64 protein-coding genes and 1 tRNA gene (1 of these 65 running past the window's edge) are annotated in these 55,667 nt (G+C 51.4%); 10 read left to right on the forward strand and 55 right to left on the reverse strand.

The genetic code is table 11. From position 1 onward, the window contains the following. The 3 genes from OMP95_RS04565 to OMP95_RS04575 all read right to left on the reverse strand — a co-directional run. Positions 1-1,167, reverse strand: a 1,167-nt coding sequence (locus OMP95_RS04565) for a mechanosensitive ion channel family protein (protein ID WP_266326420.1), incomplete at its 3' end; no start/stop codon positions are given. Next, the gene (nagZ, locus tag OMP95_RS04570) at positions 1,164-2,213 is read right to left on the reverse strand and encodes a beta-N-acetylhexosaminidase (RefSeq protein WP_266326422.1); all 1,050 of its coding nucleotides are present in this window, start codon (positions 2,211-2,213) and stop codon (positions 1,164-1,166) included. The genes OMP95_RS04565 and nagZ, both read right to left, overlap by 4 nt. 51 nt (positions 2,214-2,264) lie before the next feature. Further along, positions 2,265-2,777, reverse strand: coding sequence for a L,D-transpeptidase (locus OMP95_RS04575; RefSeq protein WP_266326424.1), 513 nt, complete (start codon positions 2,775-2,777; stop codon positions 2,265-2,267). Positions 2,778-2,923: 146 nt separating this feature from the next. Here OMP95_RS04575 and OMP95_RS04580 point away from each other — a divergent pair, with 146 nt between their 5' ends. Next, the gene (locus OMP95_RS04580) at positions 2,924-3,445 is read left to right on the forward strand and encodes a hypothetical protein (protein ID WP_266326426.1); all 522 of its coding nucleotides are present in this window, start codon (positions 2,924-2,926) and stop codon (positions 3,443-3,445) included. 353 nt (positions 3,446-3,798) lie between these two features. Here OMP95_RS04580 and OMP95_RS04585 read toward each other — a convergent pair whose 3' ends face one another. The 7 genes from OMP95_RS04585 to OMP95_RS04615 form a co-directional block, all read right to left on the reverse strand. Next, a complete protein-coding gene (locus OMP95_RS04585) occupies positions 3,799-4,827 on the reverse strand; it encodes a vWA domain-containing protein (RefSeq protein WP_266326428.1) in 1,029 nt (342 codons plus the stop codon). A 72-nt stretch (positions 4,828-4,899) separates the two neighbouring features. Beyond that, complete coding sequence (locus OMP95_RS04590) at positions 4,900-5,838, reverse strand: VWA domain-containing protein (protein ID WP_266326430.1); 939 nt, start codon at positions 5,836-5,838, stop codon at positions 4,900-4,902. Continuing rightward, the gene (locus OMP95_RS04595; protein ID WP_266326432.1) at positions 5,835-6,374 is read right to left on the reverse strand and encodes an MxaK protein; all 540 of its coding nucleotides are present in this window, start codon (positions 6,372-6,374) and stop codon (positions 5,835-5,837) included. The genes OMP95_RS04590 and OMP95_RS04595 overlap by 4 nt, the downstream gene beginning before the upstream one ends. Further along, a complete protein-coding gene (locus OMP95_RS04600; RefSeq protein WP_266326434.1) occupies positions 6,367-7,383 on the reverse strand; it encodes a vWA domain-containing protein in 1,017 nt (338 codons plus the stop codon). Before OMP95_RS04600 ends, OMP95_RS04595 begins: the two co-directional genes overlap by 8 nt. Then, positions 7,380-8,351: a hypothetical protein gene (locus tag OMP95_RS04605; RefSeq protein WP_266326436.1), complete on the reverse strand. Its 972-nt coding sequence runs from the start codon at positions 8,349-8,351 to the stop codon at positions 7,380-7,382. Before OMP95_RS04605 ends, OMP95_RS04600 begins: the two co-directional genes overlap by 4 nt. A gap of 245 nt (positions 8,352-8,596) precedes the next feature. Further along, positions 8,597-9,481: a DUF58 domain-containing protein gene (locus tag OMP95_RS04610; protein WP_266326438.1), complete on the reverse strand. Its 885-nt coding sequence runs from the start codon at positions 9,479-9,481 to the stop codon at positions 8,597-8,599. Positions 9,482-9,493: 12 nt separating this feature from the next. Beyond that, complete coding sequence (locus tag OMP95_RS04615) at positions 9,494-10,513, reverse strand: AAA family ATPase (protein ID WP_266326440.1); 1,020 nt, start codon at positions 10,511-10,513, stop codon at positions 9,494-9,496. A gap of 331 nt (positions 10,514-10,844) precedes the next feature. On the opposite strand from OMP95_RS04615, the gene OMP95_RS04620 reads away from it, so the two are divergent. Both OMP95_RS04620 and OMP95_RS04625 read left to right on the forward strand, forming a co-directional pair. Next, entirely contained in the window at positions 10,845-12,218 is a 1,374-nt protein-coding gene (locus tag OMP95_RS04620) for a HAMP domain-containing sensor histidine kinase (protein WP_266326442.1), read from the forward strand. Then, positions 12,211-12,882 (forward strand): response regulator transcription factor, encoded by a 672-nt coding sequence (locus tag OMP95_RS04625; protein ID WP_266326444.1) that lies wholly within the window; start codon positions 12,211-12,213, stop codon positions 12,880-12,882. Before OMP95_RS04620 ends, OMP95_RS04625 begins: the two co-directional genes overlap by 8 nt. Positions 12,883-12,897: 15 nt before the next feature. On the opposite strand, the gene ahpF is transcribed toward OMP95_RS04625, so the two are convergent. The 4 genes from ahpF to bioA all read right to left on the reverse strand — a co-directional run bounded on the left by ahpF (position 12,898) and on the right by bioA (position 16,883). After that, positions 12,898-14,472 (reverse strand): alkyl hydroperoxide reductase subunit F, encoded by a 1,575-nt coding sequence (ahpF, locus tag OMP95_RS04630; RefSeq protein WP_266326446.1) that lies wholly within the window; start codon positions 14,470-14,472, stop codon positions 12,898-12,900. 155 nt (positions 14,473-14,627) lie between these two features. Continuing rightward, entirely contained in the window at positions 14,628-15,194 is a 567-nt protein-coding gene (ahpC, locus tag OMP95_RS04635) for an alkyl hydroperoxide reductase subunit C (protein ID WP_266326448.1), read from the reverse strand. A 181-nt stretch (positions 15,195-15,375) separates the two neighbouring features. Then, positions 15,376-15,447, reverse strand: coding sequence for a pyrroloquinoline quinone precursor peptide PqqA (gene pqqA, locus OMP95_RS04640; protein ID WP_081443609.1), 72 nt, complete (start codon positions 15,445-15,447; stop codon positions 15,376-15,378). Positions 15,448-15,569: 122 nt separating this feature from the next. Continuing rightward, the gene (gene bioA / locus OMP95_RS04645) at positions 15,570-16,883 is read right to left on the reverse strand and encodes an adenosylmethionine--8-amino-7-oxononanoate transaminase (RefSeq protein WP_266326450.1); all 1,314 of its coding nucleotides are present in this window, start codon (positions 16,881-16,883) and stop codon (positions 15,570-15,572) included. A 360-nt stretch (positions 16,884-17,243) separates the two neighbouring features. On the opposite strand from bioA, the gene OMP95_RS04650 reads away from it, so the two are divergent. Then, positions 17,244-18,671, forward strand: coding sequence for a glutamate-cysteine ligase family protein (locus tag OMP95_RS04650; RefSeq protein ID WP_266326452.1), 1,428 nt, complete (start codon positions 17,244-17,246; stop codon positions 18,669-18,671). Further along, positions 18,659-19,684 (forward strand): M14 family metallopeptidase, encoded by a 1,026-nt coding sequence (locus OMP95_RS04655; RefSeq protein WP_266326454.1) that lies wholly within the window; start codon positions 18,659-18,661, stop codon positions 19,682-19,684. Before OMP95_RS04650 ends, OMP95_RS04655 begins: the two co-directional genes overlap by 13 nt. A 307-nt stretch (positions 19,685-19,991) precedes the next feature. Here the strand turns inward: OMP95_RS04655 and OMP95_RS04660 are convergent, their stop codons facing one another. From OMP95_RS04660 to OMP95_RS04705, 10 genes are all read right to left on the reverse strand, one after another. Continuing rightward, complete coding sequence (locus OMP95_RS04660) at positions 19,992-20,318, reverse strand: HesB/IscA family protein (RefSeq protein WP_416234631.1); 327 nt, start codon at positions 20,316-20,318, stop codon at positions 19,992-19,994. 3 nt (positions 20,319-20,321) lie between these two features. Next, entirely contained in the window at positions 20,322-21,464 is a 1,143-nt protein-coding gene (locus tag OMP95_RS04665) for a cysteine desulfurase family protein (RefSeq protein WP_266326456.1), read from the reverse strand. 11 nt (positions 21,465-21,475) lie between these two features. After that, complete coding sequence (locus OMP95_RS04670) at positions 21,476-21,922, reverse strand: Rrf2 family transcriptional regulator (RefSeq protein WP_266326458.1); 447 nt, start codon at positions 21,920-21,922, stop codon at positions 21,476-21,478. Positions 21,923-21,972: 50 nt separating this feature from the next. After that, positions 21,973-22,764 (reverse strand): serine O-acetyltransferase, encoded by a 792-nt coding sequence (gene cysE / locus OMP95_RS04675; RefSeq protein WP_266326460.1) that lies wholly within the window; start codon positions 22,762-22,764, stop codon positions 21,973-21,975. After that, positions 22,761-23,495, reverse strand: a complete 735-nt coding sequence (locus tag OMP95_RS04680; protein WP_266326462.1) for an RNA methyltransferase — start codon at positions 23,493-23,495, stop codon at positions 22,761-22,763. Before OMP95_RS04680 ends, cysE begins: the two co-directional genes overlap by 4 nt. Then, a complete protein-coding gene (gene queA, locus OMP95_RS04685) occupies positions 23,479-24,522 on the reverse strand; it encodes a tRNA preQ1(34) S-adenosylmethionine ribosyltransferase-isomerase QueA (protein ID WP_266326464.1) in 1,044 nt (347 codons plus the stop codon). The genes OMP95_RS04680 and queA overlap by 17 nt, the downstream gene beginning before the upstream one ends. A gap of 135 nt (positions 24,523-24,657) precedes the next feature. Beyond that, on the reverse strand, positions 24,658-25,098 hold the full coding sequence (gene cynS, locus OMP95_RS04690) for a cyanase (protein ID WP_266326466.1): 441 nt from the start codon (positions 25,096-25,098) through the stop codon (positions 24,658-24,660). A 17-nt stretch (positions 25,099-25,115) separates the two neighbouring features. Then, positions 25,116-26,024, reverse strand: coding sequence for an ABC transporter ATP-binding protein (locus OMP95_RS04695; RefSeq protein WP_266326468.1), 909 nt, complete (start codon positions 26,022-26,024; stop codon positions 25,116-25,118). Between the two features lie 4 nt (positions 26,025-26,028). Continuing rightward, positions 26,029-26,859, reverse strand: coding sequence for a nitrate ABC transporter permease (gene ntrB / locus OMP95_RS04700; RefSeq protein ID WP_266326470.1), 831 nt, complete (start codon positions 26,857-26,859; stop codon positions 26,029-26,031). After that, positions 26,859-28,331 carry a CmpA/NrtA family ABC transporter substrate-binding protein gene (locus tag OMP95_RS04705; protein ID WP_266326472.1) on the reverse strand — a complete coding sequence of 491 codons (1,473 nt, stop codon included), beginning with the start codon at positions 28,329-28,331 and terminating at the stop codon, positions 26,859-26,861. Before OMP95_RS04705 ends, ntrB begins: the two co-directional genes overlap by 1 nt. 379 nt (positions 28,332-28,710) lie before the next feature. Here OMP95_RS04705 and OMP95_RS04710 point away from each other — a divergent pair, with 379 nt between their 5' ends. Further along, on the forward strand, positions 28,711-30,594 hold the full coding sequence (locus OMP95_RS04710) for a sigma-54 interaction domain-containing protein (RefSeq protein WP_266326474.1): 1,884 nt from the start codon (positions 28,711-28,713) through the stop codon (positions 30,592-30,594). 113 nt (positions 30,595-30,707) lie between these two features. On the opposite strand, the gene OMP95_RS04715 is transcribed toward OMP95_RS04710, so the two are convergent. Continuing rightward, complete coding sequence (locus OMP95_RS04715; RefSeq protein WP_266326477.1) at positions 30,708-33,344, reverse strand: EAL domain-containing protein; 2,637 nt, start codon at positions 33,342-33,344, stop codon at positions 30,708-30,710. Positions 33,345-33,738: 394 nt separating this feature from the next. On the opposite strand from OMP95_RS04715, the gene OMP95_RS04720 reads away from it, so the two are divergent. Beyond that, positions 33,739-33,825, forward strand: a tRNA-Leu gene (locus OMP95_RS04720). Positions 33,826-34,172: 347 nt separating this feature from the next. Here the strand turns inward: OMP95_RS04720 and OMP95_RS04725 are convergent. The 3 genes from OMP95_RS04725 to OMP95_RS04735 are packed head-to-tail and all read right to left on the reverse strand — an operon-like array spanning position 34,173 to position 35,221. Further along, the gene (locus tag OMP95_RS04725) at positions 34,173-34,355 is read right to left on the reverse strand and encodes a hypothetical protein (RefSeq protein WP_266326479.1); all 183 of its coding nucleotides are present in this window, start codon (positions 34,353-34,355) and stop codon (positions 34,173-34,175) included. Beyond that, complete coding sequence (locus tag OMP95_RS04730; protein ID WP_266326481.1) at positions 34,355-34,897, reverse strand: Bro-N domain-containing protein; 543 nt, start codon at positions 34,895-34,897, stop codon at positions 34,355-34,357. The genes OMP95_RS04725 and OMP95_RS04730 overlap by 1 nt, the downstream gene beginning before the upstream one ends. Before the next feature lie 3 nt (positions 34,898-34,900). Beyond that, the gene (locus OMP95_RS04735) at positions 34,901-35,221 is read right to left on the reverse strand and encodes a hypothetical protein (RefSeq protein WP_266326483.1); all 321 of its coding nucleotides are present in this window, start codon (positions 35,219-35,221) and stop codon (positions 34,901-34,903) included. Positions 35,222-35,579: 358 nt separating this feature from the next. On the opposite strand from OMP95_RS04735, the gene OMP95_RS04740 reads away from it, so the two are divergent. The 3 genes from OMP95_RS04740 to OMP95_RS04750 are packed head-to-tail and all read left to right on the forward strand — an operon-like array spanning position 35,580 to position 37,137. After that, a complete protein-coding gene (locus OMP95_RS04740) occupies positions 35,580-36,218 on the forward strand; it encodes a BRCT domain-containing protein (RefSeq protein ID WP_266326485.1) in 639 nt (212 codons plus the stop codon). A gap of 5 nt (positions 36,219-36,223) precedes the next feature. Continuing rightward, positions 36,224-36,724 (forward strand): PH domain-containing protein, encoded by a 501-nt coding sequence (locus OMP95_RS04745; protein WP_266326487.1) that lies wholly within the window; start codon positions 36,224-36,226, stop codon positions 36,722-36,724. A gap of 2 nt (positions 36,725-36,726) precedes the next feature. Further along, on the forward strand, positions 36,727-37,137 hold the full coding sequence (locus OMP95_RS04750) for a DUF2513 domain-containing protein (RefSeq protein WP_266326489.1): 411 nt from the start codon (positions 36,727-36,729) through the stop codon (positions 37,135-37,137). A 454-nt stretch (positions 37,138-37,591) separates the two neighbouring features. Here OMP95_RS04750 and OMP95_RS04755 read toward each other — a convergent pair whose 3' ends face one another. The 27 genes from OMP95_RS04755 to OMP95_RS04880 all read right to left on the reverse strand — a co-directional run. Continuing rightward, positions 37,592-38,527, reverse strand: a complete 936-nt coding sequence (locus OMP95_RS04755) for a DNA-methyltransferase (protein ID WP_266326491.1) — start codon at positions 38,525-38,527, stop codon at positions 37,592-37,594. Further along, a complete protein-coding gene (locus OMP95_RS12530; protein ID WP_416234632.1) occupies positions 38,490-38,684 on the reverse strand; it encodes a Com family DNA-binding transcriptional regulator in 195 nt (64 codons plus the stop codon). Before OMP95_RS12530 ends, OMP95_RS04755 begins: the two co-directional genes overlap by 38 nt. After that, the gene (locus OMP95_RS04760; RefSeq protein ID WP_266326493.1) at positions 38,681-38,917 is read right to left on the reverse strand and encodes a hypothetical protein; all 237 of its coding nucleotides are present in this window, start codon (positions 38,915-38,917) and stop codon (positions 38,681-38,683) included. The genes OMP95_RS12530 and OMP95_RS04760 overlap by 4 nt, the downstream gene beginning before the upstream one ends. A gap of 2 nt (positions 38,918-38,919) precedes the next feature. After that, positions 38,920-39,867 (reverse strand): hypothetical protein, encoded by a 948-nt coding sequence (locus OMP95_RS04765; protein ID WP_266326495.1) that lies wholly within the window; start codon positions 39,865-39,867, stop codon positions 38,920-38,922. Continuing rightward, a complete protein-coding gene (locus OMP95_RS04770; RefSeq protein WP_266326497.1) occupies positions 39,855-40,547 on the reverse strand; it encodes a hypothetical protein in 693 nt (230 codons plus the stop codon). Before OMP95_RS04770 ends, OMP95_RS04765 begins: the two co-directional genes overlap by 13 nt. Then, positions 40,547-41,092: a hypothetical protein gene (locus OMP95_RS04775; protein WP_266326499.1), complete on the reverse strand. Its 546-nt coding sequence runs from the start codon at positions 41,090-41,092 to the stop codon at positions 40,547-40,549. The genes OMP95_RS04770 and OMP95_RS04775 overlap by 1 nt, the downstream gene beginning before the upstream one ends. After that, the gene (locus OMP95_RS04780) at positions 41,092-41,796 is read right to left on the reverse strand and encodes a hypothetical protein (protein WP_266326501.1); all 705 of its coding nucleotides are present in this window, start codon (positions 41,794-41,796) and stop codon (positions 41,092-41,094) included. Before OMP95_RS04780 ends, OMP95_RS04775 begins: the two co-directional genes overlap by 1 nt. Next, a complete protein-coding gene (locus OMP95_RS04785) occupies positions 41,793-42,260 on the reverse strand; it encodes a hypothetical protein (RefSeq protein ID WP_266326503.1) in 468 nt (155 codons plus the stop codon). The genes OMP95_RS04780 and OMP95_RS04785 overlap by 4 nt, the downstream gene beginning before the upstream one ends. A gap of 67 nt (positions 42,261-42,327) precedes the next feature. Next, on the reverse strand, positions 42,328-42,909 hold the full coding sequence (locus tag OMP95_RS04790) for a hypothetical protein (protein WP_266326505.1): 582 nt from the start codon (positions 42,907-42,909) through the stop codon (positions 42,328-42,330). A gap of 8 nt (positions 42,910-42,917) precedes the next feature. Then, positions 42,918-44,816 (reverse strand): phage tail protein, encoded by a 1,899-nt coding sequence (locus OMP95_RS04795; protein WP_266326507.1) that lies wholly within the window; start codon positions 44,814-44,816, stop codon positions 42,918-42,920. After that, positions 44,817-45,341: a phage tail protein gene (locus tag OMP95_RS04800; protein WP_266326509.1), complete on the reverse strand. Its 525-nt coding sequence runs from the start codon at positions 45,339-45,341 to the stop codon at positions 44,817-44,819. It lies immediately after the preceding gene. Beyond that, positions 45,341-46,519: a baseplate J/gp47 family protein gene (locus OMP95_RS04805; protein WP_266326511.1), complete on the reverse strand. Its 1,179-nt coding sequence runs from the start codon at positions 46,517-46,519 to the stop codon at positions 45,341-45,343. Before OMP95_RS04805 ends, OMP95_RS04800 begins: the two co-directional genes overlap by 1 nt. Next, complete coding sequence (locus OMP95_RS04810) at positions 46,519-46,848, reverse strand: DUF2590 family protein (RefSeq protein WP_266326513.1); 330 nt, start codon at positions 46,846-46,848, stop codon at positions 46,519-46,521. The genes OMP95_RS04805 and OMP95_RS04810 overlap by 1 nt, the downstream gene beginning before the upstream one ends. A gap of 2 nt (positions 46,849-46,850) precedes the next feature. After that, positions 46,851-48,710 carry a phage tail tape measure protein gene (locus tag OMP95_RS04815; RefSeq protein ID WP_266326515.1) on the reverse strand — a complete coding sequence of 620 codons (1,860 nt, stop codon included), beginning with the start codon at positions 48,708-48,710 and terminating at the stop codon, positions 46,851-46,853. After that, positions 48,710-48,856: a DUF6890 family protein gene (locus OMP95_RS04820; RefSeq protein WP_266326517.1), complete on the reverse strand. Its 147-nt coding sequence runs from the start codon at positions 48,854-48,856 to the stop codon at positions 48,710-48,712. Before OMP95_RS04820 ends, OMP95_RS04815 begins: the two co-directional genes overlap by 1 nt. Positions 48,857-48,879: 23 nt before the next feature. Then, positions 48,880-49,164 carry a putative phage tail assembly chaperone gene (locus tag OMP95_RS04825; RefSeq protein WP_266326519.1) on the reverse strand — a complete coding sequence of 95 codons (285 nt, stop codon included), beginning with the start codon at positions 49,162-49,164 and terminating at the stop codon, positions 48,880-48,882. Positions 49,165-49,168: 4 nt separating this feature from the next. Next, the gene (locus OMP95_RS04830; protein ID WP_266326521.1) at positions 49,169-49,444 is read right to left on the reverse strand and encodes a hypothetical protein; all 276 of its coding nucleotides are present in this window, start codon (positions 49,442-49,444) and stop codon (positions 49,169-49,171) included. A 3-nt stretch (positions 49,445-49,447) separates the two neighbouring features. Next, complete coding sequence (locus tag OMP95_RS04835; RefSeq protein ID WP_266326523.1) at positions 49,448-49,927, reverse strand: holin family protein; 480 nt, start codon at positions 49,925-49,927, stop codon at positions 49,448-49,450. Then, the gene (locus OMP95_RS04840; RefSeq protein WP_266326525.1) at positions 49,924-50,511 is read right to left on the reverse strand and encodes a hypothetical protein; all 588 of its coding nucleotides are present in this window, start codon (positions 50,509-50,511) and stop codon (positions 49,924-49,926) included. Before OMP95_RS04840 ends, OMP95_RS04835 begins: the two co-directional genes overlap by 4 nt. A 2-nt stretch (positions 50,512-50,513) precedes the next feature. Beyond that, a complete protein-coding gene (locus tag OMP95_RS04845; RefSeq protein WP_266326527.1) occupies positions 50,514-50,960 on the reverse strand; it encodes a phage protein in 447 nt (148 codons plus the stop codon). A gap of 11 nt (positions 50,961-50,971) precedes the next feature. Then, positions 50,972-52,093, reverse strand: a complete 1,122-nt coding sequence (locus OMP95_RS04850; RefSeq protein WP_266326529.1) for a DUF2586 domain-containing protein — start codon at positions 52,091-52,093, stop codon at positions 50,972-50,974. Continuing rightward, positions 52,080-52,772 (reverse strand): phage virion morphogenesis protein, encoded by a 693-nt coding sequence (locus OMP95_RS04855; RefSeq protein ID WP_266326531.1) that lies wholly within the window; start codon positions 52,770-52,772, stop codon positions 52,080-52,082. The genes OMP95_RS04850 and OMP95_RS04855 overlap by 14 nt, the downstream gene beginning before the upstream one ends. Continuing rightward, positions 52,762-53,220, reverse strand: a complete 459-nt coding sequence (locus OMP95_RS04860; RefSeq protein WP_266326533.1) for a phage tail protein — start codon at positions 53,218-53,220, stop codon at positions 52,762-52,764. The genes OMP95_RS04855 and OMP95_RS04860 overlap by 11 nt, the downstream gene beginning before the upstream one ends. Continuing rightward, entirely contained in the window at positions 53,221-53,721 is a 501-nt protein-coding gene (locus tag OMP95_RS04865; RefSeq protein ID WP_266326535.1) for a head completion/stabilization protein, read from the reverse strand. 2 nt (positions 53,722-53,723) lie between these two features. Further along, on the reverse strand, positions 53,724-53,918 hold the full coding sequence (locus tag OMP95_RS04870; protein WP_266326537.1) for a hypothetical protein: 195 nt from the start codon (positions 53,916-53,918) through the stop codon (positions 53,724-53,726). A 24-nt stretch (positions 53,919-53,942) separates the two neighbouring features. Next, positions 53,943-54,800 (reverse strand): phage terminase small subunit, encoded by an 858-nt coding sequence (gpM, locus tag OMP95_RS04875; RefSeq protein ID WP_266326539.1) that lies wholly within the window; start codon positions 54,798-54,800, stop codon positions 53,943-53,945. Between the two features lie 72 nt (positions 54,801-54,872). Beyond that, on the reverse strand, positions 54,873-55,667 hold the 3' portion of the coding sequence (locus OMP95_RS04880) for a phage major capsid protein, P2 family (RefSeq protein WP_266326541.1). 228 nt of this gene lie beyond the right edge of the window; the window shows 795 of its 1,023 coding nt (coding positions 229-1,023); the start codon falls outside the window, past its right edge; its stop codon occupies positions 54,873-54,875.

Raw genomic sequence — 55,667 nt, forward strand, 5'->3', positions numbered from 1 at the left:
ACCTATCACCACCCAGTCACCGATACTGAACGGCCTATCCAACAATACCGTGACCGAACCGAAGAAATTACCCAGCAAATCCTTGGCCGCCAACGCAAAAGCCAGACCACCCAGTCCCAAACCGGCCAGCAGGCTGGTGACATTGATATTGAGATTATCGGCGGCAAACACAATACCGATAACCACCACAAACACCTTGAGACTTTTGGTAATCATCGGTACCAGCAAGTCATCAAACTTGTTGTGTGTCTGTTGCGCCTTGCTGCTCAACATCACATCAAAAATGTCGACAATGCGGAACGCACTCCAGATACCAGACAAGGACACCAGTACTTTCACTGCAACCAGCAAAATCAACAAGGCCGTATCGGGCAGCCCCAGCATATTAAGACCTGACCACCAAATCAGGGCCATCGCCATCAGGCCCAAAGGCCGTAAAACAGTGTCATCAAGCTGCTCGAAAGTCGGATGATTTTTCCGCCAGCGGCTGACATTGAGTTTCAGGATCCAGGCCAGCACCTTATCGGCAATAGACCCCAATACAATAATCAGAAACAAGCCCAGCCACTGCCAGTATTCCAGCAAAAACCCCTGTTTGAGTACGGTCGGCATCTGCGCGCGCAGCTGAACGCTGGCAGGCAAAGCGACCCTGTCATCGCCATTGACCGAAAAAGTCTGATTATCGGTGAGGGCCTGAAAAATAGCCGGTACATTTTCAACGGTTTTGGCACTGAACAGCCAGTTACGCTGTTCATTTAGCCGCAACACAATATTACCCGGTTCGGTGCGCAGCAATACATACTCTTCCTGCCGATAGTTAACTGGTATTTCATCCAGCTTCGGCGTATCTGCCAGTTGAATAATGGTAAACAAAAGGCGTGCCGTTTCCTGGCCGCGTTCATTGCGAATCAGTTGACTGACTTGAGACAAATCCAGCGTAGCAATCGCCCGATAGATAGCTTCTTCCTCGCCGGTGGTGACTTTGGTCATCGCAGTAATAAACTGCTTCACCGTGGCCTGGGGGCTACGCAGCCTGGAATCAGCGGTGACCTCATCAGCTTCGTTCTGAACAATTGTTTGCTGGCTGCCGGCAGCAGCAGAATACATACCCGAAAAGGCAAACGGGCTGCAACTTAACAGTAACAGCAAAAACCCAAGTCTTATCATGCTAGATTTAACTCCATCTCCGGATCAGGGGCATAAGCGGCGATTATTTCAGCCGCCTGCTTCCATTCGGCACTGGCCAGCAACTCATCTCTGCTCAAAGCATGGCGGCCATGTAACCTCACCAGCCGGGCATGACGCAGCGGATCAGGCTTAATCCTGAGACCATCGATTACCGTTTCAACACTGCCGGGGTTATTGCAGACCAGCACCATATCGCAGCCCGCCTCAAGCGCCGCTTCAGCACGTTCCAGTGGTCCGCCGATCATGGCGGCACCCTCCATGCTCAGATCATCACTGAGAATCGCCCCCTGAAACCCGAAACGCTGACGCAGAATCTCCTGAAGCCAGTAACGGGAAAACCCGGCAGGCATGTCATCACATTGCTCAAAAACGATATGAGCCGGCATGATACCGGCCAGCTCTGTCTGGCAAAGACGACTGAATGGCAGCATATCGGCTTGCAGCATATCTTCGAAATGGCGTTTATCAACAGGTAAACCCAAATGAGAATCGACGGCTACCGCACCGTGGCCGGGGAAATGTTTACCCACAGCCGACATACGCGCTTTTTTCATACCCTGAATATAGGATCTGGCCATTTCTGTCACCGCTTTGGGATCGCGGTGGAATGAACGATCGCCAATCACTTCACTGACGCCGTAATCCAAATCAAGCACCGGTGCAAAGCTAAAGTCGACACCGACCGCACGCAACTCTGCCGCCATCAACCACCCGGTCTGTTCAGCACGCTGCAGAGTCAGCTGTGGTTGTTGCATATAATGCTTACCCATTGCCCCTACCGGCGGCAGACGGGTAAAACCGGTGCGAAAACGCTGCACTCGTCCACCTTCATGATCAACGGCAACCAGCAGATGCGGCTCACGCAACTTGTGAATCGCTGAGGTCAGCGCTGTAATTTGTTCAGGCGACTCAAAATTACGGCTGAATAAAATCACCCCACCCACCAGCGGGTGTTGCAATACTTCTTTTTCCTGCTGGCTCAGCTCGGGGCCGAGCAAGTCGACCATTAACGGGCCTAATGTCATAGATTTTAACCTCATACCGGAACAACTTTTAAAAACGCGTATCGTACCTTTTCAAGTTGTTTCGGTACCTTCATGAATCCACACTTTCAAACCCGGTTTGACCAAGTCATATAAAGTCAACAGATCCCGATTATGCATCCGGATACAACCATGCGACAGCGGCTGCCCCATCGGCAGCGCATCCGGACAACCATGGATGTATATGTATCGGCGCATTGTATCAACATTTCCCAATCGATTTCTGCCGACTTCCAAGCCACTGAGCCAGAGAATGCGCGTTAAAATCCAGTCTCTATCAGGAAATTGTTCACTTAAATCAGGATGATAGAGCTCGCCGGTAGGACGACGACCGACAAACACCGTATTCTCGGGCACACCCTTACCGATGCAGGCACGAATCTTGTGCCAACCACGTGGCGTGCAACCGCTGCCATTTTGTTCGCCAGCCCCGTTCAGTGCTGTTGATACCGCGGCATTGAACACAGCCTGCTCATTTTGCCATAAGGTGCATTGCTGCTCTGCCAGCGAAATATCAAGCCAGGTAGTTGGAGGCGATTGTTCCATTCGGATTAACCCGTTTTTGATTTCAGGCATCACGATAACAAAGCTGCTTGGCAAATGCGATGACAGCTTGTGCAATAAGGGCAATCTGCTACTTTTTCCACAAAAAGAGTGCAGTTTAATCAAACAGAGCGCTTTTAATTAGGCTGTTGTTTATTCCTTCTTTTCCCTTGGTTATTCAGTTCCGAGGAAATACAGTCCGTATATATCTAAAATTACAGGAAATTTTTATTTCTCTTAATAACGCGTTGGGCAATCAGAACGGAGGAAATAACACCGTGTCAGCAGAGAGCTACATCAAAAGTACAGAACCTGCTGTCCAACTGATATTCATGGGGCTTCAGCTATACAGATATTTGACTCCACGTCCCGCGCTTGAACAATATCGAGAGGAAGACGGCGGAATCAAAATGACTCATGGTCAAGCCCAAGGCTTCCTAAAGGACGAGGTTGACGCAATGAGTTTGGACACCGCCAAGGCTACCTTGAGTGGAGCAATCATCCAAGTGGCTTGCTCAGGTCTCAACCAGCATTCTACCGAAATCAAGATCCCCAAAGAACTCAACATCACCATGGATCAAACGAAGGCGAAGTTCTGCGTCGGTCGTACTGTACATGGTTTGCCGCTTGGCCTTGTAGTCTATGCTGCTCGAATTCAATATAACCATTAGGAGGAAGGTACACCAAAAAACAAAACGGCAAAAGATGTCTTTATACGTCTGGCTGCTGCCCATAAGAATGACTCGTGGCATGATCTGATTTACGAGTTGGACTGGCCAGTTCAAAGACCAGTCACTCATTATATTCTGGAACTGGAGCTACAGTGGCGTAAACATGAAGACTACCTTCTGATATGAAACAAATGCTTAAACTGTGAAGCAAGAGAAGTATGATACAGCCCTAATTAAAGGTGACGCTTCCCTTTAATTGAGCGCGGCACATCATTCGATCTTGTCGCAAACGATGTTTTGTTAAATCAGAATCAAGTGTTACGACAGACACTTGATTTCCCAATTGCCCGTCACTACTGGTGACGTTTTACATGATAAGCCTGTCTAACGCCCCACAAAGTATAGAGTTGTGACACGGCCAACAACAGCATCGCCACAAACGCAACCCATAAAAAGCTGTCTGCCTGCGACTGATGCGGAATTCGCTCTTCAACAATCAACGTCTGATACTGCTGCCGATCAATTTCATTAATCGCATCGGCAAACTCTTGCATCGACCCGGCCTCAAACGCCTGATACGACACATCAAGCTGCTTAAAAAACTCGTGCAGTTTTCGCTCGGGCATATCAAGCCATAACAAACTGTCCTCATCACTTTTGTCCAGGGTCATACCGCGCATCGAACGCAGGTAGATCCAGTAAAGATTCAATTTCATTTCCGGATAGATCTGTTTGAGATAGGCTTTTTCCTGTTCGGACAGGGTTTGTCCGCCATCTGAAATCAACAGCACATTGCGTGAACCCCGATAGACTTCTCGCTCGTACATCTCTGCGGCCAGGCGCAGTGCTGAAAAAATATTGGTTTTGGAGATGCCCTTGCCCAAACCACCGGCATTGATGGTCGCGAGAATGGCGTCCTTGTTATAGGTCAACCTTAGAATTTCCGTCGACTTATCACTGAAAAACACGTAGCCGAAACGGTCATCCGGTCGCCGTTTCACAAACTCGGCTAAATAATCTCGCGACACACTGCGCTTGCTTCGGATCACTTCATTTTCAATCGGCAGCGTATTCAGCGGCCGCCGGGCAAAGATATCATCCATGCTGCGGCTGCGATCCAACAGCAGGATGAACTCAGCGCCCTGGCGGTAACGTTCGACCACTTTTTCAGGTGTGTACGGGCCGGCCAAAGCTATTATCAATGCGATTATGACCAGCATGGCCAGGCTTTTGTGCAGGAAGCTTAACAGCCCGGAGAACCGATCATGTGGCAGTAAGCCGTCCCAGGCTATAGTTTTCTCGGTATTGTGTGAGAGCCACGGTAATATGCCCAGGGGCAACAGGTAAAGCAGGTAAGGTAATGTCCAGTCTAATCCCAACATGACATTGATAGAAAACCTCGGCGGCGGCGGTCAACAGGGAATCCCGGCCTTATTCTTAATCCTGTCAGCCCGTTAGTCATCAGTTCTGACAACCAGACTGTAAGGCAGAAAGACCAGTAAAACAAGCAACAGGGCCAGTCCTGAAAGCCAGGCATAAAGATCATAATCCACCGTCAGCTCACGGGTAATCGACTCAGCACGGATTTGTTCAACCAGTTTGGCGGGCTTGGTCGGCGATGAGACAAATTCAAAGCCAACCCGGTTGGCCAGGGTTTCCAGATGTGACCTTTTCTGGGATGAAAGATGCTCAGTGCGCGGTTTCTGGGCATTGGCAGCAGCCATATCGCCACGCGAGGAAGCATACACATCCTGGTGCATGACCTCATTCACCTCCCAGAAACCTTCAACCTCGCCTTCTTCATTGGTTTTGGGAATAGGCAGTAAGTCATCCCCTCCGACGCCGACAAGCAGGCCGTGCACTTCACCGGGTGTGCCGGCAAATTTGGGAAACAAAGATTCATGGATGGGGGGCGCTTCATGGCCATCGGTAATCATCACAATCGTCGGTTTGGGGTCAAGACTTTTGACTTGTTTGATCGCTGTATAAGTGGCTTTCGATACCTCACTGGATCTGGCCCAGGCCATCTGTGGTTCAAATTGATTGAGCATTTGCGTCAGATCATGGTAGCTGGAACAGACCTCGACCGGATTCATCAAAATCAAGCTCCTTGCCTCACTGAAAATCGCCAGACCGGCGTGGGCACCACAGGGCATCTCCAATAGCGTACGCCGAGTGAACTCCTTGGCCCACTCAAGCCGTCTCACCTTGTTACCGTCCAACTCAGCATCTTCAACATTCATGCTGTCTGTAATATCAATCACAAACAGCGTATCCATAATTTTGACATCACGTGGCACCAGGGGTAACCACAAAGCCGCCATAATCAGTATCAATGCCAACAGCATAACCGCTGCCGTCAGAAAAATACGTTTCTGATAACTCAAAATCATGGCAAATCAACCTTGAAACCCTTACTTTCAATCGAGCGCTGGCTACTGATAATGTTTTTCTCAAAGTCCGGATTGATATCGGGATCCTCGGGCACCACGCGCAGAGCAATCTCAAGGTTGTAACGCGCATCCCACATCATCGGCTCCAGTGCCAGTGCGCTACGGTAATCCTGTTTGGCAAGTTCTATCAATGGAATCTGCCGGCCATCAGAAGCAGTCATCGTCAAAGCCTCTCGCAGATTGATATTGCCTCGATTGAAATAAGCCTCAGGCATCAACTCAGGATCGTGACTACCCAGCACCAGCGTCCATTGCTCAAGAGCCAGATCCGGCTCTTGTTCTCGAACCAGCTGAGTTGCCTTGGCAAAATGCGCGCGCGGATTCTCCGGCACAGTCTCAAACGCAGCCGGATCAGCGACAAAAGCATCAATTTGCGCTTTTTGCCAGAGCATGACCGCAGCACTCGCAGCCAGCAAAACGCTGGCAACCATCACCAATATCAGCAGCCAACGTGCCATTACCAACAGTTTATTCATGGGCCTTTTTTACTCCCCAGTAGGTATAAAGATGAGATGAGGCCAGCAGGAGCATAGCCAGCAGCGCAATCCACAAAAACAGATCGGATTTGGGCTCATGTGGCAGCGTTTCCTCGACAATCAAAGTCTGATAATGCTGGCTATCGATCTCATCAAGCGCCTCGGCAAAAGCTTCCAGCGAACCGGCTTCAAAAGCACGATATGGAATGCCAATCGATTTAAAAAATTGGTGTAGCTTACGCTCCGGCGTATCAACCCAGAGCAAGTTATCATTCTCTGACACTTCCAGTGTCATATCGCGCAGTGATTTCAAGTAAATCCAATACACGGTCAGATTCATCGCTTTATAGCGCTCTGCGATACGTTTTTTAGCTTCGTCACTAAGCAACTGGCCCCCGTCTGAGACCAACAAAACGATTCGGGATCCCCGGTAGGTTTGCCCCTCAAACATGTTGGCACTGCTTAATAATGCCTCTTCCATATTGGTATCAGACAACCCCTTACCTAAGGCATTTGCATTAATTGTTGCCAATACCGCTTCACGATCGTAGGTCAGGGGCAATAGATTGATCGCTTTGGTGCTGAAAAATACAAAGCCAAACCGGTCATCCGGGCGTTTTTTCACAAACTCGGTCAGATAATCACGAGCGACACGCCGTTTCGAATTATAGCCACCCACACTGACAACTGCTGCTTGAGTCTTAACCGCAAAGGGATCATCCATGCTGCGGCTGCGATCCAGCAGCAGGACAATTTCTGCCCCCTCACCTATCCGTTCAATTTTTTGTTCCGGCAGACTGGGGCCGGCCAGGGCCAGCAGCAAAGCGACGATGACCAGAGAGGACAGTATTTTGAATACGATACTGAAAACGTTGGATAAAGGATCCTGCGGAACCAGGTCAACCCAGGCAATCGTTTTATCCAGGTTGTGGTTAAACCATGGCAACAGTGCCAGCGGTAATAAGGCCAGAAACCACGGCAATGACCACTCCAGTCCCAGCAATGTCATGCCATTTTCTCCTCAGCCCGACACCGACGTGCCAAGGCCAGCAATTGCTCGAAATCCTTTTGTTCCACAGCATTGCGGCTGAAAAAATGGGCAGCAGACTGTTGATAAAAACCCTCGATATCAGTTTTAACCGGTTCCAGCCACGGGCATTGTTGCCAGAGCTTATTAAGCTGGCTGTGAATAACGACTCGCCCTGCACAGCGGTTAAAGGCATGGTGCAAACTGCGGCTGGCCGCCTCACTGTCTTTTTGCCTCAATAGCCGCATTTTATTAAGTTCGAACACGGCCGTCGCAAAAGGCAGACGCTGGCGCGGTCTCAGACCAAAATGCCATGCCAGCCAGATCAACAAGCCCAGGATAAATACCGCGATCGACAGCCGGAGCTGCCATTTCAGCGGTTCACTGCTTTCAGGCTGCAGCTTGACATCACCACGAGGCAGCAGTCGCGCCTCCCCTTCTTCATTAGTTTGCAGAAACGAGCCTATCTGCATCGGCACAGAAGGAATATTGATGAACTCACCATCCTGCGTTCTCAATTCAAATTCGGGGGTAGCAACCTGGCGGTTTTCGGCAGGGACATTGATCAGCTGAAAAAACAGGGTCATGGTCTGACCACTGACGTTGCTGTCATCAAGATACAACCAGGCGCCATAACGCTTGTGATGCTGCGGTAACGAACTCAGGTCCAGCTGACCGGCATCAACCGGCAATTCGATCCTGGCCTGGATCCGATCACCTATCAGCAGCCCCCAGCTGCGATCCAGTGTCACCTTGGTATCATCGGCATAAACCGGCAGCAAAAAACATAAACTGGTTATTAAGCCGACAATAAAATTACGAACGGCCGTTCGCCCTGGGTTCTGAGCTTGGCGAAGAGTCGAATGGTGTTGTACTAACAGGGCTTCGACAGGCTCAGCCCGAACGGTATTTAACTGCCCGGTTAATATCAGGGTTATCAAACGCATCATCCTAGACTCCTTAGTGGGACGCATCCGGTTGTGCGTCTGGCGGGTTGGCTGGCTAGGAGCGACGACGCATGGCCGCCCCCTGCTAGGAGGAGCGACAACGCCAGGCGACTCGCCAGACGTGCAAACGGGTGCGTAGCGGACCCCCTCCATCGGTGACCGTTCATGCGCAGGAGAGTCTTAACGTTCATCGGGCTTACCTCGTAAATGCCAGCGGTCAACTGAGGAATCTAGGATCATATGCATTCCTATGAATTTTTCATGGCGTAAAAATATTCGGTCAACTGTTGCGGCGTGATATCCCCTTCCACAAACAAGGGTCTGATGCGATAACGCATGAAACATTCTGTCAGTTGGGAGAAATGATCATCCATCTGCTGTTGCCAACGCTTTTTCATGCCGGGGCGCATCCAGACACTGTGACGTTGCCCGGTTTCCGCATCACGGGTTTCCGCCCAACCCGCATGTGACGGGAAGTGATCGACATCATCGTGACGCCAGACAATCGGGATCACGGTGTACTGTGATAGTTTCCGCAGGCTACGCTCAACCAGGCTGAGGTCATAACAAAAGTCAGAGGCCAGAAACACCATCGCCCGCTTGTTGTTGATCAGATCTGCCGCGTGAAACAAGCCTTCTGCACCCGGTGCTCCCGGTTCTGCTGCAGACATGATTTGCTCGGCAGCGAAAGCCGGCATGCTGCGCTGCGTGGTCGGCATAATCGTCACATCCTGACGCCAGACCGAGTCAAAGCCAGCCATGGCAAAACGATCTCCCAAACCAATCGCACTGTGCGCAATCATATGTGCAAGTCTTGCCAGCCGTTCATGGTTGACACTGGCAACTGACATTGAACGACTGATATCAGCCAATAACCACAATGTAATTGAGGCTCTCTGCTGATAGCGTCTAACCAGCCAGCGCTGACTCTCGCCTTGTGTCACGTCAGACATTTGACTGCGCAGACTGGCGCGAATATCCAGACGCCGTGGATCCGGGTAATCAAACAGGTCCGCAAATCCGGCAAAGCGATCACCACTGCCCAGCGCCGTGCCACTATGCGCCCCGGGCACATGGCCAAAGACCTTGTCCGGAAACCGATAAACAAACTCCTGCGGTTGCAGGTCTCTCATCGCCATAACAAGTTACGGTGTTGCAATATGGTCACGAAGCGCCCGTACAAACAGCGGCATAATCTGTTCACGACGACCCTCATAAACCGGTGACAAGAAAACACGGTGGGTCATGGCTGGCAATAACACCGTATGGATATCGTCCGGTAACACATGATCACGACCTTCCAGCCAGGCACACACCTTGGCCGCCCTCACCATGACCGACATACCGCGGACACTGGCGCCTGCCACCACCAGATCTTCCACATAGATATCAGGCAGCTCGATACCCAGTTTATGCGGTTCCCAGCTGGCATCCCACAAACGCACAACATAGTTTTCAATCTCGGGCGACACAAACACCGAATGTTGAATTTCATGATCCAGCTTGTTCAACTCCCTGTAATCGAGCAAAGGTTCACTGATCGTTGACAGTAATTGATCGACATCATGGAACACAGGATCAAAGATCAGCCGGCGGCGTACTTCATCGTTGATGGGGCGACTGATATTAATCTCAAACAGGAAACGGTCACGAGCTGCCGCACTCAGCTCGAAAGTTTCTTCCTTTTCCACCGCATTACGATCGGCAAATACCACCATGTGGGGGAAACGATACTCCTGACCGAAGGCATCCACACTGCGTTCTGCCATCGCCCGCAACAGCAATGACTGCACCTGTGGTCTGGCACGATTGATTTCATTAAAGAAAAACACGGCCGTTTCTTCCCCGTGGGCGATCAGTGGACCGGGATCGATCACCGGTTTGCCGTCGGCATTGACCCAGGCACTGTATAACAAATCGTTCGGCATCAAATCGACACTGCCTTCAATACGGCCGAATGCCCCGCCCAGTGCTTTGGAAAAGGCACGTAACAATGTGGTTTTCCCGACACCGACGCCGCCTTCCAGTAACACGTGTCCTCTGGCATGCAAAGCAATCAGAATCAGTCTGATCGCGTTTTGCTGGCCGATAACAACCTTGTTAACAACATTTTCCAGTTCGAGCGCATGTTCACGTGCCGTCTGCAGAAGCTGAGATTCAGCCATTTTTATCCCCTTGCCTTTTGTTGATGGTCTACTTTACCAAGTACTTAAACAGTAATAAATTATGATAAGTACAAGCATATTTCAAAAACGTCATCTCCACTCACACAAATCCACCAGTGGTGATCACAAAGCTGAGAGCACCACACATAACCTGCCTCAGTAAGAACAGAGCAGTGGCCTATTGAACCCGTAATGGCTTTTGACTGCATCCGAAAATTGCCTTTATTCTTCGGGCAAATTGCCCGACAGTTGAAAAGCACTTTTATCACATTACAGGACAGCCTAGACTAGTGATCTTTCAAAGTGATATGTTTCGCGATGTGATGATTTCATGAATCTACAAGTCCAGCTGTTTTCCAGAATTCTGCTGATTGCACTGCTTTGTCTGACGTCCAGCGCCTGGTACGTACTTTATCAAACAGATCAACAAGCCACCTTTGAGGCGGAACAAACCGCCAAACGTATCGAAAAACAGATGAAACAGCAGTTATTGGAAATGTTCCAGCGTTATGATTTTGCCAGGAAGTTTCCAGACGTTAACTTATCACGCGAAATCAAGGGCCTGCCCGGATCCTGCACCCAGTTTCTGTCGCGTACCCAAAGTCGCCAGCGCAGTCTCTGCAATGATACGACAGCACTCGACAGAGATTACCCTGCCTGGTTTGGAACCTTCTATCAGTCTTTGTTCAATCCAGATCTGGAAGTCAGGAAATCGGTGAACTTCAATGCGATCAAATACGGCACCATACTGGTATCACTCAATGTTCAGATGGAAATTGCCCGGGCCTGGAACAATCTGCGTGCGGTTATTGGAGTACTGACTGTGACGATTATCGCCTTGTGCATTTTAATGTTTGTCACGATCAACCGGATGCTGAGACCGGCGCATCGAATTGTCAGCGGCCTGGAGCGAATGCGTGAAGGCGAGCTTGATCTGAGATTGCCGGAATTTGATGTCGCGGAATGGAAACGGACCAGTCAGGCTATCAATGCACTGGCCGACAGCCAACAACAGACTTTGGCTGAAAACCAGCGGCTGGCATTCAAACTGATGAATGTGCAGGAAGAAGAACATCGTTATATTTCACGTGAACTGCATGATGAGTTCGGACAGTGTCTGGCAGGTATCAACGCTGTGACTACGTCAATTGCGCAGACCGCCAAAAAAGACTGTCCCGCGCTGCTGGAAGAAATCAGTTCCATCAGTCATATCACCTCGCATATGATGACGGCACTGAGAAACCTGCTGACGCGCCTGCGTCCTGCTGACGTTGACGAGCTTGGGCTAGCCACAAGTCTGAATCAGCTGGTCAGAAGCTGGAATCAACGCAGCGGCAACCAGACGAACTACCGGATAACCGTCGAAGGTGATGTCGATGGACTGCCCGAGCCGTTGCCGGTCAATATCTATCGTATCGTGCAGGAATGTCTGACCAATATCGCCAAACATGCACAGGCCAGTCAGGCATTAATCAGCCTCAGTTACCTGAACCCGACCACACTCAGTCTGGTTATCCAGGATAATGGCATTGCCGAGACAGCCACCTTCGAGCATACGATGGGCATGGGATTATTAGGCATTCACGAACGTGTGACAGCCTTGGGTGGCAGCGCAAAACTACAAACACAGCATCAGGGTGGCTTGATCGTGACGATCCTTCTGCCCGTTGTTCAAAATCAAAAAGACCTTGCCAATAATGAATAAATGCATCCGAATCATGCTGGTCGATGACCACGCTATTGTCCGTGAAGGTTATCGTTCACTGTTGCAAAAACAGGCCGACCTCGAAGTCATCGCAGAAGCCTGTGACGGTAACGAAGCCTATATCCGTTATAAACAGCATCGACCAGATATTGTGGTGATGGATATTTCACTACCCGGCCAAAGCGGACTCAAAACAATTGAACGTATCAAACAGTTTGATGCACAGGCCAGAATTCTGGTTTTCAGCATGCATCAAAATCCCAGCTTTGCCCTGCAGGCTACACGGGCAGGTGCTTTAGGTTACGTTACCAAAAGCAGCGACCCGGAAGATTTAATCCGCGCCATTTCACAAGTGGCACAAAACAAACACACCCTCAGTGCTGATATCGCGCAAGCGTTAGCCATGGAAAAACTGGGACAGGAACAATCGGCGCTGGATGAATTGACAGTCAGGGAGTTCGAAATCCTGCGTTTGCTGGTCGATGCCAAATCCAACCAGGACATCGCGGAATTGCTGAATATCAGCCCGAAGACGGTTTCGAACTCACACTACATCATCAAGAAAAAACTAGGTGTCAGCAGCGATATTGAACTGACCCGGCTGGCGATAAAAATGAACCTCGTCAACCTGCTTGAGCTGGTTGACGAGGCAGGTGAAAATTAGCGCTGATAGCGGGGATCAAGCTGCCTCGCTCTCTTCACTGAAATCATTACGAATCAGGTAATCGAACGCACCTAAAGCTGCACGGGCACCGTCGCCCATCGCCATAATGATCTGCTTGTACGGGATGGTCGTCACATCACCGGCGGCAAACACACCCGGCAATGAAGTCTGGCCGTGATTATCGATCTCAATCTCACCGAACTTGCTCAAGTCGATAGTACCTTTCAACCAATCCGTATTCGGAATCAGACCAATCTGCACAAATACCGCATTCAATTCTATATGTTTGCTGTCACCTGTTTCACGGTCGATGTAATCAAGGCCATTGACCTTGCCATCGGCACCGGTGATCTTGGTAGTCTGGCCGCTGGTAATAACCGTCACATTATTGAGCGAATGCAACTTGTTCAGTAACACGGCATCGGCACGCAGCTTGTCTGCATATTCGATCAAAGTCACATGACCGACAATACCCGCCAGATCAATCGCAGCTTCCACACCCGAATTACCGCCGCCGATGACCGCAACCGGTTTACCTTTGAATAAAGGGCCATCACAGTGCGGGCAGTAAGCGACGCCATGGCCGCGGTATTCTTTTTCGCCGGGCACGCTCAGCTCACGCCAGCGGGCTCCTGTGGCAATGATCACCGATTTACTGCTCAACGTTGCGCCGCTTTCCAGTTCGACTTCGATCATTTTGCCGTTTTTTGACAAAGCCTTGGCGCGTTGCAGATTCATCACGTCAACTTCATATTCCTTGACGTGTTCTTCCAATGCGGCAACCAGTTTCGGGCCTTCGGTTTCTTTGACCGAAATAAAGTTTTCAATCGCCATGGTATCCATGACCTGACCGCCGAAACGTTCGGCGACGATGCCGGTACGAATGCCTTTACGCGACGCATAAATCGATGACGCCGCACCGGCGGGACCGCCACCGATGATCAATACATCAAAGTCTTCCTTTTCACTGAGCTTGGCAGCTTCACGGGCCACTGAACCTTTATCCAGTTTGGCGATGATCTCCGGCAGACTCATTCTGCCCTGACCGAAATTTTCACCATTAAGATACACGGTCGGTACAGCCATGATTTGTCTGCTGTCGACTTCTTGCTGATACAAGGCGCCGTCAATCATGGTATGGCTGATATTCGGGTTCAACACCGCCATCACGTTCAGTGCCTGAACCACTTCAGGACAGTTCTGGCAAGAGAGAGAAATATAAGTCTCGAAGACAAACTTGCCTTCCAAACCTTTGATCTGTTCAATAACCTCGTCATCCAGCTTGGTTGGATGCCCGCCTACATGCAACAGCGCCAAAACCAGCGAGGTAAACTCGTGTCCCATAGGGATACCGGCAAAACGAATTTTTTCTTCGCCTTGTGGCTGTTTGATCTGGAAAGACGGTTTGCGTGAATCACTGCCGGCATCTTGCACAAATGAAATCTGGGCAGACATCGCGGCGATTTCCTGCAACAACTCGCGCATTTCAGCAGCTTTAGCACTGTCATCCAAAGCCGCAATCAGTTCGATTGGGCGTTTGATATTTTGCAGATAGCCTTTCAATTGAGCAGCAATGTTTGCATCCAACATATCTATATACCTGTAATCTGAAAACAAGGGTTGACGTTGTCCGGGCAAGATTGCCCGGACAGGTCATCGGAAGGCTGGTCAGACTCAGGGTGCCCTACTGTGGGAAAGCAGGACCTTCCCTGCTACGGACACCTAAGTCAGAAGCCTCCAACCATTTAGATTTTGCCAACCAAATCCAAAGATGGAGACAAAGTCTCTTCACCTGGCTGCCAGGAAGCAGGACAAACTTCACCGTCGTGTGAAGCAACATATTGTGCTGCCTGGATTTTACGAACCAGTTCTTTCGCGCTACGGCCAATGCCCAGATCATGGACTTCACATACTTTGATGATACCTTCAGGATTTACAACGAAAGTACCGCGTAAAGCCAGACCTTCTTCTTCGATCATCACTTCAAAGTTACGGCTGATCTTGCCGGTTGCGTCACCCAGCATTGGGAATTGAATCTTTTTGATGGTTTCTGAAGCATCGTGCCATGCTTTATGCGTGAAGTGCGTATCAGTAGAAACTGAATAAACTTCAACACCCATTTCCTTCAGTTGAGCATAGTAGTCAGCCAGATCACCCAGCTCAGTTGGGCAAACAAAAGTAAAGTCTGCTGGATAGAAGAAAAATACCGACCATTTGCCTTTGATGTCATCGCTTGAAACATCAACGAACTCACCGTTATGGTAAGCAGTCGTTTTAAATGGTTTAACCTCTGTATTAATCAGTGTTGACATTATTAGCTCCTTAATAATTAGGTTTGTGTCGTAAGTGACAGTATGCATTGTAGTCGAGGCAGATACATAGGTACAACGACTTAATTCTATTAATATGATTGATAAAAACGATTACATGCCGGAGCCATAAAAAAACCCTTGGGGACGAGTCCCCAAGGGTTTTTTTATGGACAGCTCAATCTTAACGATTGCAGATGTACATAGTGACTTCAAAGCCGAAACGCATATCTGAATATTCTGGTTTAGTCCACATGATTAAATCCTCGTAGTTAGTTTACGTTATCTGAAACCATTTCTGATAACGTAGTTGCCATACTATGTAAATCAACCATATGAATGAATCAGGGGAATACCTGAATACCATCAGGATTTTTCTTATTTGCAGGTTGAGGACAGATGCGCAGCAATCGCTGCAATCATCCGGCCAATGGCACGGGTCAGGACGGTCAAGTCCTCAGCACTGATGATATAAGGGGGCATAATATAAATCATGCTACGGAAGGGCCGGATCCAGACCCCCTGCTCAACAATAAACCCGGGCAACCAATCCATGCAGTCATCCAGTGGCTGATTCAACTCCACTACCCCAATCGCCCCTTTGACCCTGACATCCTTAACCAGGTTGCTTTCCTGATAAACACTCAGCTCAGATTGTAATTGCATTTCGATGTTCTTGACCTGTTGCTGCCAATCAGATTCCAGCAGCAAATCTATGCTTGCCGCCGCCACATTACACGCCAAAGGGTTGCCCATAAACGTCGGGCCATGCATCAACACACCGTTGCCATCCGCGGCAATACCATCAGCGACTTTCCGGTTGCATAAAGTCGCCGCCAATGTCATATACCCCCCGGTCAGGGCTTTACCCAGACACAAAATATCCGGCACGATACCCGCTTGCTGATAAGCAAACAGACTTCCGGTGCGGCCAAAACCGGTAGCGATCTCATCAAAAATGAGCAAGACCCCATACTGATCACACAATGACCGTACCTGGCGTAAATATTCAGGGCAATACATTCGCATCCCCCCCGCGCCCTGCACCAACGGTTCCAGAATCACGGCCGCCAGCTGTTGATGGTTTTGTTTTATTAAATGACGAAAGTCGGCAATATCTTCATCATGCCAGTCTTCATCACGCCGGCATTGCGGCGCCGGTGCAAACAAATGTTTCGGTAACACTTTCTCAAACATCGAATGCATGCCGCCCACCGGATCACACACCGACATCGCACCGAATGTATCACCATGGTAACCGTTACGGATGGTAAGCAATCGCTGCTTGTTGGTGTTGCCCTGGGCAAACCAGTGCTGAATCGCCATTTTAATCGCGACTTCAACTGACACTGAGCCGGAGTCTGCCAGAAAAACATACTGCAAACTTTCATCAGTAATCTCAATCAGTTTTTGCGACAGCTTTACCGCCGGCTCATGAGTCAGGCCGCCAAACATCACATGTGACATTTTCGCGATTTGATCGGTCGCCGCCTGATTCAGTCGTGGATGGTTATAACCATGAATGGCCGACCACCAGGATGACATGCCATCGATAATTTCCCGGCCATCGGCCAGTTTCAGCCGAACGCCGTTTGCGGATATCACTTCATGCAGAACAGGTGGATTTGCGACACTGGTATAGGGATGCCATATATGCTGCGCATCAAATTGAAGATTGTCTGATTTTTCCATGCCGAGATCATAGCAGTAAGTCCGGGCATTCCCCAATAACCAGCAAACAGTTGGCAGTGTGTTGATGCCTGTTTATATACGGAAACAAGCTGGTAATATACGTATCAAAGCCCATGTAAACAGTCGGGATAAGGCGTAGTCTGCAGTGAATGGTAATTCCTGTGCAAAGGCTGCAACGTACTACCAGTGCTATTTCAAGATGATATTGTCGGGTCCAGCGTCCATTTTCTGTGTCAGAACATATTGCAAAATAATAAGTTACGTCGAAAACAGGGCAGCCTCTTATCTCGCTAAGATCGTGCATTTCCAAGTTGTTTCGGTATAAGCTAACAGGCAGGTATCCAACAAAGGCGTCAAGCTATGGGCCAGGAAATTGCGGGGGCAAGCTTTGTTGCCACTGACTTTGAGCGCTTTCATCAAAATCTGATAGATGAAACCCAGCGCCTGCGGCAGATGTTTGAACAAGGCCGGATAGACTCTGATACCCGCTACGCCGGTCTGGAATTGGAAGCCTGGCTGGTTGATAAAGCCATGCACCCTGCCCCAATCAATGATACCTTTTTGAATATTCTGCATGACCCGATGGTCAATGCTGAACTGGCCAAGTTCAACATTGAATTCAACACCGATCCGGCGCCACTGATCGGCACCGCACTCAGCCAATTACAAAATCAGTTGCAAAACGCCTGGTCCAATGCCACACAACAAGCACAGAAACTGGGGTGTGAACTGTTGATGATCGGTATTCTGCCCACTTTGCTGCAAAGTGATCTGACCGTTCTCAATATGTCTAATCTAAACCGTTATCGGGCACTTAATGAACAGATTCTGGCATCACGCGATAAACCGGTCAGACTTGATATTAACGGTATTGAACATCTGAAAGTGACACATCATGATGTCATGCTGGAGTCTGCCGCCACCTCGCTGCAATTGCACACACAAGTACCCATCAATATCGCCCATCATTTTTATAATGCTTCCATCATGGCGTCTGCCGCTATTGTCGCCGTATCCGCCAACGCCCCTTATTTGTTTGGCAAGGCTTTATGGCATGAAACCAGGATTCCGCTATTTGAGCAGGCTATCGAGTCCGGTGGTTTTGATGGTGCCGCGCATGGCCCGATTAAACGGGTCAGTTTCGGTTCCGGTTATGCCAGACACTCTATTTTTGAATGTTTTGAAGAAAACCTGGTCCATTTCCCGGTTTTGCTGCCTGTCGATCTGGGACCGACCAATGACACTCTGGAACATCTCAGGCTGCACAATGGCACTATTTGGCGCTGGAATCGCCCCCTGATTGGCTTTAACGGCGGTAAACCGCATATTCGCATCGAACACAGAACGCCCGCAGCCGGTCCCACCGTCACCGATATGCTGGCTAATGCCGCTTTCTACTTCGGTCTCAGCCATGCTTTGTGTGACAGAGTGATTGCCCGGGGTATTGAACTCCCCTTCACTGATGCCAGAGATAACTTTTACAAAGCAGCCCGCCTGGGGCTGGAAGCACATATTGTTGATCTTGACGGCCAGCATCAGCGATTGCAGAAATACATTCTTGACATACTGCTGCCGATGGCGGCCAATGGCCTGAATAAACTGGGTATCACAACCGCTGACACCGACCATTATCTGTCAGTGATTCAACAACGGGTGGAAAAACGTCAAACCGGTAGTGACTGGCAACGGGCATTTATTGAAAAAAATGGCAATGACTTTCAGAAACTGACGCAACAGTATTTGTATCATCAGCAGCAAGGTAAGGTGGTGAGCGAATGGCCGGTTTAATGATTAATCAGCTTCAGCAACTGGATTTTGTACCTGAAGGTTTATTGGAGGTAAGCCCGGCAGAGCTGTATAAAGTGTTACCACAGCCCACTTTAATTCACCTCAGCGGCAAGCAAAACTCAACCCTGTTTGTTTCGGTGATGTTGCATGGTAATGAAACTACCGGTCTGCTGGCGATGCAGGCATTACTGAAAAAATATCAAGCCAGAGAATTACCCAGAAATATGTCGATCTTTTTCGGCAATGTGGCTGCTGCACGTTATGGTCTGCGCCGACTGAACAAGCAGGCTGATTTCAACCGGGTCTGGCCGGGAACGGAGTATGCCCCGTGTGCAGAGACTGAAATGGCACAGCAGATTGTCGAGGTGATGGCTGGCATGAACCTGTTTGCCAGCGTTGATATTCATAATAATACCGGGCTCAATCCGCATTATGGCTGTATCAACAAACTGGATCCCCCCTTTCAGCAACTGGCCACATTATTTGCACGCCTTGTGGTTTATTTCACCCGACCTAAAGGCGTGCAATCTGCAGCTTTTGCCAATCTCTGCCCGGCTGTCACGCTGGAGTGCGGCCGGCCTGATCAGACTTATGGCATGAGTCACGCTCTCGACTTTGTCGACAGCTGCCTTAATCTCGCAGAATTACCCTCTTACCCTGTGCATTCTCAAGATATTGATCTGTTTCACACTGTCGCTCAGGTGAAGATCAAACCCACTATCAAGTTCAGCTTTACTGAAGATCATGTCTCTCTAAAACTGGATCAGGATTTGGAAAAGATGAATTTTTTTGAGGTACCGGCAGGAACGGCTCTAGGCACACTGAAAGACGCGGAACCGATGCCGGTCGAAGCCAGAGATGAAAATGGCGCAGATGTCAGTCAGCACTTTTTCGAGCTTCGTAATCAGGAATTATTGTTCAAACGTCCGGCCATGCCTTCCATGTTGACCTTGAATGAACGAGTGATAAAACAGGATTGTTTGTGTTATTTGATGGAACGATTACAGGGCTGAAGGGACAGACCCTGCTTTATTAAACTGGCTCTCATACTTATTCACATGGATGTGATGGCCGCTACCGCTATCCCTGCTAACGCGGCATTTGGGCATCCTGCCCATCATATGTCGATCACGCAGGAGCAGTTATCGGTCTGCGCGGGAGCCTGATTTTAAAGAACCGCAGATCGGCACAATCAAAAGGTTCCCACGGAAGATCGTAAGAACCAGCTCAAAATATGTATCCGCAGATTTCTCAGATTAAGCGCTTTTTCTTTAATCTGCGTCCATCTTGCGTAATCTGCGGATTTACAGCTTGTTTGCTTTATTTGGTAACGCTGAAACTCTCACCACAACCGCATTCAGACACCACATTAGGATTTCTGAATTTAAAGCTTTGATTCAGCCCCTCTTTGACAAAATCAAGCTCCATGCCATCCAAAATCGGCAATGCTTCTTCATCAATCACCACTTTGACATCATCTTGCTCGATGACAACGTCATTAGCAGCCAGCTCATCGGCATAATCCAGCGCATAGCTGTAACCGGAGCAACCGCTCTTAACAACGCCTATACGCAAACCAATGCCTGATTCACGTTTAGTCATCATGTCACGGACACGATTAATAGCTGACTCGGTTAAAGTAATCATAATTCACCTGTTCATTAAGTGGTTGAAGCGGCCGGCTTCCTTACCTAATACGACCGCCAGTTGTTCAATTTGTTCTTTTGTATTGTGCTGCGACACACTGACACGGACAGCACCAAGCGCTGTAACATCGTCGATTCCCATCGCCTTGAGCACATGACTGGGAGTCTGCTGACCGGTGCCACAGGCCGAACCGCTGGAAACGGCATACCCCTGCCTGTCCAGCGACATCAACAGTGTATCGGAATCAAAGCCTTGCAATGAGAAAAACACGGTATTCGGCAGCCGCTCGGCTTGTTCAGCAAAAATAGTAATGCCTGGAATCTCGTGCAGTTTCTGCTCAAGCAGATCACGTAACTGACGACAATGCTGCTGATAGTGGGGCAGTTGTTGTTTTACCTGCTGTGCTGCCGCACCAAAACCGACAATCGCCGCCACATTTTCAGTACCACTGCGTTTATCTTCTTCCTGACCGCCCCCCAGAATATAACCAGGCCAGTCAAGATCAGCAGCAACAATCAGGGCGCCAATCCCTTTCGGGCCGCCGAATTTATGGGCGGACAGTGTCATCAGCTGTACACCGGAGGCTTTAAAATCCAGATCGAGTTTGCCCGCTGCTTGCACCGCATCAGACATAAACGGCACAGCTTTTTCCCGGCAAACAGCTGCCAGAGCCGGTATATCCTGAACCACGCCTGTTTCATTGTTGGCCCACATAACGGAAACCAAGCGGGTATCATCATCAATCATCGAAGCCAGCGTTTCCGGCTTGACCAGGCCATTGTTATCGACCGGAATATATTCCAGCACAAAACCATGTCGAGCAAGACGTCGTGCGGGTTCCAGCATCGATGGATGCTCAATGGCACTGATTAAAATCTTACCCGTCTGATACAGCTCTGCGATACCGGCAATCGCCTGATTATTGGCTTCTGTTCCGCCACTGGTGAAAATAATCTGTGACGGCTCAGCATTTACCAGATCGGCAACCTGTTGACGGGCCTTATCCAAAGCTGAATGTGCAAAACGGCCAAAGCGGTGACTGCTGGAAGGATTACCCTGCTGCTGCTGCAGATAAGGCAGCATGGCGTCCAGGACATCGTCAGCAAGGCCTGCCCCGGCATTATTGTCGAGATAGGTAAATGACATGGGATATCGGGTCAGACTACGTCGAATCGAATGACTTTTTCGCTGCTTCTTCTTTGCTCGTAATTATTGACGACTTGAGCCAGCGTAATGCCATCCAGATACATGCGAAGTTGATCACTAAGGCTCTGCCAGAGTTCATGGCTCAGACACTGTTCATCCCCGTGACAGTTCTGTTTGCCCTCGCATTGCGTACTATCTACTTTCTCATCAACCGCAGCAATCACATCCAACACAGTGATACTTTCAGCCGCACGACTCAGACGGTAACCGCCGCCGGGGCCACGCGAACTACTGACCAGACCCTGCTTGCGCAGACGCGCAAATAACTGTTCCAGATAAGACAGCGAAATACCCTGCCGCTCTGAAATATCAGCCAATGTGATCGCACCCATTCCATAATTCAGACTCAAGTCCAGCATTGCAGTAACTGCATAGCGACCTTTGGTGGTTAAACGCATTTTTCTATCCAGAATGAACTTAATTCGGTAAGTCTACATGCCTGACTATTTTAGTCAACTTTTGGATCGTCATTCTCTTTTGATATATCGCAACTTGCTAATTCAGGTATATCCACGTTTTCGGGGAGCTCTCCCCCCATCTTCTGAATAGTCTCACACAAGGCCTCAACCCGCTTATCCATCACCTGAATATGTTCAATCAGACCATGGATGGCGCTAGCCACCGGATCCATGGTTTTGCTGGAGGTACCATAAGCATCGAATCCGACAGACTGTGCCAGTTTCTGCTGCTGTTTCTGATCTTCGGTCAGGTTGGTACGTACCACGCGTCCGGGCACACCAACAACCGTTTCACCCGCTGCAACATCTTTGACAACTACGGCATTGGACCCAACACGTGCACCATCGTGCAGTAAGATCGGACCCAGCACTTTGGCACCGGCACCGACGACAATATCATTACCCAGAGTCGGATGACGCTTACCTTCTTTCCATGAAGTCCCGCCCAGGGTTACACCATGGTATAGCGTGCAATCATCTCCGATTTCAGCGGTTTCACCAATCACAACCCCCATGCCATGATCGATAAAAAAACGTCTGCCGATTTTGGCGCCCGGATGAATTTCAATACCGGTTACCCACCGGCCCAGGGTGGAAATAAACTTGGCCAGCCACTTCCAGTTTGCCTGCCACAACCAATGGCTGAAACGATGCAGCTGTATGGCATGAACACCCGGGTAGGTGGTCACGATCTCAAATACATTTCTCGCAGCTGGATCGCGATCGAATACACAGTTGATATCTTCCTTGATCCGTTGCCATCGACTCACTTTTTCATTCATTCTGTCGTCCTCCCTTTTGTTTCGGCTGCGCGTAAAATGCCATGCATAATCTGTAATTCGTTCCGATCCAAATCAGCCCGGTTGAACAATCGCCTGATACGACGCATCAGGTAACGCGGATTGTCCGGATCCAGAAAGCCTATAGCCATCAAAGACCGTTCAAAATGGTCGTATAAATGTGACAGATCGTCACTTGTTATTGCTTCGCGCTGTTCGCCTATTCTGCCAGCGTCAATATTGGGCTGAAAACTCATTTTAAGTTCATAGGCAACGACCTGTACCGCCGCCGCCAGATTCAATGAGCTGTACTCAGGGTTGGCAGGAATATTCACCAGATATTGACAACGATCCAGTTCTTCGTTGGACAAGCCCGAATGTTCCCGGCCGAACACAATAGCTATATGCGTATCATCATCGCTATTTTCAAGCTGCTGCACGGCTTGTCTCGGATTCATTACCGGCACCGGCAAATGACGCAATCTGGCACTCATGCCAAAAACATGATGACAACCGGATAAAGCAGACTCCAGACTATCATGTACCACAGCCTTGTGTAACACGTCATCGGCACCGGAAGCCCGGGCGGTGGCATCGGCACTGGGGTAAATTTTAGGTGATACCAGATGCAAATTGGACAACCCCATTGTTTTCATCGCCCGGGCAGCGGCGCCGATATTGCCGGGGTGAGTGGTCCCCACCAAAACAAACCTGATGTTATCCAGTGAGGTCATCGGTATTCCTTGTAATAAACATGGCATCGCCGTAGCTGAAAAAGCGGTAACGCCGGGCAATAGCATGCTGATAAGCATTCATAATATGTTCACGTCCGGCAAATGCCGATACCAACATCAATAAGGTCGACTCGGATAAATGAAAATTGGTCACCATGGCATCAACAGTTTTAAATTGATAACCGGGGTAAATGAAGATATCGGTTTCACCTTCAAAAGGCTGGATTTTTCCAGAGCGGGAAGCACTTTCCAATGCCCGTACACTGGTAGTGCCTACTGCAATAACACGACCACCACGTGCTCTGGCAGCGGCGACCTGTTCGCAAACTGACAGCGGTACTTCAATCACCTCTGAATGCATTTGGTGACTGGTGATATCTTCCACCCGTACCGGCTGAAAAGTGCCGGCCCCTACGTGCAACGTCAATTGCGCCGTTTCAATGCCCATTTCATCCAGTTTTTGCAGCATTTTTTCATCAAAATGCAAACCGGCTGTCGGTGCGGCAACGGCTCCCGGATTACGAGCATAAACTGTCTGATACCGTTCCAGATCGGCTTTATCGACATCGCGTTCAATATAAGGCGGCAGCGGCAAACGGCCATATTGTTCCAGCGCATCCATCACGGAATCGACATGGAGAAACTTCAGCTCAAACAAGGCATCATATCTGCCCAGTACCACTACTTGCAGATTTTGTTCCAGCAACAATTTTTTGCCGGCAGTCGGTGATTTGCTACTACGGACATGCGCTAGAACACGCTGGTGATCCAGCACCCGTTCGACTAAAACCTCAATCTTGCCGCCACTGTCTTTATGGCCCAGTAAGCGGGCCGGCATCACCTTGGTATTGTTAAACACCAGCAAATCGTCTGGCTTTAGCAGCTTGGGCAGGTCGGTGAACTGAAGGTCATCGACGTTACCCGTATTTCCATCCAGGGCCAGCAGACGACTGGCACTGCGCTCGACGGACGGGTATTGGGCGATTAGTTCTTCAGGTAAATCAAATTGGAAGTCACTTGTTTTCATGCGCAGATCATAGCAGAACCGGCACATAGAGCAGTATTCAAAAGCGGGTTATCAGACTTGAAATATGATAATTGTGTTTAGCGGGTCATTGCTGTGGTGGACAACCAGCGGCAACCACCACAGCCAATTGGAGACTTACCAGGATTTATAAGGCAAAAATTTGCCGTTCAACGTGAGTTTGACCCGGTCGCCTTTAGGGTCTTCAATCTTGTCGACGTCCATCGAAAAATCGATGGCACTCATAATGCCATCACCGAATTTTTCCTGAATCACTTCTTTAAGCGTTTCGCCATAGACACCTACGATCTCATAAAGCCGGTAAATAAGCGGATCGGTCGGTACCGCCTGATCCCAGATTTTGGTCGGATAAGCTGCAAGCGCAGTGGCAATTTCAGGCCCCAGCCCCAGATAGTCGGCAATAGCTTTGGCTTTGGCAGTCGGCGCACTGTTCATACCCAGGCAGGCTGAGGCCAGCCAGACCGGCGACATGTCCAGATCACCGGCAATGGTTTCCCAGCTCAGGTTTTTTTCGACTTTGGTACTGATGATAATGTCAGTCATTGTGAGTTTGTCCATAACATCTCCTTTTAATATCAAAAAGCGGCCTTAACAGCCATGGAAGCGGATTCTTTACTGACAGGTTCACTGGACTCAGCTTCAGTGTCCGCAACAGGATCAACCTGTTTCGGCATGCCGTCGCTGTCATCCTCTGAGGCTGACAGTTCACCGGAGCGTGTTACCAGGAAATTAACCAGATAATTACGAATTTTGTAATAAGCAGGATCATTGATGATATTCGCTCTGTTACGGGGCCGATTGATATTGATCTTGACCGACTCCGCCACCCTGGCCCGAGGTCCGTTGGTCATTAACAGGACGCGGTCGGCCAGCAGAATGGCTTCATCCACATCATGGGTAATCATAAACACGGTTTGCTGCGTTTCACTCCATATTTTGATGAGTTCGTCCTGAATCACGCCACGGGTCAACGCATCCAGCGCACCGAAAGGTTCATCCAGTAATAACAGTTTGGGACTGGTCGCAAATGCTCTGGCGATACTGACCCGCTGCCGCATACCACCGGACAGTTCCGACGGTTTCTTGTGCAGCGACTGCGACAAACCGACCATCTCCAGGAACTTGCTGCTGTGATCAGCTACTTGCTCCCGGGACCAGCCTGGCCAACGCGCCTTGACGCCAAAACTGACATTCTGCAACGCCGTCAGCCAGGGCAACAGGCTGTAGTTCTGGAATACCACACCGCGTTCGAGGCTGGGACCGGACACTTCCTTGTAGTCCATAATCACATAACCGTCACTAGGCACATCCAAACCAGCCAGCACATTCAAAATCGTCGATTTGCCGCAGCCGGAGTGACCGATAATGCAGATAAATTCGCCTTTATCAATACCGATATTGACGTTCTCAAACACCACCGTGTCCTGTTGCTTGCCCGGATAACGCTTGCTTAAACCTTCCACGCTGACAAAATGTTTTTTCATCACGCTACTCCTCGTATTGAACCAGTTTGGCGAGACCACCCAAGGCGATATCCAACAACATGCCGACGATGCCTATCATCAGAATTGAAAAAATCACACTGTTTAAGTCCAGGTTGTTCCATTCATTCCAGACGTAATAGCCGATACCGGTACCGCCCACCAGCATTTCTGCCGCGACAATAACCAGCCAGGCAATGCCTATCGAGATCCGCATACCGGTCACAATGGTCGGTGCAGCGGCAGGCAGGATCACCTGAAAAGCCGTTTTCAACGGGCTCAACTCATGAGTCCGGGCAACACGGATCCAGTCATTTCTGACATTAGCCACACCAAAAGCGGTATTAATCAGCATCGGCCAGATCGAACAGATAAAAATGACAAAAATCGCCGATTGTTCCGAATCCTTGATAATGAATAAAGCCAACGGCATCCAGGCCAACGGTGAAATAGGCCGTAATACCTGAATAAACGGATTCAACGCCTTATACATCAACGGCGACATGCCTATAACAAACCCCAACGGAATCGCGATCGCTGCGGCGGCCAGGTAGCCGGCCAGCACCCTCAACAAGGAGTAACCCAATTGAATGCCGATACCTTTATCATTAGGGCCGGCATCGTAAAACGGATTGCTGAGTTCATTCCATGCATGTCCCAGCACCTGCGAAGGCGGCGGCACCCGTGCCTCATCATCAGCGCCGCCCATCAACAACTCATATTCCGACAGCGCCTCACTGGCTGCGGGAGGCTGATTCAACGCCTCCCAAATACCCAGAGTCAGAGTCAAGATCAGCAATGAAAGCAGCATTGCCCGTACAGTCAATGACGCCACCATCACCCCCTCTTGATAGCAAAGCTGCTGATGTATTCTTCCGGCTTGCTGAAATCGAACTCCTTACCCATGATGGTGTAGTTCTGATAGGTTTTTGACGGCGGTGTGTAGCCCAGATCCTTCATGACCTCAGCCGTTTCTGCCGCCACATAAACCTGCTCGGCAATACCGGTGTAATCGATATCGCCCTGCACATAACCCCAGCGTTTCATCTGAGTCAGGATCCACACCGCCATCGAATGCCATGGGAACGGATCAAAATCGATACGATCCGGCACATCGTGCACTTTCTGATCCAGGCCATCGACATAACGGCCGGTCAGCACCTGCTTGACGACGATTTCCGGCTGATTCAAATAGTTTTTCGGCGAGATAGCCTTGGCAATTTCGTCGCGGTTTTCATATTTGGCCGAATAATGGGTCGCATCGACAATGGATTTGAACAAGGCCGCATAGGTATTGGGCATTTCGGTCGCAAACTTCTGGCTGCAAGCAAACGCACAGCAAGGATGGCCTTCCCAGATATCCTTGGTCAGTGTGTGTAAAAAGCCCACTTTTTCATAGACAGCCCGCTGATTGAACGGATCAGGTGACAGGTAGCCATCCAGGTTGCCGGCACGTAAATTGGCCACCATTTCCGGCGGCGGCACGACGCGGATTTGAATATCTTTATCCGGGTCGATGCCATGCTCGGCCACGTAATAACGCAGCAGGAAGTTATGCATCGAATAATCGAACGGCACGCCGAACTTGAAGCCTTTCCAGTCCTTCGGATCGCGTTTGTCCTTATGTTTGTTGTGCAAAACGATAGCCTGGCCGTTGATATTTTCTACCGCCGGCATGATATAGGGCGTTGCCGTTGAACCGGCGCCCATGCTCATCGCCAATGGCATGGGGGTCAGCATATGCGACGCATCATATTCGCCGTTCAGCGATTTATCGCGGGCTACCGCCCAACCGGCGGTTTTAATCACATCGACATCCAGACCGTATTTGGCATAAAACCCCATAGGCTGCGCCATAATGATCGGTGTCGCACAGGTGATCGGCACAAAACCGACTTTCAGTTTGGTTTTCTCCAGCGGCCCCATCGAGTCTTTTACCGCCGCCTTGACCTTATCCAGTGGTAAGACCGATCCCAGCACCGCGGCCAGCGTACCGCCGCCGACCAGCCGGATAAAGTTACGACGACTATCGTCATGATGGCCGAACACGCCTCTGACTATCGCACTTTCCACCACCCGGTCCAGCATCGCCTCGGCGCTGTCAAATCGGGTATCCGCCACACTTGATGTTTCAGTTTTAGCATAATGAGCACCCCGCTCGATTTGACGTTCCATTAATATCTGCCGGTCGCGGTCACTCAACCCGGCCGGACTGTGTGACTCCGCTTTGCAACTGTCGCACTGGCAATTGCTGGTGTGGGTCAAACTGGAATCTGCATCGAAAGGGTTACCTAAACTTTTTGTCGTCATAGCGTTGTTACTCCTCATCATCCTGCGTTTGAAATGTGGTATTTGTTAAAAAGGTTTAAAACGAATCCTTTTGGTGCAGTTTCCGACTTCATCGACTCTCTGCAGTGCACCGCAGCAGCCAGCTCCGACTTTTATCTGAATAGTTGCTGGATATTTCATCATTGATTCAAGCACTGCTCTGATAGTGAGCAAGAGCAATGCCATATCGTAAAAACAAATATAAGACTCTGATATAACGTGAAATTTACTGATTAGCCCAGACCGGATATGACTACTAAAAATCGTAATTTACGAAATTTAATAGTTACTATTACGACTATTCGTACTTTGGCGCATTTCTTGATTGTTTCGAATTAAACAGTCGCGGGGCATCACTTTTATGTCTGATAATCTTTTTTTCCACTTTTCAGCTACGGCGGAGCTGATTATCGATCCGGTTACCGATCAGATCAGCGGTGCCAATCAGGAAGCCTGTCGGCTGTTGAAGCAGGATATAAAAAGTGTGCTGGGATTACGTGCCAGCCAGGTGTTCGCATCCAGCTTTGTTTCGCTGGTGATTTTTACCCAGGAACTGATCGAAAACGGCCAGGGCTGGTGTGATCATCTATATATCCAGGCCAATAATGAAATGATCCGGGTCGAAGTCACAGGCCGTTACAGTGAAACCGCCGATGAATCCTATCTGCATCTGACTTTGCAGCAGGCGGAACAACTTGAGGTGTTACGTGAACACTCGGAAGCCCAGCGCCACTACCTTTCCGGCATCGAGCACTGGAACCGGGTAGCACAGGTTTTTCAGGAGTTTGAACGACAGAACCAACTCTTGCTGGACGCGGCCGGTGAAGGCATTTACGGCGTCGACGCCAACGGCAACACCACTTTTGTCAATCCTGCCGCCGAGCGCATTCTAGGCTATCAAGCCCCGGAGCTGGCCGGCCGCAATATGCACAGCATGGTGCATCACTCCCATCATGACGGTTCGGTGTTTCACGCCGAAAACTGCCCGATATTCGCCGCCTTTCGCGACGGTACCGTTCATACAGTCGAAGATGATGTGTTCTGGACCAAGGCCGGCACCACCATCGATGTCGAATACACCAGTACGCCGGTTATCGATGAACAGGGCATTATCGGTGCAGTGGTTATCTTTCGCGACGTTTCCGAAAAAAAAGCCGACCGCAAGCGCTTGCTGGAAGCCATGGCAGAAGTCGAAAGCCTGAAAAATCGGCTGGAGCTGGAAAACGCCTACCTGCAGGAAGAGATAAATTCCGAGTTCAACCATCATCAGATCATTGGCAACAGCGCTGGCGTGCAGAAGATCCTGCAACAGATCGAACTGGTCGCGCCTACTAATGCCACCACGCTGATTTGCGGTGAATCAGGCACGGGCAAGGAACTGATTGCCAGGGCAATCCACGACAACAGCCAGCGTTCGCAACGCTCGCTGATTCGGGTCAACTGCGCAGCAATACCGGCAGATTTGTTTGAAAGCGAGTTTTTCGGCCACGTCAAAGGCGCATTCACCGGCGCCACCCATGACCGGCCCGGCCGCTTCGAACTGGCCGATGGCGGCACCCTGTTTCTCGACGAAGTCGGCGAGATTCCGCTAAATTTGCAAAGTAAGTTATTACGGGTATTGCAGGAACAGCAATTCGAACGTGTCGGTGAAGCCCGTACCCGCCACGTCGATGTCCGTATTATTGCCGCCACCAATCAGGATTTGAAACAACGTATCGAGGCAGGTCTGTTCAGGGAAGATCTGTATTTCCGGCTGAATGTGTTCCCGATTGAATCGATTCCACTGCGTCAGCGCCACGAAGATATTCCGCTGCTGACACAGCATTTCATCAAGAAAGCCTGTACCCGCGCCAATAAAAACCTGCTCAAAGTCTCGCTCGCCGCTCTGGAGCGGCTCAGTCACTACCACTGGCCGGGCAATATTCGTGAACTGGAAAATGTGATTGAAAGACAGGTGATCCTGGCACAGGGCGATCAACTGCGTTTTGATGAATTTATCACCAGCACCAAGCCGGAAAAGGCAAATACTGAATCACCACGCTCAGGCCTTATTGCCACCGAATCAGCGCTCAAACAGCAACAAAGGCAAAATATTCTGCTGGCGCTGGAGCAATGTCGGGGCAAGGTGTTCGGCCGGGACGGCGCGGCAGAACTGCTGGGCATGAAACCGACCACGTTGACCTCGCGGATAAAAAAATATCGTATCGATCCGCGCCAGTTCAAACAAAATGGAGAAGTTCATTAACGCCCCGACAAACGGATACTCCCGCAGATGTAATCGCTTCTCACGAGTGTGCCTTTGTCCGTAAAGATGATCGTTATTCCTTTCAACACCCGGCCATGGTCATAAGCAAATAGCTACTGCTTCCTAAGCAACGCCTCAAAGTCTTTGACCGGCATTGGTCGGCCGGTAAAGTACCCCTGCGAATAATCACATTGATGTTGTTTAAGAAAGGCAAACTGCGCCTCGGTCTCGACCCCTTCCGCCACCACTTTCAGGCCCAACTCGTGGGCCATGACGATCACGGCACGAACGATGGTGATATCCTCATTATCATCAGGAATACCCTGCACAAAAGCTTTATCTATCTTGAGCTTGTCAATCGGAAAGCGTTTCAGATAAACGAGTGAGGAATAGCCGGTACCAAAATCATCAATGGAAATAGCAAAATTCATCGCCTTGAGCTCATGCAATGTCTTGATGGCTTGCTCGGGATAACGCATCAACATGCCTTCGGTAAGTTCCAGCTCCAGGGTAAATTTGGCAGGATCAAGCCCGTATTTATTCAACAAGGTGGCAAGGATGGTCGGCAACGTGACATTATCAAACTGCCGGGCCGAGATATTCATAGAGACGGCAGACAGCGTCTGCAAGCCCTCAGACCACCAGCGGCTGCAATCTGCAAAAATAGCATCCGCCAGCCACTCGCCTATTCTCAGAATCACACTGGATTCTTCGGCAATGGGAATAAACTCGGCCGGCGACACCATGCCCAGTTCAGGATGCCGCCAACGAATCAACGCTTCGGCACCGGTGATGATGCCAGCTTCAATATCGAACTGCGGTTGATAATAAACCTCGAGTTGTTTGCGCTCAATGGCATATTGAAGTTGTGTAGCTATATGCAAATGACGCTCAATTTCTGTGTCGATATTCTCCAGATAATATCTAAGCGTATGTCCGCCATGGGCTTTGGCCCGGTACATGGCGGCATCGGCATGCTTGAACAGTATCGCTGCTTCATCACCATCCCGCGGATACAATGCGGCGCCGATACAAGCCTCCAGCAGCAGCTCTCTCCCATCAATCATGAAAGGTTTAGCTATCGCATCAAGCAGTTTCAGCGCGATGCCTTCAACATCGTCTTCATGTTGCAGCCCCGGCAGCAGGATAACAAATTTATCGCCGCCGATACGCGCAACGGTATCGCCTTCACGAATACTGTGAGATAGCCGTTTTGTCGTTTCAATCAGGACCTTGTCCCCGAATTCATGCCCCAGACTGTCATTGACCAGTTTAAAACGATCAAGATCGAGGAATAACAAGGCAATCAGCTGTTCCGACCGGGCGCAATAGGCGATGGCCTGACGCAGGCGATCATTGAGCAAGTTACGATTCGGCAAGTCGGTAAGCTCATCATGATTGGCCAGATAAACCAGTTGCTGCTCATGATGCCTGCGTTCACTGATATCACGCAGTGTAGAGACATGCCCGATCACCTGACCGTCCATATAATGAGGCTGTCGGATACGCTCGATAATCCGACCATCCTTCATTTCAATTTCATCTCTATACGCAACTTCATGTGCCTGGCGAAGCTCATGGCTATGCCGGAAAAAATCAGCCCTGTTTTCCACCAAGGCGCTAACATGTTCGGTCAACTCGTCATAGCTGGCTGACTGCAGTACCTCGGGCGCGATATTAAATATTTCGGAAAATTTACGGTTGAAGCGGACAATAGCGCCGGACAATGAAAACACGGCAATACCGTCAACGGTCGATTCCAATGTTGTTTCCAACAACGAATAAGACGATTTCAACTCGCTCTCCGCCTTCTGGTGGGCAATGTTATTGCGCAGTGTCACAATGCCGAAACTTAAATCTTCAGCCATTTCCTCAAGCAAAGGCACTTCCATAAAATCGAACGCATCGGTTTGTTCCGTGTAGATCGCGAACACGCCAAAAGCACCGGTTTTATCCTTCAGTGGCAAAGCAATCAATGAATTAAAACCCCATTCAAGCGCCGCTGCCTGCCACGGTTTCATAGACGGATGTAATGTCATGTTCACAAGCACCTGGGTATCGGCATTGCGTATCGCCAGTCCTGCCGGACCGTGTCCCCGCCTGCCCGCTCCCCATGAAATATCCGCCTGTTTCAGATATTCCTGTCCGGTACCGGCCGTTGCCATCAAGCGTACCGATTGGGCCGCATCATCAACTTTATAGCCCACCCAGGCCATACGATAACCACCCGTGTCCACCGCCGCCTCACACATGGCGTGGAGTAATTGATTTTCTTCCGTACAATGCAGCAGCGTATGGTTACCCTTGGAAAGCATCATCAAGGCGCGGCTATGACGCTCCAGCGATTTTTCCGCCTCTCGTCTTTCCCGCAGTATTTCGATATCGCGCATAACACGCTGAATGGCAGGAACCAGACGGGCAAGTCTGTCCTTCAGTACAAAATCCACCACCCCTTGCTTCAATAGATCGACCGCGGCTTCTTCCCCTATCGTTCCGGATACGACAATGATCGGCAAATCCGCATCATGGCCATGGACATGGGATAGCACCTCCTCAAAAGGCAGGCCCGGCACCCGGTAATCAACCAGAACGATATCCCAGCTGTCCAATGCCAAAGCATCAACCAGCTCTTGTCTATTGGTAACCTGGTGGCAGTGACAAGCCAACCCGTCCCGATTCAGACGCGTCTCGAGCAGACTGTAGTCTGCTTCATCATCCTCAACCACCAGCAAATTATGGTTATTTTCCATTTTTGCAACTGATAGCGCGGTTATCGACCTGCCGACGAAGGCAAGGCGTCAGGTATATTTTTGTTTGCTGGTACGGGTAGATATTTGCTGTCATCACTAAGAACTCCTTTCTCAAGCTTTGACAAAAACAGTTTCACTGAATGTCAGTTATCTATACCCTGGGAAACGTCAGCAGCTGAAAAAAGAAGACAGCCACAAGTCATGAGGCGGGTAATATGTACACTGTGTTTAACATAGCACTTAGTCTAAGTCAGCGTCTACAAACAACATTAAATGAAAACAGCGAGATTGGGCAGGAACTCTGGCTATCGTGAGTAAGCGGATTCGAGACGATTAATAAAGATAAAGCCTTCCATTAAGCAATCATTATCGCTATAATCTCCTCCCTTGATGTGCCGGGGTGGCGGAACTGGTAGACGCGCTGGATTCAAAATCCAGTTGGGGTAACTCAGTGTGGGTTCGATTCCCACCCTCGGTACCAATTAAAACTAGCAATAACAGCAACTTATAAATATTAAGCATTGAAAGTGGCTGTAAAAGTGGCTGTTGGTGACTGCTAAAACATGCACTTGCTTTCCACAGTTGAAATTCTCAAAGGCTAACTTCTGGCCTGTAATCCCTTTATAAATTCGGTCTGTACAACCAAATTGCCATTGCGGTCAGTTTTTCAAAATGCACAAAATTTTTGAAAAGCCGGCAGGTGAGGAGGAGTGTTTTTTGGGGCTCGCTCTCGTGTGATTTTTTTGCCTGGTGATGTGGTTTGGTGTCGTGGCCATGATGGCCAGAAAAAAGAACGGGCCGGCATGAGCCGACCCGGGTGGAATGGTTTTATGATTTACTCGGGCTGTCCACTTGTTCAGCGATATGCTGCATCTGGTCTGCTATGACTTCGAGCATACTGTAAACCTCCTGGCTGTTTATGCTCTCTTCCTCGATGCCTGCAGCTATCGCCTTTGCGGCTCCACGTAATGCCTGAATAGCCTGCTCCATTTTGTGTTGTTGCGTGTTCATTACTCTTTCCCTAATAAATCAAGTTGTTTGTAGTCTTTTCCCAATAGCGTCAAATCCGGCATTGGGCGGCCGACTACGTTGCAACAATCACGCAATTCATCAACGAGCATTTTAAAGAGCATGGCATCTTTGGTACTGGTCAGGCGGCTGGTTATCTCCACGATTTGTTTTGAATACGCCAGGCGATCACGGCTGCTGACCTCTCCAAAGAAGCCATTCTTTCTGATCGTGGGCAATACTTCACTGCAGACCCAGTTTGAAAACTCGACTGCCTTGGGTTTGTTGGATCTGAATATCAGGCGATAAAGGCCCGGTTCATTGATGAAAAGAGTGTCCCTTTCGCCTTTTATGGTCCGGAAACTCCGGACCATAAACCAGTCTTCTGGGATGTTTTCTAGTGTCTCCGTTCCCTTCCATTCGATCTCCAGTGCCTGGCAAACATCCTTGGCACAGAACCAGACCTGATCGTCCTGGTCGACGGCGGTGCGGATATCCAGATCGGTGAACTGGAAGGGATTGGCTAATGTGCGTAAATCTGTCATGACTTAGCCCTCCTCGCCGATCATCAGGGTTTTGAACACCGGCTTGATGGGCTTGCCTTGTATATCGAAGCCACGGTGATAAAACGCGACTTTTTGGCCGATGGCGCCGGCAGCCAGTGCTGATTGTCTGGCCACCGCGCTGATGCCTGGGCAGGCGAAGTGAATGCCATTGGCCAGCTTGATGACCAGCGGTGCATCTGCGCTATCGCGCCAACCCCAGACGACACCGGTGCCGACCTGGTGCATGGGTGCATGTGAATAGAATTGATCGTTTCGGGAAATAGCCTGAACGAGACGCAGGCGGGAATATTGCTGTTTTGACATGGCAAAGTCTCCAATTTGATTAAGAGACCCAACACCATTACTTGCACATAAGGGTGATGGGCGTACGCGGGTGTGCAAGACCGGTGGAGACGTTGCCGTTAAGACCGGCGAGCCCGAAGGCTCCCCAACGCACGCCCACCATTGATCGGTAGGCATAAAAAAAGCGCTTCGACGCGCTTTAGCACATCGTCTCCAAGAACAGGCTTGCACACCTGCCACCAGATTTTGCTGGTGTAATTGAAGATTAAGCTTTTTTGTTTTCCCTGTCAAACAGTGCAAACAGGGGTTAAAGCGTGTAATAATTCTTTCCTAGTGAGTTTATCAAACATTGCGTTATGGATAGCTGCGAGGGAAAGATATGGACTTTGAAGATCACAACCGCATCGACAATAGAAATAAATCCCGGATTAAAGATCGCTCCATCGATGAGCTGATTGGGATTTGCAAAGGCATCTTATTTGATGGGGCCGTGTCGACCGGTGAAGCCCAACACCTTTTAACCTGGATGCAGGCCAACCCAGTGATTGCTGAAGACTGGTTTGGTCGTGACTTATACCAGCGCCTGCTGGTATTTCTGGAAGACGGCGTTATTGATGAGCGTGAAGAAGCTGTTTTGCTCGACTTGCTCAATGACATTACCGGCCGTAGCGAAATTAATGTTGACGGTCAGAATGCTGCCACAACCCTCCCCCTTTGCCCTGATCCACCTACCGAAATCATCATCGACGGCTGCCACTTTGCCCTGACGGGTAACTTTGCTTATGGCAAACGTAAGGATGTTGAAAAGCTGATCATCGATAACGGTGGTTTTGTTAAAAAGAACCCAAACCGGAAATGCCATTACCTGGTGATCGGTGATGTTGGCAGTAACGCCTGGATGCATTCGTCATTTGGCAGAAAGATTGAAGAAGCCGTGACGGTGAGAGATGGCGGCCACAGCATTTCGATCATCACTGAGGCGCATTTTTTTGAACACATCATCATCGAGGGCAATTAAACGACATGGCCAAAGAATCAAAGCACGTTAAGCACTTTCAGCAAAAACACTTGAAGCCGGGCGAATCTGTTATTGCTTTTGGTGATGGCTACATCGGCGAAATGATGGGTAAAGGTGACAACACCCAGCACAACGGTTCACTGGTTGTCACCGACCAGCGAGTAGCTTTCTGCCGCAAAGGACTGCTTGGTGAAGTGATAGAGACCATACCCCTGAAAAACATCACATCTGTGGAAAGACGTTCGATGCTCGGTTTTCGCCGGATTGAGATTCACACGTCACACGACTCGCTAAAATTCAAAACAGGCGACAAAGTAGCGGAACAGGCACTGGCTGAAGCTATTGATACATACAGAGACAGCAAGTCGGAACCATCACCGCAGCCGACAACTGAAAGCAAATCAGTGAAAGACAGGCTTGCAGAATTAAATGAGCTGCATAATGCTGGCCTACTCAGCGATGATGAATTCTCTGCTAAAAAGTCTGAAGTACTGGCCAGTCTGTAACCATGAAGCTAAAGCCTGAGTACATAAAATCCATTCTTGAAGCCTTTCTAGAATCTGATCGGGCGATACCTGAACTCACTGAAATTATCACCTCAGTCATGGATGGCGAAGAGCCTGATGATGAGTTTGTGACTCATTACCTGGCATTGATTGATGAAGGCTTCATACAGCCAATTAGCAGAAACGGTATCAAGCTTCACGAAGATGGAGAGTGGAGCTGGAGAAACTGTTACGTAAGGATGACATCACAAGGGCACGAGTTTATTCAGTCACTTGAGAATTCTCAGGTATGGAAAGTTATCAAAAAAGACTTCAGAGAAGAGTCAGTCAAAACGATTTTTAGCGTTGCATCCCAGCTTGCCACAGGGTACGCAAAAGAAAAGTTGGTCAAATATTTAAACACTTCACCGTAACCTTCCTTTATCCACGCATCTAATTTTTTATCATCAACGTTCTTCGCCTTATGTTATGTAGCTTCACTCTGCCTTTGAACAACATTGAGTCGAAAACAACTTTCATAATCGGCGGCACAAAACTCAGAAAAACAGCAAATAACTTCACTGCAGGCCATTCATGGTTTTTCATTATCGGTTCAACACCAAAATTGAAAAATATGATTACGCCAATGACCCAAATAATCAGGAATGTGGCGTTTTTGTAAATGAGAGCCTTGGTAATCTGATTTTGTTTGATGGCCTGGCGAAATTTACTTTTTATTAGCTTGTTCATCCATTGACGTCCATTTTATATAGGGTGAGCCCACCCGCCAGGAGTTATTACCTTAATTCTCGACTGGCCATCCTTGGCGGAACGGGCGGGCTCAAGTGCATCCTAACCCACTGCTGCAGCTACTGCCAAAACTGGAGGTCAGAGACCCAGCCTGTTCACCGCCTGGTTAAATTCATTGCCCCCCAACTCCGACCCAACAAACCGCCGACCGGTATTCAAACACGCCACCGGCGTGGTACCACCGCCGACGAAAGCATCCAGCACAACATCGCCCGGCAGCGAGCTGGTGTTGATGATGTGTTCCATCAAAACCAGCGGTTTTTCGCATGGGTGTTTGCCTGGGTAAAACTGAACCGGTTTAAAGTCCCAGACATTGGTATATGGCACGTGCTTGGTCACGTTGAAGGTGCGCCGGCCGTTGTTGCTGCTATTCAGCAGCGTTCGATATTCCTGGTAAAGATCCGGATACGGTTTTAAGTGGCCGCCGACCAGGCGATTGATGGTGTTGTAATGCTTGCGGCTTGGCATGCTCCACTGGCTGCGGCCAAACCAGTGCCCGGACATTTGGCAGCCGCATGCCCGGTCGACCTGCTTTTGTGTGATGCCAGCGTTTTTGATTGCCTGGTGCAGATAGGTGCGGATCGGTTCAAAGGCAAACGGCACCGGCTTTTTGCTTTCAGCGAATAGAATGTGCTCGGTTTGAGGGAAGAAGCGCCGCAGGCTCTCTTTGTTGCAGCCCAGGTGTCGGCCGGATGGCTTACGCCAGATGATGTGATTGAGCATGTTGAAATGCCTGGCGATCACGTTTTCCACCTTAGTGGCCAGATGCGGCCCGGCAAACAGATAAATGGAACCGGTCGGTTTCAATACACGGGCCATTTCGGCCAGCACCTGGTTTAACCAGGCAAAAAACTGATCTTCATTTTTCCATTGGCGATCCCACTTTTCGGCCACAACTCGGAAATAAGGCGGATCCGTGGCGATGAGATCGATGCTGTTGTCATCGATGTTGGCCAGCAGCTGCAGGCAGTCAGCGTTATGCAGTGACAGGTTTTCGGTTTGGTATGTCTCCACGAGTGTTTTCCTTTTGCTGACACTCGTGGTGCTCTGGTTCGGGGTGCTTGACCCTCAGATAATTCATGGTTTTACAGCGTGCGCATTTGATCTGCAGTTCGATAAAAATGCCCTCGCCTAATTTGCGGCCACATGCGCCGCAGCGTATTTCTTTCATCGGTCAGTGGTTATCAATCCAATGTTCAATAGTTCAACCTCTCCATTTTCGATTGCGTTTATCACCAGCTTTAACGCCTGGAATCGACCTCTAATAATGCCGGCTCCCCATACCTCTACATCATGTTCGTTGAAAGGCACGATGCCGAGTTCAGCTTCTTTAAGTTCGTAGTGTTTAACCTCTTTCAAAAGGTTCTCTATAAACTTCATTTTCCATTTTTCTGACTTGTTCATAATCACTCCGCAATCGTATCGATCTTGGTTTTCACACCCCCGGTGGAAGTGGCAATGCCCGACACCTGGCCGGACTGATCGATCTGCCCGGTGTTCGGGTGGGTGTGGGTTGCCAGGATATTGGCCAGGTCAATGACCAGCTGCGCCAGATCTGACATTAGGCGCAGACCGTTTTCTGATTCATTCCCGATCCAACTCTTTGGTGCTTCCAGGTGCTGCCGGCTGCCGGCTTTCGATACGTGGTCCGATCCGATATCGGCCTGCATATTGCCGATCACTTTCAGGATGGCGTCGGCCTTGGTCGTGATCCGCATATTGTCCACGCTGGCCAGATCCATCACGCCACCGGACTGCAGCACCATTGCGCCGTAGGCTTGGATCTTTTTCACCGCGCCGATCACTTCCGTGTCGTTGGTTTTGGTTTCTTTTACCGACCGGTGGAACTGTTCCAGGTTATCCAGGGCAATGGTCAGCCGTTCCAGGGATTCGTCGGTAATTTTCAGATCAGTTTTGCGGTTCCAGTTGCCGTCCTTGTCCACGTTCTGGAATGACTCCGGGTTATGCTGCCAGCGCTGTTCGCCGCGTTCTACCGGTGGCAGGGTCAGCCGGTGCGGCAACACCGACCGGATAAACGGCCGATTTGGTGAACCATAAGCAAAGGCCAGTTCCACCCAGGTGCCGTTATCCGGGAAAGCAAATTGGCCACGCTCATGGCCGGCAATCGGCAGCGCCAGGATCACATCCTTTAGCACCGGCCAGCTGGTGTCCGGTTCGCCGTATTCATCCAGCACTTGCACGTCCACCGCATAGCGCGGCCGGAACTCATCACACAGATCGCCCTGGTTCGGGGTTTCGCGCACGCCCACCACTTCACCGAAGATCGGCAAGTGATAGCCGGCAGCCATTTCTGGCCAGAGTTTATGCACCAGGCGTTTGATCAGTTCTTCCATATCAGATCCATGTGGTTTTGCTGAAAAGTGATCTCGGTCAGGCGTTTGCCGTTCAGGCGCATACCCGGCCGCAACTGCGGCATGGCCGGCACCCTGGCCTGATTGTTGGCCTGCACCTGGTCGAACAGGTTGTGCGGTAGCACGATGTTTTTCACCTGGGACCAGCGCGAATCCGCCCAACTGCCCACGTAAATGACGCCATTGCCCTGCTGCTGCCAGATAAAATCAGGAATATTGAACACCCGGCCCAGCATGTTCATGGCTTGGTAACCGGTCCCCAGGTTGTAAAAGTTCGCCACCTGGCGTTTGGCATAAGCCTCGTCCGGCGTGGCGAAATTCAGCCCGGTTTTTTCGTTGATGGTGGCCAGCACATCCCGCAGCGACACATGGCGCAAATCCAGCGGCAGTTTGTTAGCTAAAACGGCAGACAACTGCCGGCAGAACAGCTTTGCCCTGGCATTGCCCTGTGGCACCACCTTTTCGGTGTAACCGATAAACCAGCGCTGCAAATCACGGCCGGCATAACCCAACTCAAACACCACCAACTGATTGGCGGCCAGGGTTTCCGGCGCTACCACCGTGAACATGGCCCGACCGGGCGCGGCCAGATCCAGCTTTACCCGCTCCTCGATCACCTGGTGACTGTTGCCGGCCACCTGCAGCTGACGGACCAGGCGCATTATGCGGTGCCCTCATCCGGCGCCAGAGCGTTATCCAGGTACTGCAGCACGTTTTCAAAGCTGGACAGCTGCACCTGGTCAGGCACAGCCGTTTCACTGGCGGCCACGGTGTCACCGGTCGGCACCTGGTCAGTGACTGCCTGGGCCTGCTGGCGTGACTCTTTGCGCTCCGGAATTGATTGCACCTCGGTCAGTTTGAAAGACACCCGCCACTGGCGGCTGGTCTGATCCTCATTTACCGATAAATCGCCCTGAAATTTCACACGCCGGATCCCCATTGCCGCCGCCGTGTCGTTCAGAATGTCGTAAATCACCCGGTTGCCGGCTTCGTTTTTGGCTTCGGCCAGCTGCACGATGTTCTGCAGCTGATCGGCCCGGTTCATGTTCACCGCCAGGCGCACACTGATCTGCTTGGGCTTGTCGCCGGTTTCTGCCGTTTCCGTGTAGCTGCTTTGGCCGCTCATATCCTGCCCGGCCAATGACAAAGTGCCCGATATTTTCAGATCGTGGCCTTCCACTTTGATTTTGTTCAGGTGCAAACTCACTACACGCTCTCCGGCATCATTTCGTTTAAGTAAGCCAGATCCGCCGCGCTCCCCATAAACGCCATTAACACCGTGTAGGTGTACTGGTGGCCAGGGTGGCCGGTCTGGATCTTGTTCGTTATGTCGCTGTCAGCATAAAACCGCCAACCGGTACCACCGGATAATGCCGGCAGCGGGTCATCAGTCGCTGCATCAAAGGCCGCTTTTTCAGTGGCGAAGCTGTCCAGGTCTGCCATTGGGTCGGCACCGGATAAGGCCGCCGCCGCACTTTTCGCCTGTTGTGCCAGGGCTTTTTCCATTCTGGCCTTGGCCGTGGGTACCGCGTTCAGCTGCAGCGCCGTGGTGCTGGCCACCGCGTCGATCAGGTTGCGCTTTTCCTGTTCCAGGTTCACCAGCTTGGCCGCGTGCCGCTGCCACTGCTGGATCTGTTTCAGCGGAAACGCCGCCGCCATCACCTGGCACTGCTCGGCCAGGTCTTTATAATTCGCCGCGGTTAAACCCAGCACAAAAATGGCCTGCACCGGGTTCGCCTGGATCCGTTTCACCAGGGCCGCCACTGCGTTGGGAAAACTCAACCAGGTATGGGCGCCGGTGCCCTCCTTGGCGCCGTGCGTCCAGGGGGTGATCGTCTCGATGGTGATCGGCAGGTTCAGACTGCTGGCATCCGCTGCCGGCGTTTCCAGGTCAACCGGCTGCCAGGTCATGCTTGCCCCCGGTTCAGGTAATGAAACACGCGGTCAGATTGCCCTGCAGGCACTAAATAAGGCGATAACAGCAGATCCCTGGGCGTGATGCGCTGCAACTGCTGCGATCGCAACAAAGGAACGCCCGCCTGCAGAAAACACCAGGCGATCAGCTCACTGCAAAACCAGGCGTTTTTATCCTGCCAATCATGCCGGGCTACCAGGCCCAGGATGGCCCCCCAATCATACGGCTTGCCCACCTGGCTTTTGGCAAAGTCCAGCACGCTTTCTGGTGCCGCCACCTGAAACCGGCCCACGGCATCAAAGTGCTGGGCATTTCTTACTTGCACGCCACCCAGGCCCCTGGCCCCCAACAAACGGCCATTAGGCAGCACAAAATCCACATGGCTGAAAGGTGACCAGGTAAACCGCCTGATTAACCAGGACCCCGGCTTTTTTTGGGCGCTGAATTGCAGCTGGATCATGACGCACATCCCTGTGCGTCACCCTGCCGGGCGCCTTCGGCGTGCAAATTTAATCCCGTTAAATTTGTCATGGCGCTAAAGAATCCAACTGATCAATGTAAGGCTGGGCCACGTTGGCCATATCGTCAGCGGTGCCCTGATCGGTGGCGGCATCCACCGCCGCTTTGCCGGCCAGCCGGATCTGGCGCACCGTGATCAGCACCTGTTCCCAGGCTGCGGCCGTGGCTTCAATGTCTGCGGCCGCTTCTTCATCGGTCAGGCCGGCAGCGGCTGCCCAGTCACTGATCGCCGGTGGCACATCCTCGGCTGGGCTGCCGGCTGCGCGCCAGGCAATGGTTTGCTCCTGTGCCAGCTTGTATTCCATATCGATCAGCTGGCCGGTGCTGACAAAGCGCTGCCGGGCGTTGCCGGCTGCGTTATCAATATAGCTTTTGGCATATTGCCGGCGCAGATTAACTTCAGGGACAGGTCGATCTGACAAAATCGGTTTCCCTTGAGAATCAGCAGAAATTATTTTGCCTAGAGATTGCCCTTCAATTATTTCGCTGTACTCAGTTTCTGAGATAGCAACAATATCACCAGGCATGTTTTCGCCGTGAATATCGCTATCGAAAAAACCATTTTCTTGTGCGCTGTAATACTTTGTCATTTATCACCTCAATGACCGATAGCAAAAATTGTGTATGCGGACTGGGAACTTCCCAGAGTCGAATTAGATGTATCTCTGCCAAGAAACTGAAAAGATCCCGGTAATAACCCGTAATTAGAGTTCCAAGCCAAAACATGCATCGTGCCTGTTGAGTTTCCTGCAGCACCATCCATCACGGTTAACCCAAAGCATTCATTGGGGAAGGTGATTGGGAAGTTGATCACATCACCATTGGCAGCCGTGCCATTCATCCACTGGATGATCAATCCATTCATCAATTTCTGATAGCCGTTTAAGGTTTTTTGAGATGGCATATTTGCTGTGGTGGCAACTTCTTCCCAGGCACCCCACACCTGGCTTCTACGCTGTCTAATGAACATTTTCGGTTCACTGGCGTTCATGCTGTTTAACGTCTGGTGTGCATAATCTGAATTCTGATGCACAAACGTTTTTAGAAAAGCCCAGTTTGTGAATCCCACCGGGAAGTTAGTGCACTCAGAAGCGTTGCAGACATACTCACTGTTATTCAAAACAGTGTTTAGATCGCCATCAAACTTCACATGCTTGCCATCTTTATCAAAACCGGCCAGGCGATTATTGAAATGCTGCTGCATACGCAACGGCGTGATCACCTTGCTGTTATCAGTGCCGGTTTCTGCTGTGGCCTGATCAGAAATACGGCCATCATGAAAAATTTCCTGCCAATCGGCAGGTGTGCCACTTGTAATCCGTCTGAAAAACACACGATCGCTGTTGTATTGCAAAAAGCGCTGTTCAACATGCACCGCTGTGCCGTTGAAGTTCTCATTTACGATTAAATGCCCTTCACCACTCACTCCTGCAGGCCCATTCGTTGGTGTTCCTGAAATGAAATAAAAGCCCGATGTGGTTAAGGTGTTGAAGTCCGCGCTGCCTTTTGTGTTGCCGGTCGTGCCGGTCGCGCCCAGCCCAAATTGTTCAAACGCTTCCCGCACTCGCTTTGGTGTCATAGCACGCAATAAATCCGTGCCTGCAAGTGCTTCGGCATTATTGGCCAGTTCCACCAGGCCCAGTTCGGTTTCGGTGGCCTGGTCCAACTTGGTCTGGTTTTTAGTGTTGGTTACCTCGGCCCCGCCATTAATATCGGCAATCTTGGCCACGTAGTGGTCGATCCCGTTTCCGTCCTGGTAATCGGTCAGCGCGGTATCGCTGGCCACCAGTTGCACATCGGCATCCAGACCGGTTAAGTCACCCTGCAGGCTCGCATCCACCCAGATCGCGTTTGGCAGGCTGCCCACGTCAATTTGCTGGGTATTGGTGAATTCGCAGCGGATGCCGCCCACATAACCCACACCGGCAGACACGTCGAACACGGTGCCGTTGTTCAGCGTCACATCAAAGCCACCGGCAAAAAACGCATCATGGCCATAAATATCAAAATTGCTCAGGCGTTCGCGTTCATCGATCTGCAGTAGCCGGGTGGTGAAGTCGATCTGCCAGGTTTCGGCCGGGGCATTGATCTCAGTCGTGGCCTGGGCGCCGGAAAAGGCCACCAGGAAGTTGCGCACCAGGTTGTTGCCTTCAATGCCGCCATCAGTGGCGGTTTTGGTGATGGGGTCAGCCAGGTAAACCACGGCGATCAATACGTCATCTTCATCCTTGAGGCCCACCCAGTTAAAGGTGTAATCCCCGATTGTGCTGTCCAGGGTGAGCGAGTAAACCACCTGATTGGCGTTGACATAACCCGCCTTTGTCACCGGTCGGGTGTCCACGATATCGGCCGGATCCGGCAACGTTTCGATGCGGTCGGCCGGTTCGGCGCCCAGTCCGTCGATATTGGCCAGCACAAAGTGGGTGATATTCAGCAGCTGGCTGTTGCCCTGCTGCAGCGCGATCTTGTTTTCGCCTTCAATCGTTATAAATGCCATTTAAAGCCCTGCTGTGTCGTAGTGATAAGAAAAGCCATTGGAAAACACCGGCGTGCTGACCGTGATCGGGGTGATGATCTGCAGCTGGTAGCGGCGGCAGGTGCGGCCATACTTGTAAATAATGCGATCAAGCAGCTCCTGGTTCTGGGCCAGCTGTGAGTCGGACAGGTTGAGCAGGATCACGTCCCAGTCCACCGGATCCACCCTTTCTTCGATCTCAATGTAGCCGATCCCCAGGCGTTCAAAGATGCGGATAAAACCGGCCTTGCTGCCGGCGTCCTGGGCATTAATCAGCGCGTATTTCACCCGCTTGCGGTAAAGGTCCAGCGGTTCGCCGGTAAAGCGCTCGATATCGCGGGAAAAGGCGATCACATCCAGAATCGCCGGTGTGCAGGTTAAGGGGTCCATCTGGTCCAGCGGCCAGCGCAGCCAGGTTTCGATGTTGCCCCAGTAAGCCTTCGCGGCTGTGATCAGCTTTTGGGTTTGATCGGCACTTAGCCAAAACGGCAGCTTGATATCGATCATTATTCAGTCTCCTGCAGGGTCACGGTTAAGCTGGTCAAACGCGGGATCCATAACTCGGTCACAATGTCGGCCAGGTCAAAGTCCACGCTGTGGATCTCGACAAACTCCCGGTGCAGCTCCTGCGCCAGGCGTGAAAAGCTGAACCGGGAATAAGGCAGCGTGAGCGTGGGCGAATACTCGCTGTTCTCACGAAATGCCGCGTTGATAAAGTCGGTGATCTTGGTCTGCAGCGCGGTGATATCGGCAGCGGTCATGCCTTGTTCATGCCACACGGTCGCCACCAGGCTGATCGTTTGCTCCGGCATCTGATACACCTGCAGATCGTCGCCGTGGCCGTGGTTGCCCTCGTCGGTGATGTAGCCGTTGATATCGTCCAGGTAATCATTGACCGGCGCGGCGAAATCAAACAGCACAAAGGCATTGGCCGTGCCTGGCCCCCTGGGCGCGTTATGCTCGAAGTAAATCGCATCGACCGCCACCCCTGGGAACTGGGCGATCAAAGACCGGTACACGCTGTCGGTGTGAAAATCGGATGCGGTGCCAAACTGGTTCCGCGCACGGTTGCGCAGGTCGTTGTTGCTTTCCCGGTCAGCGCCGGGCTCGGTCAGCCAGTCGGTGCCGTTGGTCACCCCGATGATGTTGGCAATCGGTTCCGGCAAAATCGAATAATAACCGGCTGCAAGGTTAAACGCGGCACCGGCTTCAATGGCTTCCACTGCCACGTCCAGCGTGGGCGCGCCAGCGTCAAAGCTTTTCTGCTCGGTGGTCACCAGCTTGTAAATATTGCCGTTTAAGGTCGCAGTCTGGATCACGGTGCCGGCTTCGATGGTCACATCGGTGCCGGTGTCGTCACGGGTGAAGGTGATCAGCCCCTTGGCCTTGGTTTCCTCTTTTCTGGTCAGGTTCACCGCATCGGCCAGCAGGTCCACCGCCCAGTCCAGGTTCGCGGTTTTCAAAAAGGCATTAGGCAGCACCGTGTCCACCAGGAAGTCAATCAGCCACAAAACCGGCTGTGTCACCAGGGCGCTGATGGTGCGCCAGAAAGGGCTGTATTTATTATCATTGTTGATACTGCTGCCGGCAGCACTCATCTGGTCGCGCCATTCCTGTTTCAGCGCGTCCTCGGTGGTCGGTATGCCGGCATCAGACACAATCTTTTTGAAATCTACCTGTTCCATTAAATGGTCGCCTCGATCGAAATGTCGCCAAAGTCGTAAGTGGTCGCCGTGATAAAGAAGGTCTGCGAGTCCGTGCGGGTAATGTTCACGGTGCCAGGCACCAGGCGTTCATCTTCTTCTATCATCAGCACCAGCTCCTGGGTGTTGGCCTGCACCGCCACGTTGTCACGCTGGCCAATCAGTTCCACCATTAGCCCCGAATCACGCACCAGGTGTTTAATGTCTTGGGTGATGCAATCACGGTCAAAAATCAGCTGGGGTTCGCCGGCCGGGTCCAGGGTCAGGTCGTCATCGGTGAACAGCAGATCGATATATTTGGCATCTTCCACAATCAGCCCCCCATGAATTCAAGATCGGCCATCAGGCTGTTGCCATCGACGCTTGGGCCGTAGTTATTCACCACCACGTCACCCATTTGACTGCTGCGTTGATTGTTCGCCTGGTTGATGCGCTGAATCACGCCGCCCTGCTGGGCGCTTTGGCTGTTGGCCAGCATCGAAGCCGGCGCGGCCACCGGTTTGGGTGGTGCCGGCGTATTGCCGCCAATATTGAGATCCAGCCCCAGCCAATCGGCAAAACCGCCGATCTTGTCTGTCAGCCAGTCCAGGCTGGTGCCGATAAAAGAAAACGGATCCAGTGTGCCCAGCCAGTTTTTGAAACTGGCCCACCATTGCGGCAGCTTGTCCCAGGCGGCCAGCACACCGTCGACAAGGCTAAACAGGCCGATGAACTCCCACCACCTGCTGGTCCACTCGACGATCTTTCCGGTCCATACATCCCAGTAAACGACCGCTGCCACCACGGCCGCGATCAGCGCGGTGATGCCCAGCACCACCCAGGTGATCGGGTTTGCCAGTAAGGCTGCGGTGAATCCCCACACAGCCGGAATCATGGTTAAAAGTGAAAACTTGGTGGCCACAAACGCGCCTTTAAGCACTAAAAGTGAAACAGTCCAGGCAACCATGAATAACTTACTCGTGCCCATGACTAATGAAAGAACAGAAGTTGCAGCGACAAGACCAATGATGCTTAGAATCCCAATTCCCACCCACTTGGTGAGATTCGGAAACAGTTCAGTCCAGCGCAGAATTTTGTTGGCACCTTCCCCCATCATGCTAAGGAATGGCAGTAGTTGTGGCATGAGTGCTTTACCCAGCACGGTCTGAATGGCACGCATTTGTTCGCCGGCCTTTTCCCACGGGTCGGTTATCGCTTCGGCCATTTTGATGGCTTTATCCATGCCGGTTTGCTGGCCAATCTGGCTGATATTGTTATTCAGCCCGGTGATATCACTTGATAGCAGTTTTACCAGGGCCACGGCTTCCTTGGTGCCAAACGCTTTCTGCAGCATGTCCGATTCGGCCACCGTGTCGATCTCGCCGAACTTGCCCTGTATTTTGTCCAGGATCTGCACCATCGGCAGCATGCGGCCCTGGCTGTCAGTGAATTGCAGGCCCAGCGTTTCCTGGGCCTTGCCGACACCGGCCAGAAAGGCTTTGTACTTGGTGCCGGCTTCGCTGCCGGTCATGGTCGCCTGCAGGCTGCCCAATACCGCGATCTGTTCATTCATGGCCACGCCGTGGCTTTGGGCTTCGGCCCCTATCCGGCTAAATGCCTCCGACATTTGGCTACCAGTGGTTTTGAAAATCTGAACTGCTGCAGCGGTTTGTCCGGCCAGCATTTGCACCCACTCGCCTTTACCCATCTGGTCGGCGTTTTGCTTAAAAATGCCGTACATGGTGCCCATGTAGCTGGTGATGGTGCTGGTCTGGGCCTTGGTGCCCTTGGCCAGCACTGCGCTGGCCTCGGTGAACTTGGCCAGCTCTTTACCCTGCAACCCGGCAATGGCCGATTGAATATCGTAGGAACTGCGCACAAATTCGTCGGCTGATTCGCCGTACTGGGTAGAAAATCGCAATGATGTTTTGGTTAAGTCGGTCAGCACATCGTTGGCCACACCCAGGCTGGCCACTTCACCCAGGGCGCGATCCATTGCCTTGGCAGGTTGCAGAAAGCGGTCCAGGGCAAAACTGGCGCCGACCATGCCGGCCGCGCCATAACCAATCTGGCGGTAACCGGCCTGCACGTTGGTCGTCACCGTATCCATTGTTTTCATGATCTTGCCGGCCGGGCCGCTTACGCGGTCGATCAGTGAGATCATAAAATCCAGGTTTTGCATTGCTGTGGCCATTACAGTGCCTTATTGATTCCTGAAGCTATCGCGTCCCGCATTTGTTCCCAGTAGCGATTTTCCATATATATCGCTTCGCCCATTGTTTGTTCGTTGACCGGCTGCCCCGGCAGCCAATGGCGCACCAGGCAGATCACCTGGTGCACCCCGTTATCTTTGATATTGGCCGCTATCCTTTCGGCTTTTTTAGTGACACCTTCACGCCACCGGTGTAATCAACCACCAATTCCTGGGCCACCTGCATGACCAGGAACCCGTTGGGTTTGCCATCGACCAAAACCACCTTTTTGAAGGCATCTTTTTGTTTCTCGGCAACCGTTCGCATTAAGAAATTAAAAGCCGGTGCCACTTTGTCGTTGGGCATCTGCTCGTTGATATAACGGTTGTAGTCATCCACCCCGATCGAAAAGTCGAAATCCTGCTCGCCGATGGTGACGGTTGTTTGTTGGCTCATGTGTTTATGCTCCTATTAGCAATTTAAAAAAGGTTTTTAAAAAGTCGGTCAGCCCCATAGTGGACAAGACGTAATACCCCAGGGCACCAGTCGCTAACCAGCGGATCTGAGATATCAGGCCGGCAATCTTGTCAATCGCCAGCCCTTGCGTTGTCAAGGCTTTTTCGTGAGTGCCCAACGCCTTTTCGTGGGTGCCCAGTTGGGATTCATGCATCACCCTTGCGATCTCTAATTCCCGGATCCGTTTGTTGCAGACTTCATCCACTGCGTGTATCTCCATGACTTAATCAAACAGGCTCTTTTGCTCGCGCCCAGTTACCAGCCGGGTGGTTTTATTGCTGGCGCCACGCTTTTCAGCAGTGCGGCCAATCGTCCAGATCCCGACACAACCACCCCAGGCCGCCCAAAATTCAAACGGCAGCACAAAGGGCTGCAGTTCGGAACCGCCCAGGCTTTGCATGGCCGGCACCAGGCAATAATTGAAGGCAATAATGGCCAGGCCGGCATACACCACGGTCGGGCGCGCCCGTTTGGTATAGGTGTCGCCCTGGTTCATTTCGGCCACAATGATCCTTTCCTTGGCCTGCAGTTCAGCCTGCATCGATGCTTCGGCCGTTGCCTGGCGTTGGTTAACCAGTTCCTGCACTTGCAGCTGAAACTGCTTTTTCTCGCTGTCCGTGGTGATAAAGCGATCGGCCACTTCGCCAATGCCTTCCACCAGGCCACCGGTGAAAATGCTGCCGATTTTGCTAACTAGGCTCATTCCAGATCCCCTTCTTCCAGCAAGGTGTAAGAAAAGCGGCGGCCATAGGTCACCGCTGATTTGTTGGCCAGGGCCATCACCAGGTCGAAATCTTCCGGGCTGGCCAGCACCTGGCAGCCTGCAGACCAGCGATCCACCCGTAACGATGAAGTGTTGGCACTGGCCCGGTGCAAATTGATGCCAAACAGGCCGTTTTGAATGGTGTCTGCATCGGCATCGATGTGTTGATCGCTGTTGGCGTCCCGGTACACGCTCATCGGGCCACGCTGCACCAGGGCTTTGTACTTGCCCTGGTGTGCGCCCAGTTGCCAGCAAGAACGGTAATGGCCAGGCACCAGCACGGCCGTGCCGTCGACGCTTAACGGGTTTTCGCGGTAATACAGGCCCGGGTCAGCAGTCATTGGAAATACATGCATCACCTGCTTGCGATCCAGCTCGTACAGCACCACCAGGCAATCGTTGAAGCTGTTGGCATCCGTGTCTTTGCTGCGAATGCCGACCAGGTTCAGGTTGTAATCACCCTTAAATACCGGGTAATCAAGCCGTTTCAGTGCGTCAGTGAGGGTTTTGGCCGTGAACTGCATGGCTACAGATCCCGCGTATCGTCTTCGCTCAGGTACGGCACACCATTGATCCGGACAAAGTCCGGGCTGGTGACTTCAAACGGCACTTTGTGCTTGGTCTTTTCACCGCCGTTGGGATCGATATCCAGCAGATCCGACACTTTGACCTTGCAGCCAAACAGCTCGACCTTTTGTTCCTGGTCCAGTGCCTTGCCGGTGGTAACAATGTCGAACGGTTCAAGACCGCGCCAGCTGCCGGCCGCTTTTGCAGCATCGACCAGCAGGTTAAAGTTGCGGCTGTCCAGTTCCATTTCACCGCTGCAGGCAGCGTCACCGTCAACCCAGCCATTGGGCACACCACGCGACATCACCGCCTTGCTGTTATCGGTGATCGAGGCGGTCATGGCTTCAACATGGATCAGGGTGTCACCCGCCATGATGTCGAAGTTTTGGCCTGATAAATTCTTCACGGTTCAGTCTCCTATACAGTCGGCATTTCGAGATCCAGCACGATGTTGGCTGTGATCTCTTTTGGAATTTCAAACGGCCGGGCCTTCATGAATATCTCGACCTCGGTGCGGGTGATCCAGGTGATCACAATGTCGCCATCCTGTGGCGGCTTGAGTTCAGCCGGGAACGGAATACCCTGAAACACGGTGCTGCGGCTCATTTCACGCAATGGGCGCATCAGCTTGTTGGTGGCCCAGGCAGTGCCCACCGGTGTGCTGTTAAAACGGCGGTTACCCAGCAGGCTGATCAGCACCAGGCGAACACGACGGGCAGCCATATCCACCACCCGCAGGTTTTCGATCACCTGGTAGTCGCCGGCAGGCGCATCCAGGGTCTGACCATCGGACCAGAACACACCCGGATAATCGGCAAAAGTCACCGGTACCGAGAAACGCTGATCGTTCAGGGCTTTGGCGTGGGCGTTGGAATAACGAACGCCGGCACTGTCCACTGGCAGCATGGTCTGATCCACACCAATCAATGGGCCGGTTTCCACCCGCATGGGGGTGTCTGCCACGCTCACCTGGTCATTGCACAGGCGGCCGGCATAGATGCCCACGGCGTTGTCGTAAATGTACGGCACCACCGACACTCTGAAAGCGCTGGCGCCATCGGTTAAGTCATTCAGCGCGGTGATGTAGTCAGACCAGGTTTGCAGGCCGGCATCGATGCCGGCAGCGGCAGCGATAAAGAACACGCGCCGGCCATATTCGGCATTAATTTCCACCGCTTTGGCCTGCATGGCGGTCAGATCGGCCTGGGCTGCGACAGGCGTGCAGATCACGATGGCTTCCACTCGCACGTCCTCATTCATGGCCATGTCCACCGCTGCATCCCATAAGCTGCCATCAGCCACCGGAATGACCGCTGCCGCCCAGTTCTGGCCAGCGTTGAGTTTCGCCGCTTCCACCTGGCGTTTAATCTCGCTGTCGGCTTCGCCCAGTTCGGCGTCCAGGTCGCTGTCAGTGTTCAAATACAAAATGGTGTCGGTGTTGGTCGCACCTTCCCCGATAAAGAGAAAGTATTTCTCAACCTCCGGGAACTTGCCCTGCGCCAGGTTCAGCGCTAATACACTAATCTTAGGTATAGCCACGGCGTTTAATCTCCTGTGTCATTTGGTTAAAAATCGCATCAATGTGCTGCGATATCTCCGCAGCGGTCGCCCCTAGAAATGACCGGGCCGGCAGTTCTGTCACCCAGCTGCTTTTGATCTTCTCGCCAGACCATATCCGCAGCTGTTTCAGGGCAAAGCCAGCCTGGCCAATCGTTAAGTTGTTCTGCACCCATTTCAGTGGCGGTGCTTTGGTGCCCTTGCCGTTGGCCTTTTTAATCGTAAAACCGGCCTCGCGCAGAGCAATGGCCTGTTTTCGTGTGGCCGGTTTGTCGTAGTGGCCTCCGGCGCCGCTTCGGCTCATCTTTGCCGCTGTCATCGTTTCGGTGTGGCCATACTGGTGTTTTGCTGCAATTCGGGCCGATGACCGGCGCGAGAAGCCGATCAGGGCTTCCATACTGCTGTTGTTCACCACTTTCAGTTCCCTGCCCAGTTTTAGCAGCATCTTGCGGCCGCCTTTGCGCTTGCGCTTTCTTGTCTCAAAAGGTCGACCGGTCAGGTCACGCTGCTGCCGCACCCGCTGTTTGCTGTCGCTGATCACCTTTTTGGCTACCCGGTACAGCAGACGCCGGCGCAGTGATTGCGGCATCTTCATCAGCTCCATTTGCCGTTTCAGTGGCAACATGCCGATCACGTTGACCTTTACCGCATCAGTCGCCATCGGTTTTCACCTCGCCCTGTTCGGCATAATCGATCTCAACATTGGCCAGCATGTATTTCTGGCCGTTGATGCTGATCAGGCCGTTCTCATCCGGCACCACTTCCACGTCTTCGATAAAGGGGATCGTGATATCCAGATCAGCGGTGTGGTTGTCCAAAATGTCAGCGTCGACCGTTGGCTGGTCCACGCCCTGGTCTTCGCGCTCGGCATCGTTATCAATCAGCCAGGCGCAAAGCTGACCAAACAACAGTTCCACCGGGTGCCGGGTATGCGGGAAACGCTCGATCGAGATCACCGCGTCATATTGCTGACGAAACAGCACCATGCCGTTCCCCAGGTCTTTGCAGACGCCTTCAAAGCGAATATTTTCTGCCCAGCTGTCGATGTTCTCCACGGCAACCAGGTCCAGTTCGACCAGGAAGGCGCGCAAGGCTGCCAGCTTGATCATTTAAAGCAACTCCACGCGCAGGTTTGCGCTGTCTGTGAAGGTTTCATCAGGAAAGAAATGGCGCAGGATGCTGGCCACCGATTTGGCAGACTCATCCAGCCAGAATTTTTCCGTTTGCTCGCTTTCCTTGGCTTCGTTCTCGGCAATCTCTCGCCGGTTGATGGTTTTAAAGTCCTGCAGCAGGTGCGCTTTGGCCCGGCTGTTCACCGCGTGCTGATAATGAATCAGCAGCAGTTCACTGCCGCCCACTGGCAGGCTGTTGGCTGTCAGATAATCGTTAAATGTGTCATGCCCCTGTTCCTGGACCACGGCTTTCACCCGTTCCAGGGCTTCGTTGGTGCGAATCATGCCCAGGATCAGCCCGGTTTCCACGGTGCTGTCGGCATACTCAGACGGGATCCGGTATTTACCCAGCAAGTCACCAATCGAAAGCGCCGGCCAGAAGCCATCGTTTTCAATCGTGGTTTGCGTGGTCTGTGATGTTTTACCGGTCAAACTCATGCTTATTCATCCCATGTTGAAAAACAAAAAATTGCGTCCTGCATTTTTTGCATACCATCCATCCGTGGATATAAAAGGTGCCGGGACAAAACACGGAAACAAATCGAACAACCAACAATTTGCACCGCTTTTGCCCTGCCCCGGCAGGTGGAGCCCTTTATGAAGCTGACAAAAAATTGCTCCTGCATTTTTTGCATACCGTCCATCCATGGACATAAAAACTACTTTTCACCCTCGGCCTGGGCTTTGGCCAAGGCTTTCTTCAATGCTTCTTTTTTCATGGTTTTGGTGCCGTGACCTTCCGGGTTAAGCCGTTCTGCCACCTCGCACCAATGCACGGTGTTTTCAAAGTTTTCCTTGGCAAATTCATGCTTGGCCAACATGGCCGGCATCTTGCTGGCCACCGGTGGTGATAGCTGCCAGTTTTCGTCCAGCATCACCGCCACCACCTGGTCCAGGTATGGGCTGGCGCTGCGGCCGGCTTTCAGCTCGGCGCTGGCCCAGTCATAAACGGCATCGCAGATAATGGTGGGCAAGTCGGCGCGGCCGAAGTTTGCCGGTGTGTCCTGCTTGGGCGTGCGTATCAGATAAAAGCCCAGATCCAGGGCTTTCTCGATGTCGCCCACATCCAGCAGCCAGATCAGCACCCATACCGCGATGCTGTTGGGGTAGTTGTGGCCATTGGCCATGTAATCGTCCACGAAGCCCTGGTAATTCGGCAGCAGCTCGAGTTTCAGCTCGGCCTTTTCTTCCATCGTGTGCTTGGTTTTGAGCCGCTGCAGGTCGGTTTCCATTGCGGCTTTCAACTGGTCGAACATACGGATGGAGGCCGGATCACCGACTACCAGCACTTGGCCCGTGCCATTGTCGGTTGCCAATGACGTGACTGTTGTGTCGCCGGCAGCCGATGCAGGGTCATAACTAATCGCACCGGGTGGCAGCTGCTGCAGTTGCTTCAGCTTGCTGACACGCTCTGGTCGTTGGCGCCGGGACAATTCACCGGATTCATACGGATTGTCCAGGCCGGCTTTTTCAGCCTCGGCAATTTGGGCATCTTTAATTCTTTGGAATTTACTCATCATCTTTCCCCTGTCCCTCCGTGATGGGCTCCCCCATCACGGACGGACGTCAGTTGGCTTCAGGGTGTGGTATTAAGCTGGGAACTCGATGCCTTCAACAAACGACATCATCTCTTTATCTTCGATGATGTAATCGATGTTGACCGACTTGAATTCCTGCACTTCGTCTTTCTCTGGCTTGTCCTTTTGGGTGCGGCGCAGAGACGAATCCTGATAGTAGATGGAGAGGTTTTTCAGCGGCGTCACAGCCACGCTGCCATCCGGGAAGAACGGCGCGGAGATGCTCGGCATGTTGCCGTAGGCTTTGGTAATGCGGCCTGACATCATGGCTTTTTCCGTAGGTGTGCCGCCGTTGGTTTCGTAATAAGCGCCTTCCTGGGCGTTCATCACATCACCGCCAACCAGCAACACCAGGTCGTTACGGTTGCGATGTTTCTTCGGCAGCAGCAGCTTGGTTTCATGTGCCAATACATCCAGGTTCGGGAAGTCGGCACCGCCCAGGGTGATAGAGCCGGCTGAACCTTGCAGATACTGGCTGCCACCATCCCAGACTCGCATTTGTTGTAACCAACCAATGGCCATGTCTTCCAGATCCGGATACGTGACGATGTCTGATTCAGTTGCCACGTGGGTGCCGCGCCAGCCCATTGTCAGCAAATCGACGGCTTCCGCTTTTCGGACCGCCTGCATATAGCGGGCAGCAAAGTCGGGGAACTTAGCCCACATATCGATCATGGCGTAGCTCAATGCCACGTCGAATTCGGTTTTGCGGCACTCGTAACCGTTGGCATCGGTATCTGCCAGGCGCTTGGGAGTACGTTCACCGCTTGATGTGTCAGTGCGTGAAGCAACACGACCTGTCAGCAG

It is taken from the genome of Methylophaga sp. OBS4 (genome assembly GCF_026319305.1).
GTDB lineage: Bacteria > Pseudomonadota > Gammaproteobacteria > Nitrosococcales > Methylophagaceae > Methylophaga.

What these genes read in the sequence shown, in the direction of transcription:
- nagZ (WP_266326422.1), bottom strand. Translation starts at nt 2,213, where the DNA reads ATGACATTAGGCCCGTTAATGGTCGACTTGCTCGGCCCCGAGCTGAGC.
- OMP95_RS04575 (WP_266326424.1), bottom strand. Translation starts at nt 2,777, where the DNA reads ATGGAACAATCGCCTCCAACTACCTGGCTTGATATTTCGCTGGCAGAG.
- OMP95_RS04585 (WP_266326428.1), bottom strand. Translation starts at nt 4,827, where the DNA reads ATGTTGGGATTAGACTGGACATTACCTTACCTGCTTTACCTGTTGCCC.
- OMP95_RS04590 (WP_266326430.1), bottom strand. Translation starts at nt 5,838, where the DNA reads ATGATTTTGAGTTATCAGAAACGTATTTTTCTGACGGCAGCGGTTATG.
- OMP95_RS04595 (WP_266326432.1), bottom strand. Translation starts at nt 6,374, where the DNA reads ATGAATAAACTGTTGGTAATGGCACGTTGGCTGCTGATATTGGTGATG.
- OMP95_RS04600 (WP_266326434.1), bottom strand. Translation starts at nt 7,383, where the DNA reads ATGACATTGCTGGGACTGGAGTGGTCATTGCCGTGGTTTCTGGCCTTA.
- OMP95_RS04605 (WP_266326436.1), bottom strand. Translation starts at nt 8,351, where the DNA reads ATGATGCGTTTGATAACCCTGATATTAACCGGGCAGTTAAATACCGTT.
- OMP95_RS04610 (WP_266326438.1), bottom strand. Translation starts at nt 9,481, where the DNA reads ATGAGAGACCTGCAACCGCAGGAGTTTGTTTATCGGTTTCCGGACAAG.
- OMP95_RS04615 (WP_266326440.1), bottom strand. Translation starts at nt 10,513, where the DNA reads ATGGCTGAATCTCAGCTTCTGCAGACGGCACGTGAACATGCGCTCGAA.
- OMP95_RS04620 (WP_266326442.1), top strand. Translation starts at nt 10,845, where the DNA reads ATGAATCTACAAGTCCAGCTGTTTTCCAGAATTCTGCTGATTGCACTG.
- OMP95_RS04625 (WP_266326444.1), top strand. Translation starts at nt 12,211, where the DNA reads ATGAATAAATGCATCCGAATCATGCTGGTCGATGACCACGCTATTGTC.
- ahpF (WP_266326446.1), bottom strand. Translation starts at nt 14,472, where the DNA reads ATGTTGGATGCAAACATTGCTGCTCAATTGAAAGGCTATCTGCAAAAT.
- ahpC (WP_266326448.1), bottom strand. Translation starts at nt 15,194, where the DNA reads ATGTCAACACTGATTAATACAGAGGTTAAACCATTTAAAACGACTGCT.
- bioA (WP_266326450.1), bottom strand. Translation starts at nt 16,883, where the DNA reads ATGGAAAAATCAGACAATCTTCAATTTGATGCGCAGCATATATGGCAT.
- OMP95_RS04650 (WP_266326452.1), top strand. Translation starts at nt 17,244, where the DNA reads ATGGGCCAGGAAATTGCGGGGGCAAGCTTTGTTGCCACTGACTTTGAG.
- OMP95_RS04655 (WP_266326454.1), top strand. Translation starts at nt 18,659, where the DNA reads ATGGCCGGTTTAATGATTAATCAGCTTCAGCAACTGGATTTTGTACCT.
- OMP95_RS04660 (WP_416234631.1), bottom strand. Translation starts at nt 20,318, where the DNA reads ATGATTACTTTAACCGAGTCAGCTATTAATCGTGTCCGTGACATGATG.
- OMP95_RS04665 (WP_266326456.1), bottom strand. Translation starts at nt 21,464, where the DNA reads ATGTCATTTACCTATCTCGACAATAATGCCGGGGCAGGCCTTGCTGAC.
- OMP95_RS04670 (WP_266326458.1), bottom strand. Translation starts at nt 21,922, where the DNA reads ATGCGTTTAACCACCAAAGGTCGCTATGCAGTTACTGCAATGCTGGAC.
- cysE (WP_266326460.1), bottom strand. Translation starts at nt 22,764, where the DNA reads ATGAATGAAAAAGTGAGTCGATGGCAACGGATCAAGGAAGATATCAAC.
- OMP95_RS04680 (WP_266326462.1), bottom strand. Translation starts at nt 23,495, where the DNA reads ATGACCTCACTGGATAACATCAGGTTTGTTTTGGTGGGGACCACTCAC.
- queA (WP_266326464.1), bottom strand. Translation starts at nt 24,522, where the DNA reads ATGAAAACAAGTGACTTCCAATTTGATTTACCTGAAGAACTAATCGCC.
- cynS (WP_266326466.1), bottom strand. Translation starts at nt 25,098, where the DNA reads ATGGACAAACTCACAATGACTGACATTATCATCAGTACCAAAGTCGAA.
- OMP95_RS04695 (WP_266326468.1), bottom strand. Translation starts at nt 26,024, where the DNA reads ATGAAAAAACATTTTGTCAGCGTGGAAGGTTTAAGCAAGCGTTATCCG.
- ntrB (WP_266326470.1), bottom strand. Translation starts at nt 26,859, where the DNA reads ATGGTGGCGTCATTGACTGTACGGGCAATGCTGCTTTCATTGCTGATC.
- OMP95_RS04705 (WP_266326472.1), bottom strand. Translation starts at nt 28,331, where the DNA reads ATGACGACAAAAAGTTTAGGTAACCCTTTCGATGCAGATTCCAGTTTG.
- OMP95_RS04710 (WP_266326474.1), top strand. Translation starts at nt 28,711, where the DNA reads ATGTCTGATAATCTTTTTTTCCACTTTTCAGCTACGGCGGAGCTGATT.
- OMP95_RS04715 (WP_266326477.1), bottom strand. Translation starts at nt 33,344, where the DNA reads ATGGAAAATAACCATAATTTGCTGGTGGTTGAGGATGATGAAGCAGAC.
- OMP95_RS04725 (WP_266326479.1), bottom strand. Translation starts at nt 34,355, where the DNA reads ATGAACACGCAACAACACAAAATGGAGCAGGCTATTCAGGCATTACGT.
- OMP95_RS04730 (WP_266326481.1), bottom strand. Translation starts at nt 34,897, where the DNA reads ATGACAGATTTACGCACATTAGCCAATCCCTTCCAGTTCACCGATCTG.
- OMP95_RS04735 (WP_266326483.1), bottom strand. Translation starts at nt 35,221, where the DNA reads ATGTCAAAACAGCAATATTCCCGCCTGCGTCTCGTTCAGGCTATTTCC.
- OMP95_RS04740 (WP_266326485.1), top strand. Translation starts at nt 35,580, where the DNA reads ATGGACTTTGAAGATCACAACCGCATCGACAATAGAAATAAATCCCGG.
- OMP95_RS04745 (WP_266326487.1), top strand. Translation starts at nt 36,224, where the DNA reads ATGGCCAAAGAATCAAAGCACGTTAAGCACTTTCAGCAAAAACACTTG.
- OMP95_RS04750 (WP_266326489.1), top strand. Translation starts at nt 36,727, where the DNA reads ATGAAGCTAAAGCCTGAGTACATAAAATCCATTCTTGAAGCCTTTCTA.
- OMP95_RS12530 (WP_416234632.1), bottom strand. Translation starts at nt 38,684, where the DNA reads ATGAAAGAAATACGCTGCGGCGCATGTGGCCGCAAATTAGGCGAGGGC.
- OMP95_RS04760 (WP_266326493.1), bottom strand. Translation starts at nt 38,917, where the DNA reads ATGAACAAGTCAGAAAAATGGAAAATGAAGTTTATAGAGAACCTTTTG.
- OMP95_RS04765 (WP_266326495.1), bottom strand. Translation starts at nt 39,867, where the DNA reads ATGGAAGAACTGATCAAACGCCTGGTGCATAAACTCTGGCCAGAAATG.
- OMP95_RS04770 (WP_266326497.1), bottom strand. Translation starts at nt 40,547, where the DNA reads ATGCGCCTGGTCCGTCAGCTGCAGGTGGCCGGCAACAGTCACCAGGTG.
- OMP95_RS04780 (WP_266326501.1), bottom strand. Translation starts at nt 41,796, where the DNA reads ATGACCTGGCAGCCGGTTGACCTGGAAACGCCGGCAGCGGATGCCAGC.
- OMP95_RS04785 (WP_266326503.1), bottom strand. Translation starts at nt 42,260, where the DNA reads ATGATCCAGCTGCAATTCAGCGCCCAAAAAAAGCCGGGGTCCTGGTTA.
- OMP95_RS04790 (WP_266326505.1), bottom strand. Translation starts at nt 42,909, where the DNA reads ATGACAAAGTATTACAGCGCACAAGAAAATGGTTTTTTCGATAGCGAT.
- OMP95_RS04795 (WP_266326507.1), bottom strand. Translation starts at nt 44,816, where the DNA reads ATGGCATTTATAACGATTGAAGGCGAAAACAAGATCGCGCTGCAGCAG.
- OMP95_RS04800 (WP_266326509.1), bottom strand. Translation starts at nt 45,341, where the DNA reads ATGATCGATATCAAGCTGCCGTTTTGGCTAAGTGCCGATCAAACCCAA.
- OMP95_RS04805 (WP_266326511.1), bottom strand. Translation starts at nt 46,519, where the DNA reads ATGGAACAGGTAGATTTCAAAAAGATTGTGTCTGATGCCGGCATACCG.
- OMP95_RS04815 (WP_266326515.1), bottom strand. Translation starts at nt 48,710, where the DNA reads ATGGCCACAGCAATGCAAAACCTGGATTTTATGATCTCACTGATCGAC.
- OMP95_RS04825 (WP_266326519.1), bottom strand. Translation starts at nt 49,164, where the DNA reads ATGAGCCAACAAACAACCGTCACCATCGGCGAGCAGGATTTCGACTTT.
- OMP95_RS04830 (WP_266326521.1), bottom strand. Translation starts at nt 49,444, where the DNA reads ATGGAGATACACGCAGTGGATGAAGTCTGCAACAAACGGATCCGGGAA.
- OMP95_RS04835 (WP_266326523.1), bottom strand. Translation starts at nt 49,927, where the DNA reads ATGAGCCTAGTTAGCAAAATCGGCAGCATTTTCACCGGTGGCCTGGTG.
- OMP95_RS04840 (WP_266326525.1), bottom strand. Translation starts at nt 50,511, where the DNA reads ATGCAGTTCACGGCCAAAACCCTCACTGACGCACTGAAACGGCTTGAT.
- OMP95_RS04855 (WP_266326531.1), bottom strand. Translation starts at nt 52,772, where the DNA reads ATGGCGACTGATGCGGTAAAGGTCAACGTGATCGGCATGTTGCCACTG.
- OMP95_RS04860 (WP_266326533.1), bottom strand. Translation starts at nt 53,220, where the DNA reads ATGATCAAGCTGGCAGCCTTGCGCGCCTTCCTGGTCGAACTGGACCTG.
- OMP95_RS04865 (WP_266326535.1), bottom strand. Translation starts at nt 53,721, where the DNA reads ATGAGTTTGACCGGTAAAACATCACAGACCACGCAAACCACGATTGAA.
- OMP95_RS04870 (WP_266326537.1), bottom strand. Translation starts at nt 53,918, where the DNA reads ATGCAAAAAATGCAGGAGCAATTTTTTGTCAGCTTCATAAAGGGCTCC.
- gpM (WP_266326539.1), bottom strand. Translation starts at nt 54,800, where the DNA reads ATGAGTAAATTCCAAAGAATTAAAGATGCCCAAATTGCCGAGGCTGAA.